This is a genomic window from Dactylosporangium sp. NPDC005555 (genome assembly GCF_040605635.1).
Taxonomy (GTDB): Bacteria; Actinomycetota; Actinomycetes; order Mycobacteriales; family Micromonosporaceae; genus Dactylosporangium.
Genome location: NZ_JBEXDG010000025.1, coordinates 1 through 57,671 on the forward strand (window position 1 = coordinate 1; position 57,671 = coordinate 57,671).

The following is a 57,671-nucleotide window of genomic DNA, read 5'->3' on the forward strand; positions in this document are numbered from 1 at the left end:
CCGCGGAACACCGCCAGGGGCCACTGAGCCGCACACCCACCCCACAACCACCCACAGCCAGCCACCAACCGAACACAAACAGCCACCACCAACCAGCCGGACACCTCAACCGAGACGCCCACCCAAACACCCACCACCAACCCGCCAACGAATTACGCGCCACCCTCCATAGCAGCACAAAGTCTTCCGGATCATCGAGAACCTCGCCGTTCAGACCCGAGGCCCTGTGCACACTGATCACCCACCAGAGACGCAGAGCGACGACGACCTGGAGACCGACGGGCCGCTCGGCCGTTGTGGTGCCACTCGTGCACCACCAAGGCGGACGTGGCCGCGCTGCCGGATCGCCGCACGGCTGTCCCGCGCGGCGGTGAACCGCTTCGCCCGGTGGAGGATCGCGCTCGGCTGGACCGCGGGGCGCTGGGCCGCGGCCGGCGGCAGCATCCGGCTCCGCCGGGCATGGCGAGGCACGGAGCCCGCCCCGCCGGGCACGGCGAGGCACCACGCAATCCGTCCCGCCGGCGCCGCGAGGCACGCACCCCGCCCCCGCTGGCCCCGCCGTCGTCGTCGCGGACAGAAACGCCGGGTCGGTGGGCGGGCTACGGGGTGAGGATGTCGGTCAGGTCGCGGAGCATCTCGGAGGCGGTGACGTCGTCGAGGTCGCCGAACGTGCGCGTCAGCCGGCCTGGCAGCCAGCTGCCCCAGGGGTGGTCGTTGATCCAGACGGTGGTGACCGCCTGCTCGCTGAAGATGTCGTGGGCGCCGATCGGGATGCCGGGGTTGAGGTCGATGACGATGGCGCGGCCGTCGCCGGCCGGGCGCCAGATCCAGCCCTGCACGCCGGCGTCCTGCGGCTCGCCGCGCTGCCAGCCGCGGCGCTCGAGGCCGAGGAGGGTCTTCGTCGGCACCTTCAGCCCGGCGAACCTCGACAGCTCTGTCGACACCCGCTCGTCCGCGGTCAGCGAGTGGACCTGGCGGCCCAGCTGAGCGAACGGCTGGAGGATCTCGTAGTCGGCGAACAGCTCCGCCCACACGGCCAGACCCGCGCCGAGCAGCCGAGGGTGGGCGAGACCGACCGCGGTGTGCGGCAGCTCGAATGCATCGTCGTCGGCGTCGGCGAACGTGCCGTCCTCAGCGACCCGGAAGGCGACCGGTGACCCGCCCTCGACGTCGGCGGTCCACACCAGGCGGCGGGCGATGTGCCGCAGCAGCGGGTGCGCCACGATGTGGTCCTGGAACGACGACGCCGTCCACCGCCGCTGGGTCACCATCGCCGCCTCCAGTCGCCGGATCTGGTCCCCGGCGATGGTGCGCACGTCCTTCTTCAGAGCGCTGTAACGCTGATAGGCCGCGGGCGCCAGCTCCTGATCGTCCCGCGCCCCCGGCTTCGGCAGCTCCTTGCGCCGCCCACCAGCCGAACCCCGTCCGCCGGCCGAAGCGGGGCCACCGGCCGAAGCGGGGCTGCCCGCCGTTGCCGCCGGGGTCGCGGTGTCGGCTGGGGAGGCGTCCAGGACGAAGGGCTTGAGCTGCTCGTCGAAGCCGACCACGAACTGGCGCGGGCCATAGTCCAGCAGGAGCGAGCCGGACGCGTCGAGGCCGAGGTCGGGCACGAGGCGGTCGGCGAGCTGCTCCGCGGTCAGGTCCAGGGCGGCGGCGACCTCGGCGACCTTCTCGGTCGCCCGGTCCTTCAGGCCCTTGAACTTGGCCTTCTGCGCGATGCCGCTCAGGTGTGTCAGCGCCAGGTCGGAGCCGATGCCGGCCAGGACGTCGAGCCCGGTGACGGCCTTCGCGTGGCCGCCGTCCCCGGGCCAGGCGCGGATCACCGGGGACAGCCGCCGGACGGTGTCGTCGTCGCCGAGCCACTGCAGTGAGACCAGCGGCCACGGCTCCTTCGGCGGGGCGCCGACCGACTGCCATTGGGTGAACATCGCCCATGCGAACTCGGCGAGCGACCGCCGGTCGAGCTCCTCGACGACCAGCGGGACGCCGGCATAGACCTCGCCCTGGCGGGAGATGGCCAGCATCGTGCACAGGTGCCGGGCCGGCTCGTCGCCGAGCGCCGCGGAGCGGTCCTTGAGCAGGATGCGGGGCATGAGGCTCGGGTCGGCCCAGGCGGGAAGGTCGGGGATCTTCGCCGGCAGGACGTCGAGGGTGCTGCCACCGAGCAGCGTCTCCAGTGCGGCCCGCGCCGCAGGACCGCATGCGGAGCCGGCGGCGAGCACCGAGGAGCGGTGCCGGACCGCGACCAGCCGCAGCGCCTCCTCCGCGGCCTTCCGCCCGGGGCCCGCCGGGCCGACCGCCGCCGGGGTCAGCGCCGACGCCGCATACGCCGGGTGCCGGTCGAGCCAGGCGAGCACGACGGCGCGCAGCGACTTCAGCTTGACCAGCGACCGTGCCATGTGGGTGGCGACCTCGGGACCGGCGAACGGCAGCAGCAGCTCGGTGCACGCCGCCGGCTGCTGGTCGGCGAGGTGCAGGGCGGCCGGCAGCGCCGCGAGCCCGAAGCGGGCGGCGAGCTGCGGGAACCACTGCGGGGCGTCCCAGATCCGCTTGGGCCGCCAGCCGGGCAGCAGCGAGGCGACGACGTCGTCGGGGGCGGTGAGCATGAGGGTGACCTCGTGGTGGCCCTGCAGGTCGCCGGCCCGGAAATGCTCAAGTGCCGTCTCGATCGACGTCTCGAGCTCCCACCACGTCGCATAGGACGCGCGCGTCGCCGCCCACGCGTCCCGCTCGCCGGGTGCCCAGACAAGCAGGGGCGGGGCGGTGAACGTGAGACCGGGCACGACCGGCGGGCGGGTCGGCGTGCGGCGCTTCGTCCACGGCGGCGTGACGAGCAGCGACGGCAGCGCCGACGGTGGCGCCTCGGGGACGGCGCTCTGGTCGGTCAGGATCGCCTCGACCCGCTCCCGTGAGGCGGGCGGCAGCGACGCGGCGACCTCGGCGGCGAGATCCCGGTCGGCGAGCACGTGGACCCGCAGCAGGTCCCGCGCGGCCCGGCTGTCGGCGGCGGCGAGCAGCCGCAGGGCGCGCCGTGGAAAGCGGCGGGCGGCGTCGAGCGCGGCGAGCGGCACGTATTTGCGGTCGAGCCGGGCGATCAGCGCCCCGAGCGCCTCGTCGGCCGGGAACTGGGCGAGGGTGCTCACGAGCCGCTGCTGGACCTGGGCGTCGGCGGCGTCGCCGTCCAGCCACTCCAGCACATGCGGGATGACGGCCGTGCCGGTGCCGTCAACGGCGGTCGCGAGGGCCTCGGCGTCGCGGAACAGCCACCACCCGCCGGCCGGCGCGGTGCGGGTCAGGTGCTCGGCGGTGGACGCGGCACACCACAGCAGCTTGCCCCGGTAGTCGTCGAGGGCGTTGCCGAGCTCGGCGGTGTCGTCGTCGACCCAGGACCGCTGCGCGGGGACGAGGAACGAGGTGGCGGCCCGCCGCTGCGGTGAGTGCGCCCGGTGCTCGGAGAGCAGCGCCACCGCGGCGGCATCCTCGTCGTCGGATGCGACCGCGAGGGCGGCCCGGATCCGCCCGGCGAGCGCCACCCAATGAGGGAAGAACCCCCAGGCTTTGCCGGCGCGCCACGTGAGCCGGGGAGGAACCTGCCGGCCGTTGTGCCAATGGCCGCCGGCGTCCAGGCCTACCGCCTCCACGGCGGCCGAAGCGGCGAACACGACACCGCGTGACGCGATCCACAGGTCGGCCAGCAGCGCCGTGCGGCTCAGATCCTTCCACGACAGGTGGTCCGCCACGAGGGCGGCGACGACCCCCGCGCCCGCGGCCGGGCCGGACGACGGGTCGGCGAGATAGGCACGGGCGGCCGTGACGAGCCCGGGATCACTGTCGGGGTGGTCCAGCCGCGACTGGATCGTGTGATCCGCCGAGGCCACGAGCGAGCTGCCCCTGGTCTGGTCGAACTTCAGCGCAGGCCCGGGCGCGCCTCCCCGGCGCGGGATGAACACCTTGCGCCAGGCCACCGGAAACTCGAACAGCTCCTCGTCCACGCCGACACTGTAGCCACGACCACCGACAAAAAATCAGGCTCCGACGTAGGCCGCCAGGTGCGTGCCGGTGAGCCCGGACCGCGACGAGACCAGGTCGGATGGCGTCCCGGTGAAGACGACCTGACCGCCGTCGTGACCCGCGCCCGGCCCGAGGTCGATGATCCAGTCCGCGTGCGCCATGACGGCCTGGTGGTGCTCCACCACGATCACCGACTTCCCCGCGTCGACGAGCCGGTCGAGCAGCCCGAGCAGGTGCGACACGTCCGCGAGGTGCAGGCCCGCGGTCGGCTCGTCCAGGACGTACACGCCGCCCTTCTCGCCCATGTGCATGGCCAGCTTCAGCCGCTGCCGCTCACCGCCGGACAGCGTCGTCAGGGGCTGCCCCAGCGTCAGGTACCCCAGTCCGACGTCGACGAGCCGGGCGAGGATCGCGTGCGCGGGTGGGGTGTGCGCCGGGCCTTCGCCGAAGAACGACGCAGCGTCGAAGGCCGACATCGCCAGGACCTCGCTGATGTCCCGCCCGCCGAGGTGGTGCTCCAGCACCGACGCGTCGAAGCGCTTGCCCTCACACACCTCGCAGACCGTGGCGACGCCCGCCATCACGACCAGGTCGGTGTAGATGACACCGTTGCCGTTGCAGTTGGGGCACGCGCCCTCCGAGTTCGCGCTGAAGAGCGCGGGCTTCACCCCGTTGGCCTTGGCGAAGGCCTTCCTGATCGGTTCGAGGAGGCCGGTGTACGTGGCGGGATTGCTCCGCCGGGAGCCGCGGATCGAGCCCTGGTCGACGGACACGACATTCTCGCCGGCGGGGATCGACCCGTGCACCAGCGAGCTCTTGCCCGACCCGGCGACCCCGGTGACCACGACGAGCACGCCGAGCGGGATGTCGACGTCGACGTCGCGCAGGTTGTGTGCGGTCGCCCCGCGGATCTTCAGGTACCCCTTCGGCGAACGGACGGACGACTTCAGCGTGACCCGGTCGTCGAGGTGCTTGCCGGTGAGGGTACCGCTGCGACGAAGCCCGGCGAGGGTGCCTTCGTAGCAGACCGTGCCGCCCCCGGCGCCCGCGCCCGGGCCGAGGTCGACGACGTGGTCGGCGATCGCGATCGCCTCGGGCTTGTGCTCCACGACCAGCACCGTGTTGCCCTTGTCGCGCAGCCGCACCAGCAGCTCGTTCATGCGCTGGATGTCGTGCGGGTGCAGGCCGATCGTGGGCTCGTCGAAGACGTAGGTGACGTCGGTCAGCGGCGAGCCGAGGTGCCGGATCATCTTGACCCGCTGCGACTCGCCGCCGGACAGCGTGCCCGACGGCCGGTCCAGGGACAGGTAGCCGAGCCCGATCTCCACGAACGAGTCCAGGGTGTGCCGCAGCGACGCCAGCAGCGGCGCCACCGAAGGTGCGTCGAGGCCGCTGACCCACGAGGCCAGGTCGCTGATCTGCATGGAGCACGCGTCGGCGATGTTCCGCCCGTCGATCTTCGAGGAGCGGGCCTCCTCGCTGAGCCGGGTGCCGCCGCACTCGGGGCAGACCCCGAACACGACCGCCCGCTCGACGAACGCCCGCACGTGCGGCTGCAGGGCGTCGACGTCCTTCGACAGCATCGACTTCTGGATCTTCGGGATGATCCCCTCGTACGTCAGGTTGATCCCGTCGACCTTGATCTTCGTCGGCTCGCGGTGCAGGAGGTCGTTGAGCTCACGCTTGGTGTACTTGCGGATCGGCTTGTCCATGTCGAAGTAGCCGCTGCCGCTGAAGATCCGGCCGAACCAGCCCTCCATGCTGTAGCCGGGGATGGTCAGCGCGCCCTCACTGAGGGACCTGCTGTCGTCGTACAACTGGGAGAGGTCGATGTCGTTGACCTTGCCCCGCCCCTCGCAGCGGCTGCACATGCCGCCCGTGATGCTGAACGTGCGGCGCTCCTTGACGGTCTGGCCGGCCTTCTTGACCGTGACGGCGCCCGCGCCGCTGATCGACGCGACGTTGAACGAGAACGCCTGCGGCGAGCCGATGTGCGGCTGCCCGAGCCGGCTGAACAGGATGCGCAGCATCGCGTTGGCGTCGGTGGCGGTGCCGACGGTCGAGCGCGGGTCGGCGCCCATCCGCTGCTGGTCGACGATGATCGCGGTGGTCAGCCCTTCGAGCACGTCGACGTCGGGGCGGGCGAGCGTGGGCATGAAGCCCTGCACGAACGTGCTGTAGGTCTCGTTGATCAGCCGCTGCGACTCCGCGGCGATCGTGCCGAAGACCAGGGAGCTCTTGCCCGACCCGGAGACGCCCGTGAACACCGTCAGCTGCCGCTTCGGGATCTCGATGCTGACGTCCTTGAGGTTGTTCACGCGCGCGCCCCGCACGCGGATCAGCTCGTGGGTCATCGTCTCTCCATCCTCGTCCGGTTGCCGTCCACGCTATCCGGCGCGTCACGGCCGCTGCTTCTTGATTCGTGATCACCCGCCATTTCGTGATCACCCGCCGGAAGAAGCCCCGCCGGAAGAAGCGCCGCCGGAAGAACCGCCGGTGGCGGCGAGCAGGCGCCGGCCGACGACTCCGGCGGTGTGCCGCAGCTCAGGACCGCCGACGATCCGGAAGGCACAGGGCAGCGCGGCGAGCTGTTCGGCGGCCCACCACGGGTTGCCGGTCGAGCCCACCAGGCGGCACGTGTCGTCGTCGACGGCTTCGAGTTTTCCCAGCGTCGCCGGTACGCACGGTGCCACGCGCGACAACGGTGCGTCCAGGACGAGTTCGACGGCGTACTCCCAGCCGGCCGCGAGGTGCTCCTCCAGCACGGCGACCGGGTCGAAGGCCGCCGGTGGCTCGAACCGCTCGGCCATGAGGAGAGCGGCCCGGACCCGGTCGACCCGGTACGCCCTGCGCTCACCGGACGCGTGCGACCAGCAGATCAGATACCACCGGCCGTGCCGGACGACGACCGCCCACGGGTCGACCTCGGCGTCCCACTGGGTGCCGGACTCCCCGCGGTACGACACCCGCAACCGCCGGGAGTCGGCGCAGGCCTGCACGAGGGTCGTCGTGATCTGCGGGTCGGGCCGGGCGGCGGCGCGGTCGGGGGCCGGCGCCGTCGTGCGCCGCACCGCGTCGGCCTGCGCGGCGACGTGCTCCGGCAGCGCCCGCACCAGCTTGCCGAGCGCACCGCCGACGGGGCTCGCCGGGTCGCCGGCGTCGTGGTGGCCGTCCAGCACCGCCATGACCAGGGCCAGCGCCTCCGCCGCGGTGAACGTCAGCGGCGGCAGCCGGAGCCCCCGGCCGGCCCGGTAGCCGCCGTAGGGACCGCGGACGGACTCGATCGGGATGCCCGCGTCGCGCAGCACGCCGATCGAGCGGCGGGCGGCGCGCTCCGACACGCCGAGCCGCGCCGCCAGCCGGTCGGCGGTGATGCCGGGGCTGGCCTGCACGATCTCCAGCGCGAGCAGCGCCCGCGCGGCGGGACTGTCCACCAGCACGCCTTTTTCCGAAGGTTCCGGACGCGAAACGTCCGGAACGCAGCCTAGCGTGACCCGCATGATGTCGAATGAGCCGTCGGCGACCGCCGACGAGGCCGAGATGCTGTTGTTCGCCCTCGAACGGTCCCGGGCCCAGTTCGCCTGGAAGTGCGGCGGGCTCGACGAGACCGGCCTGCGCCGCGCGCAGCCGCCGTCGACGCTGACCCTCGGCGGGCTGCTCAAACACATGGCGCTGGTCGAGGAGCTGTACACGATCGACTTCAGCGGCAAGGCGCCCGGACCGCCACTGGACACGCCCGAGGCGGCCACGGATCTGGACTGGGTGTGGCGCAGCGCCGCAGAGGACACGGCCGGGTATCTCTACGGGCTGTGGCAGGGCGCGGTCGAGCACTCCCGGCGGGCGATGGCGGAGGCCCTCGCGGACGGCGGGCTCGACCAGCCGGCGAAATACCGGACCGACGACGAGGGCGTCGCGCCGAACCTGCGGCGGATCGTCGTCGACCTGCACGACGAGTACGCCCGCCACGTCGGCCACGCCGACCTGCTGCGCGAGGCGGTCGACGGCCTGGTGGGGGAGGACCCGCCGCTTTCCTGATCCTTTGGTCTTCCTGAAGACTTCGCAATGCGCCGTCACACGGGTTGCCGAAAAGGTTTTCAGGCGCGAGTGTGTTCGGACATGCGGATCACAGCAAGGCGCCGCCTGATGGTCGGTGTCGTCGCCGGTACGGTGGCGGCCATCGCACTCACAGCGAGCGCGTGCACCCTGAAAGCGGTCGACGGCCAGCAGCCGCCGGTCGGCGCTGCCCAGCAGAGCGGGCTTCCCGACGCCGGCACCGGTGGACTTTCGAGTGCTTCCGCGGCGGCCTCCGCTTCGGCTTCCGCGAGCGGCCCGTGCGCCCGGCCGGTCGGTGCGTCACCGGTCGTGAAGGTCACCGACGTCGCCACCGGGGTCCGCGTCACCGGGTACGGCCGCGAGGGCGACACCGACCCGCTGCCCATGGCGATCGCGGCGGCCCCCGACGGTGGCTCGTGGCTGGCGTGGCTCGGCACCGACGGCCGTGTCTACCTGGGCCGGCTCGGCTGCGACGACAAGCTCGTCGGCACCCCGACCAGCTTCACCGGCATCGACCTGCAGGACGTCGCCGCCGACGCGAACGGCGGGGTCCTGCTGCTCACCCGCAAGGGCAACTGCGGCGGCGGCACGCTGTGCGGCGGCTCGTCCAGCCCGTGCAACACCATGCACATGATCCGCTTCGACACGTCCGGCAAGCAGGTGTGGGAGCGGCAGGTGACGAACCTGACCGGCACCCGCACCGGCTACGACGACGGCGCCAGGTTCATCTGGTGGTATCAGCACCACGGCCGGCTCGCGTACGACGGCACGAACTACGCGGCGTACTTCGGCGTCGCGATCACCGTGAAGAACGGCGCCTGCGTCGACATCCACGAAGGCGACCGGATGCAGGTCGTCGGGCCGGGCGGGGCACTGGTGCCCGGCAACGGCAGCTTCGAGGTCGGGTGCAGCCACAGCTGGACGACGCGCATCGCCTGGGACCCGCGGGTCAAACGCTTCGCGATGGTCTGCGCCACCGACAACGCGTGCCGGATCGCGCAGCCGAGCCCGTACAGGACGGTCGCCTCCGGCACGTGCGACGGCACCCTCTTCGGTGGCGACCTGGTCCTCGCCGGCTCGAAGGGCTACTGGACGGCGTGGAGCCAGGGCGGCAAGGCCCGCCTCGACCGATTCAGCACCGGCGCGTCCGAGGCGACCGTCACCACCGTGGCGAAGACCGGCCACCCCCATCTCGTCGCGTACGGCTCGGGGCGCATGCTGCTCGCCTGGGAGTCCGGCTCGTCGATGCAGGCACAGGTGTACGACACGGGCGCCGCGAAGACGGTCGGCGGGTCCTTCACGGTCGACGCGAAGGACCACGCGTACCAGGCCTTCAAGGCGTACGCCGACGGCAGCGTGGCCTACGCCGCCGCCGGCGCCAACGCGACGACGATCAGGATCGCCCGCGTGCTGCCGTTGCGCTGACTTCGCCCGTCCCGAGTAGTCCGCCCGGGGACCGCGCCGGCGCCTTCACGCACTCCGGCCGGACGCGCTGAGCCGCTACGGTGCCGGTGGCCGCTCGCCGGAGCCGCGCACGACGAGCCGCACGCCGACCGTGACGGTCTGCACGGGCCGGGTGTGGTCGGTCATGCGCTGCCGCAGCAGCTCGATGGCGGTGCGGCCGATCGTGTCGCTGTCCTGGGCGACGACCGTCAGCGCCGGCCGGAGCAGGTCGGCGAGGGTGAAGTCGTCGAACCCGACGATGGCCAGGGTCGCGGCCGCGGCGCCGAGGTGGCGCAGCACCTCCTGCGTGGTCGCGGCGTTGCCGGTGATGAGCGCGGTGGCGGGATCGGGACCGTGCAGGATCGCGTCGAGCGCGGCCGCGATCCTGCCGGGCGTCACGACGCCGGGGTGGACGAGGCCGGTGACCGGCTCGCCGCTCGCCGCCATGCACGCGCGGAACGCGGCCGCCCGCTCGTGGCCGGTGAAGATGCGCTCCTCGTCGCCGAGGTAGGCGATCCGCCGGTGCCCGTGCCCCCGCAGGTGCCGGAAGGCGGTGCCGATGCCGGCGGCGTTGTCGGACACGACCGTGTCGACCATGATCCCGCCGGCGGGCCGGTCGAAGGCCACGACGGGGGTCCCGGCGTCGAGCTCCGGGCTCAGGTAGTGGTGGTTGTCGCCGACGGGCTCCAGGACGATGCCGTCGAGGTGGCGGCCGCACATCGACAGCACGACCTCCCGCTCGCGGTCCTCCTCGTCGGCGGTCGCCGTGGCGAGGACCGTGAGTCCGTGCCCGCGCGCCACCACGTCGAGGGCGCCCAGCACCGGGTGGCCGGCGGAAAGGTTGCGCACTGCGGCGCCGACGAGCCCGCTGCGGCCGCCGCGCAGGTGCCGGGCACGCTCGTCAGGGGTGTAGCCCAGGGCGGTGATGGCGGCCTGGACCCGGTTGGCGAACGTGGTGCCGACGGTCGGGTCGTTGTTGACGACCCGTGACACGGTGCGCAGCGCGACGCCGGCGTGCTCGGCTACGTCGATCATGGTCGGCCGCTTCCGGCGTGTCATGCCACTCCTTCCGGGCCCGGCAACCGGTGTCAGCGTACCGCCGGGCGCATTCATCCCATGACTGTGTGTGGGGCCCGAGCATAGCCCGAGGAGAGTCGATCGAGATAACGTTATTCCGGGTTTTGTAAAGTCTTGACATCCGATGTTTGGCGGTCGTAGGGTCGGCGCCACCAACCGCCGGGTCCATCGTTATCCCACCCCTTCCGCCAGGAGGTCCCCGTGCTCCGCACCCGTCGCTCGGCCCTGCTCTGCGCCATCTCCGCGACCGCCCTACTCGCCGTCGCCGGCTGCTCGCCCGGCGAGTCCGGCAACGGCGGCGGCACCACGCTGACGTTCCTCACCTTCGAGACCCCGGCGCTCACCGCGAAGTTCTGGGACGACTCGATCACCGACGCCACCAGGCGGCTCGACGGCGTGACGGTCAGGAAGATCGTCGCGCCCACCAGCGACCGCAACGCCTACGCGAAACAGCTGCAGGCATCCGGGCAGTTCCCGGACGTCCTGGCCTCCGTCAACCCCAAGGACTTCCTCGACGCCGGGCTGCTCCAGCCGTTCGACCAGGCCTGGCTGGACGCCAACTTCCTGCAGCCCAACGGCAACGCCATCGACGGCAGGACCTACATCCCGCCGACCAACTCGCAGATCCTGCCGATGGTCTTCTACAACAAGGACATCTTCGCCAAGCACAACCTCACGGTGCCGACCACCTGGGCGCAGTTCACCGACGTCGCCGCCAAGCTCAAGGCCGCCGGGGTCACCCCGATCCAGCTCGCCGGCGCCGAGCCGTGGTCGGCGAGCATGCCGCTGGTGGGCCTGGTCAGCGCCGACGTCCTCGGGCGCAACCCCGACTGGATCAAGGACCGTTACGCGGGCAAGGTGAAGTTCACCGACCCCGGCGTCGTCGCCGCCGTCACCAAGCAGCGCGACCTGGTGAAGGCGGGCGCGTTCGGCAGCGGCGCGCTCGGCGTCAACTACGCCGACGCCAACAAGCAGTTCCTCGACGGCAAGGCCGGCATGTACCTCATGGGCAGCTGGTTCATCGGCCAGATCACGGCCGCGCAGGCCGGCAGCTTCGGTGGGTTCCTGCTGCCGACCGACGACGGCCGGCAGGTCGTGCCGTTCAACGTCGGCGGCACGACGAGCGTCAACGCGAAGTCGCCGAACGCCGCGAAGGCCGCCGAGTTCGCCAAGGCGTGGTCGCTGTCGCCGGCCAACCTCAAGACGCTCATCGAGACCGACGGCGCGTTCCCGATGCTCAAGACCGTCAAGCTGGAGGACTTCGGCGCGACCGTCACGCCCGTGTTCACCGACTGCTACCGGTACGTGCGGGAGGACAACACCAAGGTCAGCTCCATCGGCTGGGTCAACAACGACGACGCCCTGCCGCCCGGGGTCTCCGACCTGTTCTACGCGCTGTCGCAGCGGCTGTTCACCGACGACGACGTCAGGACCCAGCTCGCCGCGCTCGACACGGCCTGGGACAAGGCCGTCAAGAAGTGACCAGGCGATCCGGCCTCGCGCCGATCGCCTGGCTCGCGGTCCTCCTCTACGTGCTGTTCCTGCTGTACCCGCTGGGCCGCAGCCTCGTGCTGAGCTTCACCGACCGCAATCCGCTCAAGGCCGGAAGCTCGTTCGTCGGGCTCGCCAACTACGCCGACATGCTCGACGACCCGCGGCTGCTGGGGACGCTGCGCTTCACGATCCTCGTCGTCGTGGCGGTGACCGTCGTCGCCAACGTGTTCGGGCTCGCGTTCGCCCTGCTGCTCAACCGCGACACGGCCGGCTACCGGGCGATGCGCACGCTGGTGTTCATCCCGCAGGTGCTGTCCGGGGTCATCGTCGCGTTCATCTGGCGCAGCATCCTGACGCAGAACGGCCTGCTCAACGCGGCGCTCGCCCGGACCGGCGTGACGTCGGGCACCGCGTGGCTCGGCAGCACGGACCTCGCCACCTTCTCGATCTGCGCCGTGGTGAGCTGGATGACGATCGCGTTCGCCACCGTCGTGTACTCCGCGGCGCTGCGCACGGTGCCGCCGGAGCTGTACGAGGCGGCGCGGGTCGACGGCGCCGGCGCGGTCGACCGCTTCCGTGCCGTGACGCTGCCGATGATCGCGCCCGGCATGACCATCAACGTCGTCCTGTGCCTGATCACGACGTTCAAGCTGTACGACGTCATCGCCGTGCTGACCGGCGGCGGCCCGGCGAACACGACCCAGTCCACGGCCTACTACCTGCTCGAGGTCGCGTTCACCCAGAACCTCTTCGGCTACTCCTCGGCGATCGCGATGCTGCTCCTCACGCTGACCGCCGGGATCGCCTACACCGTCACGTTCCTGCTGCGCAAAAGGGAGGCCCGGCTGTGATCCGCGGACGGCTCCACACCGGCCTCGCCTGGCTCGCCACGCTGCTGTTCTGCCTGCCGATCTACCTGGCGCTCGTCAACGCGTTCAAGGACCAGCGGCAGATCCTCGCCAACCCGGCCGCACCGCCGGCGCCGTTCACGTTCGGCAACATCACCCGCGCCCTGCAGCGCCCCGACCTGCTCGTGCAGGCCGGCCTGATCAACTCGGTCGTCGTCACGGCCGCGTCGGTGCTCATCCTGGTGCCGCTGGCCAGCGCGGTGTCGTTCTACATCTCGGAGCGCCCGCCCCGGTGGAAGGCGGCACTGCTGGCCATGTTCGCGCTCGGCCTCATGGTGCCGCCGCAGGTGGTGCTGCTGCCGATCGTCGGACTGCTGCAGACCGTCGGGCTGCAGCACACGTACACCGGACTCATCCTCGCCAACGTCGGCGGCGGCTACCTGTCCTTCGCCGTGTTCGTCTACGTCGGCTTCCTGCGCGGCGTGCCCCGCGAGGTGGTCGAGGCCGCCCGCGTCGACGGCGCCTCCGACCTGCGCGTCTGGTGGCAGGTGGTGTTCCCGATGGTGCGTCCCGCGACCGCGACCGTCGCCATCTTCCTCGGCCTGTGGGTGTGGAACGACTTCCTCAACCCGCTGTTCATCCTCGGACCGCTCAAGGGCCAGACCATCACCACCGGGGTCTACCTGTCCGTCGGCACCTATTCCACCGACTACGGCCAGCTCTTCGGCATCATGTTCCTCGCCGCGATCATCCCGGTGGTCGGCTACCTGGTCAGTCAGCGCGAGTTCATCCACGGACTGATGTCAGGAGCCTCCAGATGATCCCCCCACTGGACGATCTCGCCGGTGACTGGCTCGACCGCGGCGAGCTGGCGCACCTGCCGTCGCTGCGCAACCAGTGGGGGCAGGCGCACGTCAACGACGACCTCACCTCCGTCTCGTGGCTGGCGATGCCGCCGTACAGCGGGGGCTACCACACCGGCGTGCTGCGGGTCGACGGCCGTGCGGTCCGCGCCGACCGGCTGCGCTGGGCGCCGTGGGGCGTGCGCCGCGCCGGCACCGCGAGCGGCCTCACCGTGGAGACCGACACCCGCCTCGGCTACGAGCGGCACGCTGTGTACTGGCGGACCCGGCTCGTCAACCGCTCCGCGAGGCCGGTCACCGTCACCGTCGAGCAGGAACTGCTCGCGCCGATCGCGGACAGCCCCGTCGACTGGGGCTGGCTCTACGGCACGCCGTGGAGCGCCGGGCACCACCACGACTACTACACCACCGAACGGATCCGGGCCGAGGTCCTCGCGTGGGTGCCGCGGCACGTGCACCTCCTCGCGACAGACCCGCGATGGATCCGGCTCGGCAGTCCGCGGATCCCCGGAATTCAGCGCGACGAGGACACCGCGCCGATGCTCCTGGAGTCGGAGCTGCCGGATCACTCCACATCGGACAGTGGCCGTACCCGCGCCCCGTCCGCGCTCGGCACCGTCCGCGGCATCGCCGTCGAGGTGGACGGCGGCGCCCCGACGGTCGTCGACGGGGCGTTCGAGCTGACCGGCCCGGCCGCGGAGCGCCGGCTCGAGCCGGTCGCGCTCGGCCCCGGTGCGTCGCTGCGCCTGGAATTCCGGCCCGCCACCGCGGACCAGACCGGCGTCGTGCTCACCCACGGTAACCACCCGGACTCCGTGCAGCTGGGCCTGACCGGCGGCCGGCCGTGGCTGCGCGTCGCCGGGGAGCTCGTCACCGCCGGCCCGGCACTGCGCGCCGGGCACTGGCACCGCCTCGAGGTGCGGATCACCGGTGACGGCGCCGCGCTGTCCGTCGACGGCGCCCACGCGGTGTGGACGCAGCCCTGGTGGGGCACCCAGCGGTGGACGTCCACCGTGGAACACCGACGGGTCCGGATCGCGGACCGGTCCAGCCCGGCGGTGTCCGTCTACGCGTTCGCCACCGCCCCGGACGGGCTCGACCCGCACGGCGGCGGGGCGGTCGCCCGATGGGTCCGCACCGTCCCACCGCGGGTCGTCGTCGAGCTGGGCGTCGTGCTGGCGGTCTCGTCGGACCGGTCCGTTTCGGAGCGGGCCGCACAGGACGCCGCGGCCGGCTTCACCGACGCGTTCGCGGCCGTCGCCGACCGGTGGCGCTCGACGTGGACGAGCGCGTTCACGCCCGGCAACACCGAGTTCTCCGGCCACCTGCCGGTCCTGCACGGCGCACCCGCGGGGCTGGCCCGCACCTACCACCTGGGCGTGCTGCTGGCGATCTACCTGCGCAACACCGGCGTCAGCCCGATCGGGCCGGTGTTCCTCACCGGCGGGCCGCGGCTCGGCCCGACGACCACGTACTTCTGGGACCAGTCGGAATGGGCGCACACCGCGGCACTGCTGGAGCCGGCCGGGCTGCGGGCGTGGATCGTCGCGGCGTTGAGCCAGCCGTACGACCGCTGCCACTCCTTCGACACCCGCAACCTGCTGCCCGTCGGCAACCACTACGCCGCCAACGACCACGCGCTCTTCCGGACCGTCCGGGCGTACGTCACCGTCACCGGCGACCTGGATCTGCTCGCCGAGAAGGCCGGGACCGCCACCGTCCTCGATCATCTGCGGGCCCTGGCGTACCGGCCCCGGGAGCGACGGGCCGGGTTCGGCGACGGCGTGCTGGCGGACCTGGGCCGCGACCCGTGGGAGCTGCTCGAATGCGTGCCCAACTACCGCGACGCGGTCGTGTCGTTCAACGCCGGCTACGCCGGCATGCTGCGCTCCCTCGCCGGACTGCTGCGCCGGCTCGACCCTTCGCTGACAGAGGAGGCGGACCGGGCCGACGCCGACGCCGACGCGCTGACGGCGGCGGTCCTCGGCCAGTACGCCGGCGGTGGCCGCTGGAACATCGCGCACCCGGAGGGCGACGAGACCATCGGCCACGTCCTGGACTTCGTGTTCGTCGCCGCGGAACTCGCCGAACACCTCGGCGAGGACGTGCGGGCCGAGATGGTCGAGTTCGTCACCGGGCACCTGCTCGACGGCGACTGGATGCGGGCCCTGGCCCCCGACGACCCGATCGCGCCGCGCTCCGACCGGCCCGACCACGGCGCCGCCGGCGCGTTCGGCGCGTGGCCCGGCGCCACCGCCTACGGCCTGTGCCGGCTGGGACGGCCGGACCTGGCCGCGGACCTGCTGTCCCGCATCCACGCCAGCACCTCCGGCGCCGTGTGGGGCCAGGCGATGGAGTCGGTCGGCGGCGGTCGCTTCCGGGTCGCCGAACGCGGCGTCGCCAACCGTGACAGCCTCGCCGGCGCCGCCGCCACCGAGGCGATCCTCGTCGGGCTCTTCGGCCTGTACGCCGGCGGGCGCACCGACCCGTCGCCGCACCCGGCGGTCCCCGGCATCGGCACCCTGCACCACGTGGCTCGTCCTCGTCACCCCGCCACGTGAACATCCCGCCATCCCGCCAGATGAAAGGATCGACGCACATGACCAGAACCCGAGGCGGCGCGGCCCTCGCCGCTTTGCTGGCCGCCGCGGTCGCCGCGGTGGTCGTCGTCGCCGCGCCTCCCGACGCGCGTGCCGCGACCCCGACCCCGGCCCAGCAATGGACCGACGTGCAGAACCTGATCGGCCCCATCCGGGGCGTGTGGACCAACCAGAACTACCCGGGGGCGATCAGCCGGTCGATGCCCGACACGGCGCTGCTCGGCAACGGCGACATCGGTGTCACCTCCGGCGGCGGCCCCGGCTACAAGACGTTCCACGTGTCCAAGGGCAACTTCTGGGCCGGCAACCCCAACCCGTCGTTCGTCGCCCTCGGCGGCGTCACCATTGCACCCGCCGGCAGCACCCCGTCGGGCAACCTGGCGCTCGGCGCGGTCGCCACCGCCTCCACCGCCCACGGGGACTTCCCGCCGTCGCGGGCCGTCAGCGGCCAGTGGGGTGCGGGGTACGAGGGCTGGGTCTCGCAGATCGGCAAGCCGCAGACGCTCACCCTGGACCTGGGTGCGGCGAAGACGTTCACCAGGTACGTGGTCCGGCACGACGCCGCGGCCCGCCCGGCGGAGACGGCGAACACCACGAAGAACTTCACGCTGCAGGTGTCCGCCAACGGATCCACCTGGTCCACTGTGGACACCGTCACGAACAACACCGCGGCGACGACCGACCGGACCGTCGCGTCGCAGAACGTGCGGTACGCGCGGCTGAACATCACCGAACCGACCCAGGGCACCACCGCCGACTCGCAGACCAACCCCCGCGCCCGGATCGGCCAGATCGAGCTGTACGGGCCGGGATCCGGGCCGACGACACCGCCGTCCGGCGCGTTCCGCGAGGAACAGAACATCCTCAAGGGCGACGTCGACACCACCATGACCATCGGCGGGCAGCCGGTCACGATGAAGACCTGGACCGCCGCCACCGACAACCTCGTCGTCACCCAACTCCGGTCCACCGGCACCGGCACCGTCTCGCTGAAGGCCGAGACCTACGCCGGTGCCGCCGACGCGCGCGGCGGCTTCACCAACACCGCCGGCGTCAACGGCCAGACCACGTGGGCGACCCGCCGCACGCCGACCGGCGGGAACTGGGTGTCGGAGGCGTCCCTCGCCACCAGGCTGATCGGCGCCACCGGGACACCGAGCGTCGCGGGCTCCACCGCCAGGCTCACCTTCGACCTCGGACCCGGCCAGACCGTCCAGATCGTCACCGCCGTCGCCGGCGGCGGGCAGAATCCCACCGGGACGGCCGGTCCGGCCCAGACGCTCGCGAACGCGCAGACCGGCGCGACCGTCGACACGCAGTACAACAGCCACGTCGAATGGTGGAAGCAGTACTGGCTGAGGTCCTACCTCAACGTCGGCGACGACGTCCTGCACCGCTACTACTACGGCGCGCTCTACCTGCTCGGCTCCTCGATCCGTGCGGGCAGGATGTCGCCGGGCCTCTACGGTATCTGGGCGACCAGCGATTCGCCGCAGTTCAGCGGCGACATGCACCTCAACTACAACTACATGGCCAACTTCTACGGCGTGTACTCCACCAACCGCACCGACCTGGCGCTGCCCTACTTCGACCTGATCGGCGCGTACGTGCCGGAGGCGCGGCGGCGCGCACAGCAGGACCTGAACCGGGTCAAGCCCGACTACGTCGGCCGCCGGTTCCCCTCGGGGGGCGTGCCCAGCGGGCTGCTGTTCCCCGTCGGCATCGCACCGTACGGCTCGACCGCCGACAACAACTACCACCAGCAGGTCGGCAACTCGTTGTTCGCGGCGACGCAGTACATCGCCTACTACGACTACACGCGCGACCGGGCGTTCCTGCAGAACACCGCCTACCCGTTCCTGAAGGAGGTGGCGGCGTTCTTCCAGCACTGGCTCGAGCTCGACCAGGCGACGCAGCGTTACAACCTGTGGTCCGGCCCGCACGAAGGCCTGTGGGGGCGTAACTCCAGCCCGGACCTGGGTCTGCTGAAGTACCTGCTGTCGGCACTCGTCGACGCGTCGACGGAGCTCAACACGGACGCGTCCCTGCGCGCCACCTGGCAGAACATCCTGTCCCGCCTGCCGGCGATGCCGACGACCGTCCTGAACGGACAGACGGTGTACGCGCTCGCCGACCCCGGCACGATCGCCGGCTCCGACACCCGGCCGATCCACCCGGGTGACAACACCGTCAACCTCGAGTTCGTCCACCCCGGCGAGGTGCTCGGCCTGGCCTCGTCGGCGGCCGACCGGCAGATCGGCGTCAACACGCTCAACGCCATGAACTCGTGGGGCCAGGACAACAGCTTCCCGAAGGTGTTCACCCAGGCGGCCCGGGTCGGCTACCCCGCGCAGAACCTCATCGACCAGCTCAAGGGCCAGATCAACCAGAAGCTCGGACCGAACCTGCGCATCACCGACCCGTTCCACGGCCTCGAGAAGTCCGGCGCGGTGGAGGCCGTCGACAACCTGCTGCTGCAGAGCGACAACGGCGTCATCCAGGTCTTCCCGGTCTGGCCGGCGTCCCGCAACGCCCAGTTCGTGAACCTCCGTGAGAAGGGCGCGTTCCTGGTGTCCAGCCAGCTCACCGGCGGCCAGGTCACCTACGTCGACATCGTCAGCCAGGCCGGTCGCCCGCTCGCGCTGCGCAACCCTTGGGCCGGCCGGACGGTGACGGTCACCCGCGTCGGCGGCGGCACCGTCAGCCACACCACCCCCGACGGCACCATCTCCTTCCCGACCCAGGCCGGCGCCACCTACCAGATCGTGCCGAACTGACCCCCGCGCCGCGGACGGGACGTCCTCCCGTCCGCGGCGCACGGGCGTCAGGCGGCGGGCACCAGCAGCACCTTGCCGACGTTCTGCCGTTCGCCGAGGCGGCGGTGGGCGTCGGCGGCGCGGTCGAACGGGTACACGCCGTCGATGCGGGGGCTGATGTCACCGGAGTGCCACAGGGCCATGAGCGCCGTCAGCTCCTCGCGGAGCAGGTCGGGGCGGCCCCACAGGTGGCCGAGGTTGACGCCGCTGACGGTGCGGTTGTCGTTCATCAGGCCGAGCGGCGTGAGCAGCGGCACGCCGGACGCCTGCCGGGCGAGCCGGACGACGCTGCGCCGCTCGCCGCCGGCGAGGTTCGCGAAGCCGTACGCGATGAGCTGCCCGACCGGGCGCAGCAGCCGCAGGCCGCGTTTCCAGTCCCGCCCGCCGAGCGGATCGAGGACGAGGTCGACGCCCTCCCCGTCGGTGAGCGCGCGGACCCGGGCGGCGTAGTCCTCCGTGCGGTAGTCGACGGGATGGGTGCAGCCGAACTCGCGGAGCACGTCGTGCTTGGCGGCCGACGCGGTCCCGAAGGTCACCACGTCGGGGACCGTGCGGCACAGCTGCAGCACCGCGAGCCCGACCCCGCCGGCCGCCATGTGCACGAGGACCCGCTGGCCGGCGCGGAGGTTCGCCACGCGGAAGAGCATGTGATACGCGGTGAGATAGTTGAGCGGGATGGCGGCGGCCTGCTCGAAGCCGAGCCCGTCGGGCAGCTCGACGACCTGCGCCACGGGCGCGCACACCAGCTCGGCGTGGCCGCCGAAGCGCACGAGCGCGAGCACCCGCGTGCCGACCGCCGGGCCGGTGACGCCGGCGCCGAGCGCGTCGACGACGCCCGCGACCTCGTAGCCGACCACGCACGGCAGCTTCGGGGCGTCGGGATACAGGCCCTGCCGCGCCATGACCTCGGCGAAGTTGAGCCCGGCGGCGTGCACCCGGATGCGGGCCTCGCCCGGCCCGGGTGCCGGGTCGGGCGTCGTGCGCACCTCGAGGACCTCCGGCCCGCCCGCCCTGGTGATCCAAACCGCTCGCATGCACCGACTCTAATGCGTTCGGGCCGGGAGGCGGTGGAGCGCCGCTATGGTGCAGGGGTGGCACATCCCATCATGTTCGACGACGCCGACCCGTTCCTGGCCCGGGTGCGGACGCTGGCGCTCGCGCTGCCGGACGCCGCGGAGAAGATCTCCCACGGGCGCCCGGCGTTCCACACGACGAAGGTCTTCGCGTATTACGGCGGGTCCGTCAAGGTCGACGGCGTCTACCAGCAGCACGAGCACTCGGTCGTCGTGCTGGTCGACCCGGCCGAGCGGGAGGCGCTGCTGGAGGACGCCCGCGGTTATGTCCCGGCGTATCTCGGCCCGAGCGGCTGGATCGGGGTCGACCTCGGCGGCGACACCGACTGGGACGAGATCGGCGAGCTCCTCGACGCAGGTTACCGCCGGACCGCCGGCAAGCGCAGGGTCGCCGCCCTCGACGCCCGGGCCTGATCAGGCAGTCTCGAAGATGCGGGTGCTCGGGGCGCCCGCCAGCGCCGGCGCGTTCCGCGGGCTGGACCACACGGTCGTCCGCAGGAACCGCAGGAACGCCTCGGCGGCGTCCGTGGAGGGAAAGTCCAGGTCGACCGCGACGTAGAGGTCCTCGCCGGGACCGGCCGGGCCGTGCCGTGCGACGCCCCCGTTCGTCCACTGTGGAGATCCTCAGGCGGGTCGGTCGGTGCGGCGGGCGACCAGGTGCCGGGCGCTCGGCCGGTGCCGCACCTCGCCGCTGGGGGAGCGGCGCACGAACTCGGCCCGCAGCCGCGCGGTGAACGCCTCGCCGCGGGCGGTGGCCAGGGGCCGCATCGGCCCGTCACGGGTGTGGGCGTCGAAGAAGGTGGCCGCGTCCGGGTGGGACATCGGGTGAGCCAGCGGCTCGTCCCGCTCGACGACGGCGTCGGCGGCCGCCAGCGCCGGGGCGAGCCGGTCCTGCCAGGTGTCGTCGCCGCCGCCCGGCACGAGCGAGCTGATCAGCGCGAACGGCCCCTCGTCCTCGGTGTGCCGCGGCCAGAACACGACCGACAGCACGCCACCCGGGCGCAGCGCCGCCGCCCAGGACGCGACGGCGGCGTCGGGCTCGGGGAGCTGCTGCAGGCCGAACACGGACACGACCGCCGCGCACCGGCCCGTCCAGCGTGGGTCGAGGGTCGACGCGTCGCCCTGCTCGACGGTCACCCCGGGCCGGCCGGCGGCGCGCCCGTGCGCCAGGCCGACCATGCCCGCGGACAGGTCGATGCCGGTGAGGCCGCGGCCGGGCAGGGCGGCGGCGAGCGCGTCCAGCTCCGGGAACGTGCCGCAGCACGGCACCAGCACCGGCCCGTCCGGCAACGGCACACCCGTAACCGCGGCCACGGCCGTCGCGACCCACGGGGCGAACCGCGGGACGTAGTACGCCTCGTATCCCTCGGCCGCCTCATCCCACCCGCGGGCGGTCCGGGCCAGGCCCTCGGGCAGCGCGTTCACAGCTGATGTCCAGGCGGCGTGGGTAGGCTTGCAAGGCGGGTCGCCCTGGTGGGGATCGGGCGTCCTCCGACGTGATGGGGGAGTGACATGGGCTTTTTCGACCAGCTCAAAAGCCGGACACAGGAGATGAGCGGCCAGCTCAAGACCCGGGCCGGCCAGTTCAAGAGCAAGGAGTTCGCCAACGCGAGCATGGCGATGTGCGCGCTCATCGCCGCGGCCGACGGCAGCATCGACCCGGCCGAGCGACAGCGGACCGAGGGTGTGATCACGAGCAACGACATCCTGTCCATCTTCCCGCCCGACGAGCTGCGGCAGAAGTTCGCCTTCTACGCCGACCGGCTGATCCGCGACTTCGAGTTCGGCAAGGTCGAGGCGATCGCCACGATCGCGAAGATCAAGTCAAAGCCCGACCACGCCCGCGCGGTGATCCAGATCGGCATCATCATCGGCGGCGCGGACGGCAACTTCGACGACAACGAGAAGAAGGCCGTCCGGGAGGCGTGCTTCGCCGTCGGCATCGCGCCCGGCGAGTTCGACCTGTAGGCCGCCCCCGCGCGAGCGCCCCGTCGACGAGCGTCGGCGGGGCTGATGCCGTCGTGGACGGCTCCTGGAGAGCGCGGGCCGCGTTCGCGGCCGGCCCCGGCTGCCCTACCCGGTGGCGGTCGGACCGCCGTCCTGCGGCACGTAGGGGAACTGCTGCCTCGGTGGGCTGGTGACCGAGTCACTGCCCAGGCCGATCGTCACCGGAGTGTTGGTGGCGAGGGAGAACATGACGTCCGGCGCGTTGTCGGTCAGCGACCGGCCGTTGAACCCGTTGAAGCCGTACACCGCCGGCGTCCCCACCGTGTACGGCAGCACATCGGGCAGCAGCCGCGCCGCGACGGACGCCCCGTATGCGCCCGGATCCGTCGCCGTGCCGTAGGCCGCGACGACCGCCGCCACCGTGTCGGCGAACAGCTTGCCGTAGTTGGCGGCGTCGTCCGCCGGCTCGGTCGCGTTGAGCTCGTCGCCCAGGTCCTCGTGGAACTGGGTGAACAGCGGATGGATCATCGGGTGACCCGCGCGGTTGACCTGCCGCCAGCCGCCGGCGTCGGTCGCGAGGTTCGTCCGGGCCCAGACGTTCACGCTGTGCGGATACGGCAGCTGCCGGTCCGGCAGCTCGAGCACGATGCTGTACACCGTGTGACCGGCGAACAGGTTCTGCGCCCGCGCCGTGCTCGGCAGGTCGGCGCGGGTGCCGTCGGTCAGGGCGTGGCCGACCGCGTGCAGGACGCCGGGCTCGATCCAGAACGGGTCGCCCGCCCTGCCCGTCCACAACCGCAGCCCGTCGGGACCCTCGACGGTCGTGCCGACGTCGCCCTCGGCCAGCAGCGTCCCGCGCGCCTCGGGGTGCGTGGCGTGCGTACCGGCGAGCCCGTGCAACCGCAGCGCCGGACCGTCGAAGGTGAACCGGAAGGTGAGGTCCTCGATCGCGTCGCCGTTGGTGTCCACCTTGAACTCGTACTGCGCGTCCGGGTGGAACCCCGCCGGCACCCGGTGGCCGGTGACCTCCGTGGCGATCGAGTGGTTGACGTTCATGACGAACACGGTGCCGCGCTCGCCGCGGAAGACGTACAGGTCGCTGATGTCCAGGCGGACGTCTCGCCTGGCGGCGGGGGAGTCGAGGTGGTGCGACATCGCGATCGCTCCCTTTCCGGGCTCTTTGTGGGACCCCGTCAGATGCCCGCGCCCGCAGGCTCTACACCATCTACTGGCATCGACGATGTACGCTGCGCGCGTGCCTGCGACGGGGAATGTGAAGAGCGGGCGGTCGCGCTGGACGTCGAACATCATCATGCTCGTGGTGGCGGCGCTGATCGCGATCGTCGTGAGGACGTATCTGATCCAGACGTTCTTCATCCCGTCGGGCTCGATGGAGCAGACGCTGGTCATCGACGACAAGGTCATCGTCAACAAGGTGCTCTACCGCTTCCGCGACCCGGCCCGCGGTGAGATCATCGTCTTCCGCCCGCCCGCCGAATGGTCCGCGGGCACCGACGAGGACTACATCAAACGCGTCATCGGCGTCGCCGGCGACCGCGTCATCTGCTGCGACGACCAGCACCGCATCACCGTCAACGGCACCGCCCTCGACGAGGACTACCTCTACCCCGGCGATGCGCCTTCCACGACCCCGTTCGACGTGACGGTCGCCGCCGGCCGCCTCTTCGTCATGGGCGACCACCGCAGCGCCTCCGCCGACTCCCGCGCCCACCTGCCCGCAGCCAGCGGCACCGTCCCCGTCGACCGCGTGGTGGGCCGCGCCTTCGTCACCATCTGGCCGCTGCCCAGATGGCACAGCCTCTCCGTCCCTTCGACGTTCGCCGGTGTACCGAACGCCCACTGACGTTTGGTCAGGGCCGGCCGTCGGTCGCGGCGGGACTCGTGAGGCGCCGGTGTGGTTGCGCGGCAACGCCTGGAGTCGGATGTTGATCAGCAGGGGTGGCGGCGGCCCGTCGGGCTTCTAGCGTGGCGGGCCGAACCATCGGATCAACCTGAGGAGCGAACCATGCATCGCAAATTTGCCCGCATCGCAGCTGTCGCACTCGCGGCGGCGGCCGCGTCGGTCCTGCTCGGCGCCGGCCCCGCCCACGCGTACGGCAAGGTGTCGACGCAGGACTTCCACTTCGTGATCGCCAACTGACAGGGATCGCCGGCGGTCAGGGGTGCCGGACGCGGGCGGCCTCCCTGGTGAGGTGGTCGCGTTCCGGCACGCTGGTCGCGAGGCGGGCGGCCGCGGCGTACAGCTCGGCCGCCCGTTCGGCGTCGCCGGCGCGTTCGTGCAGGTACGCCGCCGCAGCGGCGTGGCGGGGGACGTCCGGGTCCACGTGGGACAGCGCGGCGAGGCCGGCGCGGGGGCCGTCGGCCTCGCCGACCGCGACCGCCCGGTTGAGCCGCACCACGGGACTGTCGCCGCTGAGGGGGAGCAGTTCGTCGTACCACTCGACGATCTGGACCCAGTCGGTCGACTCCGGCGTGCGGGCGTCGGCGTGCAGGGCGGCGATCGCGGCCTGCGCCTGGTATTGGCCGAGCTGGTCGCGGGCCAGCGCCGCCTGCAGGATCGCGACGCCCTCGGCGATCAGGGCGGTGTCCCAGAGGGTCCGGTCCTGCGAGCCGAGCGGCACCAGGCGGCCGCCCGGCCCGGTCCGTGAGGCGCGCCGGGCGTGGTGCAGCAGCATGAGCGCGAGCAGCCCGGCGACCTCGGGAGCGTCGGTGAGGGCGGCCAGCTGGCGGGTGAGCCGGATCGCCTCGGCGGCCAGGTCGACGTCGCCGCTGTAGCCCTCGTTGAACACGAGGTACAGCACGCGCAGCACCGTCGCGAGGTCGCCGGGACGGTCGAGCGGCTCGCCGTCGATGCGGCGCTTCGCGCGGCTGATCCGCTGCGCCATGGTCGCCTCCGGGACGAGGTAGGCGGACGCGATCTGCCGCGTGGTCAGCCCGCCGACCGCGCGCAGCGTGAGCGCGACCGCCGACGCGGGCGCCAGGGCGGGGTGCGCGCACAGGAAGTAGAGCCGCAGCGTGTCGTCGGTCTCGGGCGCGGGTCCCGCGGGCGGCTCGACCTGCACGGCGACCTCCCGGCCGCGGCGGGACGCCTCGGCGCGGGCGGCGTCGACGAACTTATGCCAGGCGGCCGCGACGAGCCACGCCTTCGGGTCGCGGGGCGGGTCGTCCGGCCACACCCGCAGGGCGCGGATCAGGGCCTCCTGCACGGCGTCCTCGGCCGACGCGAAATCCGCTCCGCGCCGGACGAGGACCCCGATGACCGCGGGCACGAGCTCCCGCAGCAGCGACTCGTTCACTCGGTGGCGTTGAAGGACTCGGAGAACAGCGGCCGGACCTCGAGCCACTCGCGCACCGGCCGGCCACGGTGCCCGGGCGCGGCCGACAGCTCGCCGGCCAGCTCGACCGCCCGGTCCCACGACGCCACGTCGATGATCATCCAGCCGGCGATGAGGTCCTTCGTCTCGGCGAACGGCCCGTCGGTCACCGGCGGGCGGCCCTCCCCGTCGTGGCGGACGAAGGCGCCCTCGGCGGTCAGGGCCCGCTCGTCGACGAACTCGCCGGACTGCTGCAGCTTGTTCGCGAAGTCGCGCATGTACTGGATGTGCGCGTCGACCTCGTCAGGTGCCCACTGGTCCATCGGCGGGTAGTCCTCGACCGGGGTGGGACCGCCACGGTAGTGCTTCAGCAGCAGGTACTTCACGATGTGCTCCTTCGGTGTCGTGACCGTGTTGTCCCTCTGGGACGGAGCCGACACCACATTCTCGACAGGTTCGCCGAACTTTATGCGTCGCGCCGGTGGAACACGTACCCCGCGAGGGTGACGGCACCCGCCGCCCACACGGCCGGCGCGCCGGAAGCGGCATGGTCGGGCGGGTAGGAGAACCTGCCGCGCAGGAGGGGGCACACGATGAAGTACACGACGAGGACCAGCACGGCGGCCGCCTCCGCGCGGCGGATCAGGGTGCCGGCGGCACCGCCGAGCAGGGCGGTGAGGACCAGGTAGCCGGCGTCGGGAGCGGAGGCCAGGAGCGCCACCGGTGCCGCCACCACGGCGAGGGCGGCGACCTTCGCCGCGTACAGGCGGAGGCGGCGCGGCATGGCGAGCAGCGTCGCGCGGATCTGGTCGCCGCCCTGGTGCTCGGACGCCGCGGCGAGGACGCCGAGGACCAGGAATCCGGCCTGGACGTATCGGAGCGGTCGCGGGGCCTCCAGGTACATCAGCAGCAGCGAGGCAAGCAGGGTCAGCAGGGCCGTCAGCCGCAGCGACGGCAAGGTCACCAGCTTGCGCAGCTCGGCGTGCAGGAGCGTCACGCGTCGCGCCGCTGGAACAGGACCGCACCCACCGCGAGCAGCGCGGCGATCCACGCGGTCATCACCAGGCCGGCGGTGACCGGGGCGATGCGGACCGGGAAGTCCGGCGTGTGCAGGAACATCTGCGCGCCGACGATGTCCGGCAGGTACGCGGCCGCGTCGGTGACCTTCGTCAGCAGGTACGACACGGACACCACCGTGCTGTTCACGATGAGGAACGTGAGCGGCACGACGCCGTTGCGGGTGATGAGCGTGACGGCGAACGCGAGCAGGGCGATCAGCGTCCAGTACAGGACCGCGGCGGCGACCCGCCCGGGCGCCGGTGCCGACACGCGGTCGCCGTGCAGGACCTCGGTGAGGGTGAGGGCGGCCGTGGCGGTGACCGTGGCCTGGACCGCGGCGACCAGCGCGAGGGCAGCGGTCTTCGCGGCGAGCAGGCGCAGCCGGCCGGGCATCGCGGTGAGGGTCGCGGTCAGCTGCCGGGCGCGCGGCGCGTCGTGGCCGGTGTTGGTGTACTCGCTGCTGATGACGACGACGCCGAGGACCATCGGGCCGATGAGGCCGACGCCCAGGTCCTGCAGGCCCAGGTCCGACGTGTCGGTGATGGTGCCGTCGTCGATGCCGCGGCGGATGTACGGCGCGTTCAGCAGCACGACGACCGGGGCGAGCAGGGTACCCAGGACGATGCCGATCCAGGCGGTCGGCAGGCCGAGCAGCTTGCGGAGCTCGGCGTGCACGCCGGTCACCACGACGCACCGCCGGCGGTGAGGGCGAAGAACGCGTCCTCCAGGGTGGCGTGCTCACCGGTGACCTCGGCGAGCCCGCCCTGGGCCACGATCCGGCCATGGTGGATGACGACGACGTCGTCGGCGGTCTCGGCCAGCTCGCCCATCAGATGGCTGGACAGCAGGACCGTGCGCCCCTGCGCGGCCTGGTCCCGCAGGAACTGCCGTGTCCAGCGGATCCCGGCGGGGTCGAGGCCGTTGACGGGCTCGTCGAGGACGAGCACCGCCGGGTCGCCGAGCAGCGCGGTGGCCAGGCCGAGCCGGCGGCTCATGCCGAGGGAGTAGCGGCCGGCGCGCTTGCGGCCCTCGCCGGTCAGGCCGACGGTCTCCAGGACCTCCGCGACACGGGAGCCCGGCAGGCCGTTGCTGGCCGCGACCCAGCGCAGGTGGGCGCGGGCCGTGCGGGCGCGGTGCGCGCCGCTGCCGTCCAGCAGCGCACCGACGGTCGTGAGGGGGCGGTCCAGGTCGCGGTAGGGCCGCCCGCAGACGAGCGCGGTGCCGTGCTCGGGCCGGTCCAGGCCGAGCAGAATGCGCAGCGTCGACGTCTTGCCGGCGCCGTTCTGCCCGAGGAACCCGGTGACCCGGCCGGGCCGGGCCTCGAACGTGACGTCGTGCAGGATCCGCGTCCTGCCCTTGCGTTTGCTGACGCGATCGATCGTGATCATAGGACGAGTCAACCGGCGCCCGTGTGTCCCCGGCATCGGCCCGGACTCCGATCGTCGGGGCGGCCTGCGACCGTGGGCCGTCAGACCCTGGTCCGAGAACTACAGTCGGCGTGATGAACGCCCATCCGCGTCCGTCGGGACGCCCCAGCGCCCTGCCGGTGCTCGTCGTCGTGGGTGTGGTCCTGCTCGCCGTGATGTGCACGGTCGGCGGGGACGGCCCCGGCTCGGTCGTGCTGCCGTGGGTCATGGTCGCCTGCGCCGTCACGGCCGCCCTGTGGGCCGTGCGCCGCTCGCGGGCCGACCGCGCCGCGTACGAGTCGCGCCTCACCGCGTGGGCGGCGGCGGAGGCGGTGCTCGCCGAGCGGCTGCGGATCGCCGGCGACCTGCACGACATCGTCTCCCACGGGCTCGGGCTGATCACGGTACGTGCGGCGTCGACCCGGCACCTGCCGAAGCCCGCCGAGGTCGAGGCGGCGCTGACCGACATCGAGGACGCGAGCCGGCACGCGACCGCGGAGCTGCGCCGGATGCTGACGGTGCTGCGCTCGCCGACCGCCCGGGCGCCGCTGGACGGCCTCGACGACCTGCCGGCGATCGTGGCCGGCGCGGCGGTGGCCGGGCTGCGGACCCGGCTCACCGTCGACCCGCACCTCGGCGAGGTGTCGCAGGGCGTGCAGGTCGCCGTGTGCAAGACCGTCCGGGAGGCGCTGAGCAACGCCGCCCGGTATGCGGGCCCGACCGACGTCCAGGTGACGGTCCGCCGGGACGGGCGGTCCGTGGTGGTGGCGGTGGTGGACCCGGGACCGCCGCAGGACGGCTGGCGGCCGTCGCCGGGTGCCGGGCACGGCCTGGTCGGCCTGCGGGAGCGGATCACCAGCCTCGACGGCACCCTGACCGCCGGACCGGTCGGCGGGGGCTTCCGGGTGACCGCACGCATTCCGGACCACGCCGCGTGAACGCCGTCAGGGTCATGCTGGTAGACGACCAGCCGCTGCTCAGGCACAGCCTCGCGATGATCATCAACAACGAGCCGGACCTGCTGGTCGTCGCGGAGGCCGGCGACGGCGCCGACGCCGTGCGGCAGGCGAGGCCGGCCCGCCCCGACGTGATCCTGATGGACGTGCGGATGCCGCGCCTGGACGGCCTCGAGGCGACCCGCCGCATCTGCGCCGACCCGGCGCTGGCCGCCGCGCGGGTGCTGGTGCTCAGCATGTTCGAGCTCGACGAGTACGTCTACGAGGCGTTGCACGCGGGCGCGTCCGGCTTCCTGCTCAAGGACGCCCGCCCCGCGGAACTGCTCGAGGCCATCCGCCGCACGCACCGCGGCGAGTCGCTCTTCGCGCCGTCGATCCTCACCCGGCTCGTCGCGCACTACGTCGCCGCGCCCCGCCCGGACCGGCCGACGGCGGCGCTGCGGCGGCTCACCGGCCGGGAGGTGGAGGTGCTGACCCTGATCGGCGGCGGCCTGTCCAACGACGAGATCGCGACCGCGTTGATGATCTCCGTGAAGACGGTGAAGTCGCACATCACGCATCTGCTGGCCAAGCTCGCGGCGCGGGACAGGGCCCAGTTGGTGATCGCCGCGTTCGATGCCGGTCTCGTGCGGCCCCGCTCGTGAAAGACGCGTGAAACCGGGTCGCGCGACCGGGATCTATAGCGGTACAGTGCCGCCATGACCCTGGCCGCTCCGCCGCGTCAGCGGCCGCTCAGTCCTGCCCTGCTGCCGCTCGGGCTGATGTTCCTCGCCGTCGGCATCTCCGTCGCGGTCGTCTTCCCGTTCATGGCGCTGTTCCTCAGCACCGCCGTGCACGCGAGCCCGGTCCAGGTCACCGTCTTCCTCATCGCCTCGCCGCTCAGCGGCGTGCTCGTGGCCTCGCTGATCGGCCGGGCGTCGGACCGGTGGCCGATCCGCCGCAAGCTCCTCATCGCCGGTGCGGTCGCCGGCATCGCGGGCAGCCTGGTGGCGATGTTCGTCCGCGACTACTGGGTGCTGCTCGCCGTGTCCGTCCCCGCGTACGCGGTCGCCGGCTGCCTGTTTCCGCAGTCCTTCGCGTACGCGCGGCAGATCCTCGAACGCGACAACCCCGGCCGCGCGGCCATGGGTATCAGCGCCATGCGGACCGTCTTCTCCCTCGCGTGGGTCGGTGGCCCCGCGCTCGCCGCGGTGCTGCTCGACGTCGGTGGGTTCCGTCTCGTGTACGGCCTGGCCGCCGTCACGTACGCCGTCGCGGCGCTGATCGCGGTGGTCTGGCTCGACGACATCGACGCTCCCGCCACGGTCACGGACGTGCCCGCGGCGTCGCAGGACGTCCCGGCGGTGCCGGCCCAGCCGCCGCCGCACCGGTGGGTGCTGCCGCTCACGATCGTCGCGTTCGTGCTGGTACAGGTGCCGATGACGCTGGGTGTCCAGGCGCTGCCGCTGTTCGTCGATCAGGACCTGCACAGCGACGCCTCCAACGCGGGCCTCATCCTCGGTCTCTGCGCCGCCCTGGAGATCCCGCTGATGCTCGGCCTCGGCGCGCTGACGACCCGGTTCCCGCTGCGGCCGCTGATCCTCATCGGCGCAGCGTGCGGGGTCGCCTACTATGCGATCGCCTTCGTCGCGCCGAACATCTGGGTCCTGGCCTCCGCCCAGATCGTCAACGCGCTGTTCATCGCCGCGATCTCCGGCGTCGCCATCACCTACGTGCAGGACCTGCTGCCCGGCGAGCCGGGCCGGGCCACGACGCTCTACACCAACACGTTCCCGATCGGTGCGATCATCGCGGGCCCGCTGTTCGGCGTGGCCGCGCACTTCGGCTACCGGTCCGCCTACGGCATGGGGGCCGCCCTCTGCGCGGCCGGCCTCCTGCTCCTGCTCGCCACCGGCGCCCGGGCCCGAGCCCGCGTCCGACCCTAGCGCCGTGCAAGCTGACCGACACGGTAATGCGGGACGAGCGCACGCGCGCTACCGTTCCGAGCCATGAGTTCCGTTGCACTGGCGGAGGAGCTGCTGCTGCTCGCCTACGATGACGACACCGGGAAGGCCACCGGCTCCCACATCGGCCTTGACCTGGGCATGGCCGCCGGGGTCCTGGTCGATCTGGCGCTCGCCGGACGGCTGGCGTATGCCGGCGGGATGATCGTGGTCGTCAAGGACACGCCGACCGGCGAGCCGATCGCCGACGAGGTGCTCGCGCGCGTCGTCGCCGACACGCCGCACACGCCGTCGTCGTGGCTGCAGCGGCTCCGGCACGGGCTGCGCGACCGGGTCCTCGCCGACCTGTGCGGTCGCGGGATTCTCGTGGACATCGACGAGACGACGCTCGGCTTCATCCACATCCACCGGTATCCGACCGCCGACGCGACGGTCGAGATCGAGCTGCGCGCCCGCCTCGGCCGCGCGCTGACCGGCGACGACATCCCCGACGAGCGCACCGCGGCGCTCGCGGCGCTGGTCGCGGCGGTGCGGATGGAGCCCGCGCTCGGCCTCAGCGGCGCCGACGCGGCCGCCGCCCACGACCGTCTCCAGCAGATCAGCGACAACGCCGGCTTCACCGGTGCGGTCAGCATGGAGGAGTCCTCGATCCGGCCGTCGGTCGCCCTCGTGGTCAGCGTCCTCGTCCAGGCCATCCAGACCGCCCTCGGCACCGCCCGCACCTGACGTCCTGACCCCGGCTCCGGCAGCCGCTCCGTCCGGCGACGGATGCCTGGTCCGCCGTCGTGCCGCGCCGCCGCGGCGGGCGTTGGGTCCGCCGCCCTGTGGCAGCATGTCCGGGATGCGCCACGTGTCCGACGATCAACGCCGCGCCAGGCTGGCGGTCCGGCACGCGCTCGCTCCGGCGTTCCGGGTCGGCTCGCCCGAGGCCGTCACCGAGGCGATGACGGTCCTGCACGCCACCGAGCCGGCGACCGTCTACCTGTCCTGTCAGGCCCGGTCCGCGTCGGTGCTGCCCGCCGACGTGGACCGTTCGCTGTATCAGGACCGGACGCTGGTCAAACAGCTCGCGATGCGCCGGACACTCTTCGTGTTTCCCCGGGACCTGCTACCGGCGGTGTGGCCGAGCGCGTCGGCCCGGGTCGCCGCCAACGAGCGGACCCGCCTCGTCAAGGACGTCGTCACCGCCGGCCTCGGCACCGACGGCGGCGACTGGCTCGACCGGGCCCGCGCCGCCGTCCTGGACGCCCTCGACGCCGCGCCCGGCGGCCTGCAGGCCACCGACCTCCGCCGTGGGGTGCCGATGATCGACGCGACGCTCGAGATCACCACCGCCGACCCCCGGGCTGCGTCGCGCGTCCTCACGTACCTCAGCGCCTCCGCCGACGTCGTGCGCGGGACGAACACGTTCGGCTGGCACGTGTCCCGCCCGCGGTGGACCCTCATGCGGCAGTGGCTGCCCGAACCGCCCGCCTGGTGGACGGCCGCGGACGGCTACCGGGAGATCGTGCGGCGCTGGCTCGTCACGTTCGGTCCCGGCACCGAGGACGACCTCGTCTGGTGGCTCGGCGCGACCAAGGCGATCGTGCGGGCCGCTCTCGCCTCCCTCGACGCGGTCGCCGTGTCCCTCGACGGCGGTGGCACCGGCTGGCTCCTGCCGGACGACCTCGACGACGTCCCCGACCCGGGCCCGTGGGCCGCGCTGCTCCCGGTCCTCGATCCGACCGTGATGGGCTGGCAGCACCGCGACTTCTACCTCGCTCCGCACCGCGCGGAGGTCTTCGACCGGCGGGGCAACGCCGGCACGACCGCCTGGGTCGACGGCCGCGTCGTCGGCTGCTGGGTCCAGGACCCGGCCGGCGTCGTCGAGGTCCGCCTGCTGCAGGACGTGCCGCCCGCCGCCCGCCGCGCCCTGGACCTCGAGGCCGCCCGGCTCACGGAGTGGTGCGCCGGCTTCCGCGTCCCGTCGGTGTACCACTCACCGGCCATGCGCGCCTGAACCCGCTTCGATACGGTGTGCCGGTGGACGAGCCGGCCGGTGTCATCGATCTCGACGACGTGCGTGAGGACCGGCCGGGCGCCATGCTGCGGTGGCGCCGGGCCGCGAGGCGCGCGGTGCCGCTGCCCGGCGTGGTGGTGCTCGTCCTGCTGGCCGCCGCGGTGGGCGCGGGTGTGGCGCAGCGGTGGGAGGCCGCGCGGCAGCGGGAGCGTCAGGCGGCCGCGGTGTCGCTGTTCGTCGCCGTCGCCGGGGCCAATTCCGGCGCGGGCGACGGTGAGCGGGTCACCATCGAGGGCAGCGTCGCCGTCGTCAACGGCGGACCGCGGGCGGTCGAGGTCGCCGGGGCAGGCGTGGTCGCCGACGTCATGGTCTGGGGCGAGCACCGGATCGCGCCGGGGGCGAGGGCCTGGTTCACGGTGAGCGCCACCATCACGTGCGCGGAGGACGCCGGGAGCCGGCCGCTGCCGGTCGGGCTGTCGGCGGTCACCGCGGACGGTGTGCGGCGCCCGGTGACGGCGGCGATCGAGGTCGGCGGCAGCTCCTGGTCCGAGCTGGTGCGCCGGGGCTGCGGGCTGTCCGTCTGAACGGGAGGTCAGCGACCGGCTTCCGCGTTCCCCGTTGATCCGTGCCGCAGCGGCCACAGCGTCCACGCCGGCTTCACGTCCTCCGAGCGAGCAAATAGCCTTGCGGCGTAGATTCGTGTCCCTCAGCAGGCCGGCCGCCCCAGAACACCGTCGCGAAGCCGGCCTCCGTCACCCGCTGCTCCATCTCTTGCGGCGACAGCCAGTACGCATCGAACTCGACACCGAGGCCGGCGCTGCGGCCAGCGCGCCGGAGACTACCGTCACCGGCCTTGAACGCGGTCACCAGATAACCTCCGGGTTTGACCACGCGGGCGAGTTCGCTGAAGGCGACGGCTCTGTCGGAAGGCGCGAGGAAGATCAGCGAGTACCAACAGACCACCCCTGCCAACGAGGCATCCTCGAAGGGCAGACTTCGCAGGTCGGCAACGTCGAAGGCGAAGTCCGGATGGTCACGCTGCGCCACCCGGACCATCTCGGGCGACAGATCGACCCCGCGCGGGGACAGACCCTTGGCTGCCAGGTAGGGCGCGAGCAGCCCCGTCCCGCAACCGACGTCCCCGACGCTGCTGCCCAGATCCGCCGCGAGGGTCAACTCGCAGAACAGGCTGAGCACCGCCCGATCGACGGGCATGCCCTCCAGGGCTCCGGCCAGCCGGTCGGCATAGAACTCCGCCAGCACATCGTGCGCAGCCCTCAACTCGTCAGTTTTGGCATCCACGGGCGAACCATAGTCGCCTCACCAACGACAGGCGCGTGCGCGCCGGACATAGCCTGGCTGCACGGCCAGAACCTTGCCGGCGAACCGCTCTGTGCTATCCGCAACGAACGTTCGGTGCGCCTACCTGTGCATCCCACCACCGGCGCCCGCCAGCGCCAAGGCTCGGGCTCCCCGTCGGGGTCGTCGTCCAAGGCGGACTCGCGGTCGATGTAATCCATCAGATCCGCGCCGTGGTAGATGACGTCGACGCCCTCGGCCCACGATGGCGGCAGGAGTGATTGACCGGTGACCGCGCGGGCCGTACGTTGCCGTGAGCGGAACTATGTTTCTACCAGTGAAACGGTGGGCCGGTCATGGTGTCCCTGATCTACGCGGTGCTGGCGGCCGGCACGCTCGGCGCCGGGATCGCCGCGGTGCGGCTGCGGGCCTGGGTCGTCGTGGTCGTCGCGGCGGCGCTCGTCTACGACAACGGCGTGATCGCGGCAGGCCGGCTGGTCGGTGAGGGCGCCGCGCTCGAAGGGCTCAACGTGGGCCGGTATGTGGGGCATGCCCTGTTCACGCCGCTGCTCATCGTCGTCGGGGCCGGGCTCGCCCACGGCGGGCGCAAGGTGCTGACGGTGCTCGCCGGGCTGCTGGTCGCGCTGGGGATCTGGACCGACATAGTGCGGCTGCGGCCGGTGCCCGAGCGGTACGCGGACACGCTGCGCTACGTCAACGACAATGCGGCCGGGCCGCCGGTGCCGGCGATCGTGGCGATCCTCGTGCTCATCGGCGTCGGCGTCGTGCTGTGGCGGCGCGACGGGTGGCCGTGGCTGTTCGCCGGGGCGGTCGCCATGTTCGCGGCGGCGGCCGCGGGGTTCGCGGTCCCGTGGCTCGGCAACCTCGGCGAGCTCGTCCTGCTGACCACCGTGGTGCTGAGTGTCCGGACGGCGACAGTTCCCCCGAAGCCGGCGGTGGCCGCCGCAACCGGATAGACGGGCATAGCGTGTGACGTGACATGCCCGAGTACGACCGCCGCGCCCCCGACAGGCCGCCGCCGGCCGCGGCCGACTTCGACGCGCTCTACGACGCACGCTACGGCGACGTCGTCGCCATGGTGTACGCGCTCACCGGCGACCTCGCCGAAGCGCAGGACCTCGCCCAGGAGGCCTTCTGCCGCGCCTGGCAACGCTGGCGCGACGTGTCCCGCTACGACGACCCGCTCGCCTGGATCCGCAGGGTCGCGGGCAACCTCGCCACGTCCCGGTGGCGGCGGAGCAGGGTCGCCCGCGCGCACCTCGGCCGGGAACGCACCACCGACGTCCCGCCGCTGAGCCCCGACCACGTCGCGCTCGTCGCCGCGCTGCGCCTGCTGCCCGCCGACCAGCGGCGGGCAGTCGTCCTGCACCACCTGATCGATCTGCCGGTCGCCGACGTGGCGCGGGAGATGGACGCCGCCGTCGGCACCGTCAAGTCGTGGCTGCACCGGGGGCGCGCGACGCTCGCCGCCCAGCTGGCCCACACCACCGAGGAGGTGACCCACCGTGACTGACGACCTGACCCAGGCACTGTCGCGGCTGCGAGCGGACGTCGGCAGCGCCGTCGCGCCACCCACGGGCGCCCAGGTGCGCCGCCGCGCCGAGCGCCGCCTGCGCACCCGCCGGACGGCTACCGCCCTGGGCGCCGCGGCCGTGGTGGGTGCCGTCCTCGTCGGCGGCGGCCTGATCTGGAACGGCGGGGCGTCGCAGACACCGCCGCCGTTGCCGGGCGGCTCGGACAGCCCGTCGCACACCGGTACACCATCCGCCGCCGCCAGACCGAGCAGGCCGGTCGACGCCAGGCAGACCCCACAGGCGCCCGCGGACTGGGCCGGGGTTGACTGGGCGACCGCGACGGTCACCCTGCCGGCGCAGCAGGGCTGCCCGTCCGGTCCGGTCACCCTCCGCAAGCAGGACTTCAATGGGGTGGCGGACATGATCATGGGTCCCGCGACGGGATGGCCGAAGGTCTCGGTCGATCCGCGGCCGGTGGTGTATGGCGATCTCACCGCCGACGGGCAGCCCGAAGCGGTCCTGCACGCCACCTGCTGGCAGACGGAGGAGGACTCCGGCGACGGGCAGGGACAGCTGCTCGTCGTCCGCCGCGACGGCGCGACGTTGCGCGCGGTCGGGTGGGTCGGTCCGCGTGGCGCGATCTACGCCGACCGCTGGATCGACAACGGACGGCTCGTCACCGACGTGAAGCCGTGGCACACGGGCTGGGACTACGCGCTCGGCGCCGCCCGCGCGTTCCGGTGGACCGGCCAGGCGTTCACCGAGGTGGACTCCGGCCTGCCGGGGATCGTGACGCCGCTCGACCTGAGCCCGGTCGCCGGGCTGACCGGCTGCCCCGCGCCGCCGGAGCCGGTGCGGTTCGACGCGGAGCAGCGCGCCACCGCGGCCGGCACGACCTGGGACCTGTTCCAGCCGACCGCGCCGGACTCGGAGCAGCACCTCGTCGACCTCGACGGTGACGGAACGCGGCGGCTGCTGGTGTCGATCACCTGTGGCCGCACCGACAAGGACCCGGGCCACGGCTTCGTGGCGGTGCTCGACGGGTCACTGCGTGCGATCGATGCCGTCCGGCCGCCGGAGGGTACGACCGTGGCCGGCTGGTCGCACGTGAACGGCCTGCTCACGCTGCTGGTCTACCGACCGGGCGAGGCGACGCGGCAGGTGCGGTACACCTGGAACGGCGACTACTTCCAGCGTTAGACGGTTTCCAGCAGGGCCTGGCGGGCCGCACGCGCGAGCCGCTCGTCGTGCGGCCGGTCCAGGTCCTGCGCCAGGGCGATCGTCCGGTCGAGCAGGGTCAGCGCCTCGTCGCGGCGGCCGGCGGCGCGGCACGTCTCGGCGTACGCGTGCAGGCAGTCGATCTCCAGCTGCACCTCGGCGAGGGGTTCGAGCAGCTCGAAGGCGCGCCGGTGATGCTCCAGGGCCTCGTCGAGCCGGCCCTGGAGGCGCAGGACGACGCCGAGGGCGTTGTGGCACAGCGCCTGGTTGTGTGCCAGGTTGTGCTCCTCGGCCAGCCGCAGCGCCTCCTCCACGGGTTCGCGGGTCGTCAGTGCGACGCCGAGCGTGACGAGCCCGGTGATCCTGGCCGGCCCGTTGGCGAGCGCGATCGACGCCTGGGCCAGCTCGACGGCTTCGGTGGGGTTGCCGAGGTGTAGCGTCACCCAGCCGTCGAAGGCGAGGGCCTGCGCCTGCCCGGGCGCCCGGCCGAGCTTCTCGAACAGCTCCCGGGCCCGCCGGAACTGGGCCTGCGCCTCCTGGAGGTCGCCGAGGTCGCGGCGGGCCAGGCCGATGCGCAGCGCCAGCCCTGCGGTGAGCTCGTCGTCCGCGCCCCCCTGCTCGGCTTGTTCGTATGCGGCCAGGGCGTCGGTGGGGCGGCCGGCGGCGGCGCGGGCGTAACCGAGGTCCGCCAGCAGCGCTGCCCGCTCCTGGCCGCGGCCGAGCCGCCCGGCGGCCGCCGCCGCGGCATCGAGGAGGCGGGCCTGGTCGTCGGTGCCGCGGTGCCGGAAGAACCAGACCCGCATCGCCTGCGGCAGCCCGGCGGCGACCTCGTCCGCGCCGAGCCGCACGGCGGCGTCGACGCAGGCGACCAGGTTCACGTATTCGAGGTCGAACCAGTCCATGGCCTTCGCCGGATCGCCCGGCTCCGGCCGCGGCCGCTGCGGCGACGGCAGCGTCCGGTCGTGCGCGACGGCCTGCGTCAGGTAGTGCTCCAGGACCCGGCGCAGCGCCGCGTCGGCCTGCGGCTCCTCGTCGGCGGCGAGGTCGGCGGCGTACTGACGGATCAGGTCGTGCATCCGGAACCGGCCCGGCGAGAGCTCCTGCAGCAGGTGCGCGTCGACGAGCTCGTCCAGCGCGTCGCCGACACCCGCCCGCGTGCCGGCGAGAGCGGCCGCGACCGGCGCGTCGAAGTCGGCGCCGGGCAGCACGCCGAGCAGCCGGAACATGCGCCGCTGCGCCGGGTCGAGCTGCTGCAGCGACATGCCGAACACCGCGTCGAACCGGCCGGTGGTGTCCCGCAGCCGCTCGGCGAGCACCGCGACGGTCCAGCCGGGCCGGTGCCGCAGCCGCGCGCCCGCCATCCGCAGCGCGAGCGGCAGCCCGCCGCACTGCCGCAGCACCTGCCCGACGGCGATGGCGTCCTCGGTGGTGGTGAGCCCGGCCGCGCGCCCGAACAGGCTCGCCGCGTCGCCGGCGGCGAGGGGTTCCAGGGACACCGGCGGCACCCCGTCGAGGGTGACGAGCCGGTTGCGGCTGGTGACGAGGACCGCGGACCTGCCCGCTCCGGGCAGCAGCGGTCGCACCTGCTCCGCGTCGACGGCGTTGTCGAGCACGACGAGCGCCCGCCGCCGCGACAGCTCCGAACGCCACAGGGCGGCCCGCTCGGTGACACCGGCCGGCGGGTGGTCGACGCCGAGCGCGGCGAGGAGCCGGCCCAGCGCCGCGGGCGCGTCGAGCGGCTCGTGGCCCGGCGTGAAGCCGTGCAGATCCAGATACAGCCCGCCGTCCGGATACGCGGGAGCGAGGCGGTGCGCGACGTGCACGGCCAGGCTGGTCTTGCCGACGCCGCCCATGCCGTCGATCGCGACCGCCCCGGCGGTGCGCAGCAGCTCCTCGACGAGCGCGGACTCCGCCTCGCGCCCGGTGAAGTCGAACAGGTCCGCGGGCAGGTCGTTGCGGCGCGGCGGGGGAGCGGCGCCCGCCTTCGACGCCTCCGCCCACACCGCGCGCAGCGGCCGCGGGTCGCGTCCCACGGCCCGGCACAGCGCGACGACCGCTTCCCACGGCGGGACCAGCTGGCCCGACAGGTACCGCGACAGCGACGAACTGCTCAGGCTCGCCCTGGACGCGAGGGCACGCAGGCTGAGCCCGCTGAGGTCCTTGATCCTGGCGAGCTGCCCCACCAGCTGTTCCCGCGGCCCCGACACGTGCGACACCGTACCCCGTCCCGCCCCACGGCCCCGGATCACGGTCACGTTTGCACAGGTCAGCCGCGTTGCGCGTGTCCCACGGTGTCCCACGCCCGTCGTGGAGCGGGGTGCGTCATTGGTCAGATGACTCCTGTCAGCAGTTCTGGAAGGAGCCGCAAGAATGTCGACCGAGCGCATGCCGAACCCGGTGGTCCTGATCCCCGAGGCGATGGACGCCCTGATGGCCCTCAACGGCGCGATCGCCGGCGCCGGGGTCGGCGGGAAGGTCCTCGCCCTGAGCCACCTGCGCGCCAGCCAGATCAACGGCTGCGCCCCGTGCGTCGCGGGCGGTGCGGCCCAGGCCCGCCGGCACGGCGCCACCGACGCGCAGATCGACGCGGTCGCGGCCTGGCGGGAAACACCGTGGTTCAGCGAGCCGGAGCGCGCGGCGCTCGCCCTGACCGAGGCCGTGACCCGCCTGTCCGACCGCGCCGACGCCGTGCCGGACCAGGTGTGGGACGTGGCCGCCAAGCACTTCGACCAGAAGGAGCTGGCCGCGCTGCTGCTGAACATCGCCGTCACCAACGCCTACAACCGGCTCAACGTCCCCACCCGTCAGCAAGCCTTCTGAAAGGGATCGTCATGACCGCGAAGAACGAGAAGTACGACGGCTTCAGCACCGAGGAGCGCGGCGCGATGAAGGACCGCGCCAAGGAGCTCAGGTCGACCGCCCGCCGCGGCGCCAAGGCGGACGCCGAGGGCGAGGTGCTCGCGAAGATCGCCGAGATGTCCGACTCCGACCGCGCCCTCGCCGGGCGCCTCCACGCCATCGTCAAGGACAGCGCCCCCACCCTGACGCCGAAGCTCTGGTACGGCATGCCCGCCTACGCCCGCGACGGCAAGGTCGTGTGCTTCTTCCAGAGCGCCGCGAAGTTCAAGACCCGCTACGCGGTCCTCGGCTTCAGCGACGAGGCCGCCCTCGACGACGGCACGATGTGGCCGACGTACTTCGCCCTGACCACCCTCACCGCCGCCGACGAGGCCCGCATCGCCGCCCTCCTGAAACAGGCGGCCGTCGGCTGAACCGTGTCTCCGTCCCCGCGCGCTACTCGCCGGCGAGCCCGGCCAGGTTGGCGGCCGCCATCGTGTCCTGAGGGCGGATCGCGAGCAGCGCGCGGAGGCGGCGTTCGGCCTCGGGGCGCCAGGTGGGGTCGAGGCCGTCGAAGTCGTCGGGTTCGGCCTCGCCGGTGTAGTAGACGAAGTCGTCGGACGTCGACGGGTCCAGGACCAGCAGGGCCATGCCGTTCGCCGCCGCGGCGTGGGCCGGGTCCACGTCGAGGGCGCGGCCGTAGAGCTCGAACGCCTCCGTCCGGCGCCGCCACAGGCTCCGCAGCCAGTCGGTGCGGGCCGTGCCCGGCGCGCCGAAGCCGTCGTACAGTGGCGAAACCTCCAGCATGGTGCGGAACTGGCGCAGCAGCAGGCCGGCGAGCAGTGTCGCGGTCACGGGGTCTGCGGGCTCGGCGTCCAGCGCGCGACGCAGCCACCGCTCGGCCTCCGGCACATCGTCCGGTGTGCCGAGCGACTGCGCACCCTCCAGGACACACAGCCGCCGGCCGAGCTCCCGCGCCGCCGCGATGTCACCGTCCTGGGCCGCCTGCCGCAGCTCGTCGAGGTCCACGGCGTTACCGTACTTGCCGTGTACAGCTGGTACTTCGTCCGCCGGGTCGGGATGGCGAACAACAACGACACGATCACCGACTGCTTCGTGCTCGGCGACCGCGACGACCTGCTGCGCGTGCTGTCGACGCTCGACGTGAACCCCAACTGCACCGATTCGTGCACGCTGCAGGTGTACCGCGACGGCCGGTCCCTCTGCACCGTGGACCTGCTCGCCACGGTCCCCGACGACGGCTCGGACGAGTTCGAGTGCCGCCCGCCGGACCTCACCGGGATCACCGTCCCCGCCCTCTCCGGCCCGGTCCTGCCGCTCGGCCACCCGGTCCTCATCGACGGCGGGCCCCTGCACTACGGCTGCACCAGCTTCTACAACTGACCGTCGTCGCGGCGGTGGCGGAAGGCGTCGCTGCCACGGTGGCAGCGGGCGCCGACATGCCGGGCATGGCGTCCCCCCGACCGTCGGTGTCACCGCACCCGGCGAGCGCCGGCAGGAGCAGGAAGGCAGGCAGCAGCAGGACGGCACGGCGGCGCATGACAGGTCCGATCGTTCGGGGTCTTCACGCTCAGTCATACCGGCCGTCGCGGCCCGGCAACGTCGGCACGGGGGGTGAAACACCCGAAAGGTGCGCCTTCGTGGACCGGGCCGGCTGACCGTGCCCGATCGTCGGTGCCGCGGCTGCCGCGAACCGATGGGGTTAACCCTTGATTGATACCTGCACAGGCGTCAATTGTGGGGTGCTGCCATAGGCTGTCACACGCCGTTCAGCTTTCGTCCGCCGGCAGGCCGCGAGAAATGGCCGTCGGGCGCCTAGCGTCCGTGGGTCGGCCGCCGCGATGACGCAGGCCGAATCACGTCCCCCTGGAGGTCCGGGTCTATGTCCCGCGCTGTCGTCAGACGCGTCACTGTCGCGATTTCTCTCACCATGGCCGGGCTGAGCTGGCCTTTACTCGCCGACCCGGCAGCCGCCAACCCGGCCGGCACGGGTCTGGTCATCAGCGAGGTCTACATCAACGGCGGCTCGACCGGTGCGAGCTACCTGAACAAGTTCGTCGAGCTCTACAACCCGACGTCCAGCCCGATCCCGCTCAGCGGTGACACGCTGCAGTACCGGGCGCCGACCAGCACCGTCGTGCCGAGCGGGTCGCAGGTGTTCGCGCTGTCCGGGACGGTGGCCGCGCACGGTCACTTCCTGATCCAGCTGCCGAGCAACAACTCCGCGACCAACCCGGGCGCGCCGCTGCCGACCGCGGACCTGAGCACCGGCACCAGTGTCAACCCTGGCGCAGGCGGTGGCACGCTGTACATCGCGGCCAGCGCGACCGGGGTGCTCCCGACCGACACGGCCGTCATCGACCGGGTCGGCTGGGGCACCAGCAACGCGCCCGAGGGCACCGCCGCGAGCGGCAACTCGCTGGTCCTGAGCTACCAGCGGCAAAGCAATGGTGCCGACACGGACAACAACGGCACCGACTTCCGCACCGCGACGCCAGAGCCGCAGAACGCCGCGTCCGACGGTGGCACCACGACGGTCACGGTCACCGCCCCCGGCAACCAGAGCGCGACGACCGGCACGGCGATCGCGCCGCTGACCCTGAGCGCGTCCGGCGGGACCGCGCCCTACACGTGGGCCGCGACGGGCCTGCCCGACGGCCTGGCGATCTCCGCCGATGGCGTCGTCACCGGCACGCCCACGACGGCCGGCACCGGGGAGGTGACGGTCACCGCGACGGAGTCCGGCGGTGCCAGCGGCTCGGCGTCGTTCACGGTCACCGTGACGTCCACGACGACCGTCGTGCCGATCGCCGCGATCCAGGGCACCAACACCGACACGTCGCCGCTCGCCGGTCAGAGCGTGACCACCGAGGGCGTCGTGACCGCCGTGTACGCCACCGGCGGGTTCAACGGCTTCTACCTGCAGACGGGCGGCTCCGGCGGCACCGAGGCGGCCGACGCCACCCCGGGCGCCTCCGACGCGGTCTTCGTCTTCGGCTCCACCGCCGCGGGCCAGGTCAGCATCGGCGACAGCGTGCGGGTCACCGGCAACGTGGTCGAGTTCTCCGGCACGACCGAGATCTCCGCGCCGACGGTCACGAAGCTGACGACCGCGCTGCCGGCCGTCGTGCCCGGCTCGATCCCGTGGGCCTCGCTGACGACGGGCGCGCAGAAGGAGGCGCACGAGGGGGAGCTGCTCGCGCCGCAGGGCACGTTCACCGTCGCGGACAACTACGACGCGAACTGGTACGGCTCGTTCACCCTCGCGGCCGGTGACACGCCGCTGCGCCAGCCGACCGACGCCGGCCGGCCGGGCAGCGCCGAGGCCCTCGCCGCGGTCGCCGACAACACCGCCCGCACGGTCACCCTCGACGACGGTGCGAGCGTCAACTACAGCGGCGCCGCGAACACCGGCACGCCGCTGCCGTGGTTCACCGGGACCAACGCCGTCAGCATCGGGTCGAAGGTCAGCTTCCACCAGCCGGTGATCCTCGAGTACCGCTTCTCGCTGTGGAACTTCCAGCCGACCCAGCGGGTCACCGACAACGGTGCCGCCGTCGCGACGTTCAGCGACACCCGCACCGGCAACCAGCAGCCCGCCAACGTCGGCGGCACCGTGCGCCTCGCCACGTTCAACGTCGAGAACTACTTCCCGACGACCGGCGAGCTGTACGTGCAGCAGGGCCTCGGCACGTGCACCTACTACAACGACCGGGCCGCCAACCGCATCGCCGTCAACCAGTGCACCGGCCCGGGCAACACGGCCGGTCCCCGCGGCGCCGCCAACGACGTCAGCTTCCAGCGGCAGCAGGCGAAGATCGTGACCGGCATCAACCGGCTCGGGGCCAGCGTCGTGTCGCTGGAAGAGGTCGAGAACTCGGCGAAGTTCGGCAAGCCGCGCGACGCCGCCCTCGCCACGCTGGTCGACGCGCTCAACGCCGCCGCCGGCGCGAACGTCTGGGCGTACGTGCCGTCCCCGGCCGTGCTCCCGGCGATCGCGGACGAGGACGTCATCCGCAGCGCGTTCATCTACAAGCCGGCGGACATCGCGCTCGTCGGTACCTCGGCGATCCTCACCACGGCGTCGGGCCCGGGCCAGCCGTTCTCCATCGCCCGTGAGCCCCTCGCCCAGGGCTTCAAGAAGGTGGGCGCGACCGACGCCGACGCGTTCCTCGTCGTCACCAACCACTGGAAGTCCAAGGGTTCCGGCACCCCGCTGTACCCGGGCGACGCCGAGAACACGTCGTCGCCGGCGGTGAACCAGGGCTCGTTCAACGCCACCCGCGTCCGCGAGGCCGAGGAGACCGTCGCGTTCGCCTCGCAGGTCGCGCTGGGGCTCGGCACCGACCGGATCTTCATCGCCGGTGACCTCAACTCCTACACGCACGAGGACCCGCTGCACGTCCTGTACGACGCCGGCTACACCGACCTGGGTGCCACGTTCGACCCGAACGAGTCGACGTACTCGTTTGACGGCATGCAGGGCTCCCTCGACCACGTGCTGGCCAACGCGGCCGCCCGCGCGATGGTCACCGGCGCCGACGTGTGGCAGATCAACGCGCAGGAGGCGATCGCGTACTCCTACAGCCGGTACAACTACAACGCGACGCTGCTGTTCAACGGCAGCGACCCGTTCGCGGCCTCCGACCACGACCCGGTGGTCATCGGCCTGAACCCGCCGGTGACGCCGCCGGCCCCGGCGTGGAACGCCTCGACCGTCTACAACAGCGGCGACAAGGTGTTCTACCAGGGCTCGGTGTGGCAGGCGACCTGGTGGACGCAGAACCAGAAGCCGGGCGACCCCTACGGTCCGTGGCAGCAGATCTCGACCGCCCCGGACGGCACCGCCATCTGGACCGCGTCGCGGATCTTCACCACCGGCGACGTGGTGCTGTACCAGGGCAAGAAGTACGAGGCGAAGTGGTGGACGCGCAACCAGGCCCCGGGTGACCAGTGGGGTCCCTGGAAGCTGCTGCCGTAGTTTTCCGCTTGAAGAAAGGGCCGCCCTCGTGGTTTCGAGGGCGGCCCTTCCGCTTTCAGCTCCAGATCGACGCGGCCCACTCGGGGTGGTCGATGAACGGGTTGCGGTTGTGCTGCCAGACGGCGTAGATCCGCTCGTTGCGGCGCTTCTCGAAGGCGTCCGGCGGGTCCTGCTGGTGCCACTGCAGCAGCACCGACAGCTTGCCGATCCGCGGCGCCGACCCGTTGCCGACCGAGTTGTTGATCTCAAGGTCCGGCCAGCCGTCGCCGCCCTCGTACCGGATCGCCATGTACATGATCATGCGGGCGACGTCGCCCTTCACGGCGGCGCGCGGCTCGAACGAGTCGCTGTCGGTGAGGCAGCCGGGCGCCTCGCTGACCGCCGACCCGCCGAGGTCGAAGTCCTTGTTGCCCCTGGCGGAGTTCACCGACACGTCTTCCGGCCGCAGGTGGTGTACGTCCGTGCCGGGCCCCGTGGCGGTGCCGAAGTCGCCGTGGGACTTGGCCCAGACGTGCTCACGGTTCCAGTCGTTGGCCCCGCCGCCGTTCGTCGTCTTGCTCTGCGACCTGCCGGAGTAGAGCAGGACGACATTGTTGGCGTTGTTCGGGTCCTGGTCGGTGTCCTTCAGGGCGTTCCACACCTCGTCGTACGAGATGGTCGTCTGCACCTTGATGATGTTGTGCAGCGCCGTGCGCAACGCGGTGCCCGTCTTGCCCGCGGCGGCCGCGTAGTAGGCCTCGACGGGCCCGGACGAACCCGTGGCTGTCGGGCTGGTGGTGGGCGTCGTGCCCGCCAGGCTCATCGCGGTCGGGGACTTGAGGCCGGCGTGTGAGAAGTACGCCGTCAGCTGCCCGGCGACGACGAGCCGGCGGCCCATCAGCGACGGGTTGGACTGCAGCCCGAACTGGGCCCGGTACGCGGCGGTGATCTGCACGTACAGCATCCGGGTGGTGCCGGTCTCGCTCGCCGAGTCGGCCAGGGCGAGCGCGGTGTCGCCGGTGAATCCGGACCGCAGGACGGTGCTGGTCGCGGTCGGCTGCCCGACCACGTAGCCGACGACGGACGCCGACCGTCCGTCCTGTGCCGCGATCGCCTGGCTCACCGAGAGGTCCGCGGCCACCGCCGCGGTCGAGGTCGTGACGACCGCGGCGCCCGCCGCGGTCAGGACAAGGGCGACCGCTACCGCGATCCGCCGGGTTCTCCACATGGCAAAACTCCAATTCGCCGTTGTGGAGCCATCGTAGATCGCCGATGTTTCGGTGTGTGTTGACCGCAGAGGGCGGGCGGGTGACGAGTAGGGTGCGGCGGCGATGACCGGTGCCGCCCCCAGCGCCGGACGGTTTTCAGCTGCGCCGCCGCCGCTCCGTTACGCCGCGGCCGCGTACTTCGGTCCCGCGTATGTCGCCAGCGATCGGGCCACGTCGGCGGGCGGCTCCAGGATCTCGTCCAGCGCGAGGAGGATGATCGACGGACGGCCGTCGGTCCGGTTCCGGTACTCCGCGACCACGCCCAGGTCGGCACCGGCCGCCGGCACCACGACCAGGCGCAGCGTGTGCGAGTCGTCGCCGGGGTTGACGTACGGCTCGAGGAACACCGCGTCGATCGCCGCCCACGGCACGGCACGGTCGATGCCGGCCACCCGCAGCCGCAGCCCGCCCTGCTCGATGACCACCGGCTCCGGCCGGAACGCCTGCCGCACGCTCCACAGCGAGAACAGGATCGGCAGCACACCGAGAACGAACAGCGCCGTCGAACCCAGCGGAATGAACAGGACGGTCAGCCCGGACCCGGTCAGCGACAACCAGATGATCACGACCCCGGCGAGGAAGGACAACCCGAGCAACAGAAAATTCGGCCGACGATAGTGCAGCGACATCGTGTCTCCGTGATGCGGAAGGTCCTTGAAAACGGCGACAGTCTCGCACACCCGGCCCGCCCGCGATGCCCCGTCGTTCACGCCTGCGCACGCAGCTGTTGAGCGGCCCGCTGGAGGTACGCGTCGACCATCCCGCGGTCGAATCCGCGGAACCCGACCGTCAGCCGGATGTCATTGATGCCCGCACCGCATCGGCCCGGCGCGCGGCGTCACCGCTGACGAGCGCACCGCTGATGATGCCGAGCAACGCGTCGACGTCCGCGGGCCGGTAACCGCGCAGGACAACCTCGAACTCAATCATGCGACTCATTGTGGGCCTCTGCGCGCCCGGACAGAGCGCCAAGGTCAACCGCACGGCGGCCGCTCAGCTGTCCGGCGCGTGCTTCCGCAGCTCGTCGGCGACGCGCAGCGCGTCGGGCAGGTCGAGGGCGGTGTAGATCCCGGCGGCCTGCCGCCAGTGCCCGACCGCGCCGCCGGTGTCGCCGCCGGCGAGATGGATCCCGGCCAGGCCCTCGTGCGCCGCCGCCTGCTCGTGCCGGTCGCCGTTGCGCACCGCGAGGGCCAGGGCGGCGGCGTAGGTGTCCCGCGCGGACCGCGGCTCGCCGTCGGCGAGCTGTGCGGCGCCGAGCCCGTTGAGGACCTCGGCCTCGAAGCTGTGCTCGCCGATCTCCCGGCACACCACCAGCGCCCGCCGCTGGTGCTCGACGGCGACGGCGGCCCGGCCGGCCCGCAGGTGCGCGCGGCCGAGGCTGTTGAGCGCCACCGCCTCACCCGGCTGGTGCCCGATCTGCCGGAACAGGGCCAGCGCCCACTGGTGGCAGTCGATCGCCCGCGCGAGGTCGCCGGTCTGCTGGTGGCAGAGGCCGAGGTTGTTGAGCGCGTCCGCCTCGCCGAGGCGGTGGCCGAGGCCGCGGAGCAGCTCGAGGGCCTGGGTGTGGAAGACGATCGACTCGTCGTAGTTGCCGTTCTGCCGGTTGCCGATGCCGAACATGTTGAGCTGCCCCGCCTCGCCGACCTGGTCGCCGATGGCGCGGTAGATGTCCAGCGCCTCCCCGTGCTGGTCCTGCGCGGCCTGATAGTCGCCGAGCCGCCAGGAGATGGCGCCGAGCTGGCTCAGCGACCGGGCCACGCCGGCGTCGTCGCCGACGGCCCGGGAGACGGCCAGGGCCTGCGAGTGGTGTTCGCCGGCCTCGACGTACTGGCCGGAGCGCCGGTACGTGGCGCCGATGTGATTCAGCGCGGCACCCTCGGCGGCGCGGTCGCCGAGCCGGCGGGCTGCCTCGAGGGCATGACTGTGCAGGACGAGGCCGTCGGCGAAGTGGCCGCTGTCGAGGTACCGGCGGGCGGCCGCGGCGAGCGCCGTGGTGTGCGCGGCCCAGCCGTGCCGGGCGCCGTGGCCGGCGAGGGCGACGATGTTGCCGCGTTCGGCGTCCAGCCAGACGCGCGCCGCACCGGGGTCCACCGCTCCGGCGCCGGGCGGCGCGGGCGGGTCGTCGCCGGGGAACAGCGCGCGGGTCGCCGCCTCGAGCGCGGCGAGCTGATGGTCGAAGAGCCGGTCCAGCGCCGCCCGCCGCTCCGGCTCCGGGTCCTCCTCGGCGGCCAGGCCGGCGGCGTAGGCGTGCAGCAGGTCGTGGAACGCGTACCGGCCGGGCGGCGCCTCCGCCATCAGGTGCGCGCCGGTCAGCTCCGCGAGCAGCCGCCGGATCCGCGGCAGCGGCGATCCGGCGAGGGCCGCCGCGCCCGCCGCGGACAGGTCGCCGCCGGGATGCAGGCCGACCAGGCGGAACAGTCGCGCCGCCTCGGGCCGCAGCGTGCGGTACGAGCAGAACAGGACCGCCCGGACGTCGGTGCCCGGGTCGCCGGTGCTGAGCGCGTCGAGCCGGGCCTGGCTGTCGCCGAGGTCGGCCGCCAGATCGGCGAGCGACGCCTCCGGGCGGGCGCCGGCCCGGGCCGCGGCGACCGCGAGCGCGAGCGGCAGCCGGGCGCAGCGTTCGGCGATGGCGTCGACGGCGTCGGGTTCGGCGGCGGCCCGCGCGGCGCCGAGGCGGTGCACCAGCAGATCCCGGGCGTCGGCGTCGCTGAGCAGGTCGAGCGGCACCTGATGGGCGTCCTCGGTGGCGACGAGCCCGGTCAGCTCGTGCCGGCTGGTGATGACGACGAAGCAGCCGTGCGCGCCCGGCAGCAGCGGCCGCACGTCGTCGGCGTCGCGGGCGTTGTCCAGCACGATCAGCATCCGCCGGTCCGCGAGCAGCGTGCGCAGCAGCGCCGACTGTGCGTCCTGGCCCGCCGGGACCCGGTGCGGCTCCAGCCCGAGCGCGAGCAGGAACCCGTGCAGCGCCTCCCCGGCCGACAGCGGCGCCGCGACCGCGTGGAAGCCGCGCAGGTTGACGTGCAGTTGCCCGTCCGGGAACCGGTGCTGGACCCGGTGCGCCCAGTGCACCGCGAGCGCGGTCTTGCCGACCCCGGCGGTCCCCGACAGGACCACCATCGTGACGGACGGTGTCCGGTCGTGCGCGTCGAGCAGCCCGTCGAGCAGGGCGAGGCTGGACGCCCTGCCGCTGAACCTGCGCACGTCCGCGGGCAGCTGCGCGGGCCGCCGGTCCGGCTCAGCGGCCGTGGTGTGCTCCTGCCGCAGCACGCGCCGGTGCGCGTCGACGAGGTCGGGGGACGGCTCGATGCCGAGATCCTCGACGAGCCGCCGGCGGATCCCCGTGTACGTGTCGAGCGCCGCCGCCTGCAGGTTACCGGCCGCGAGCGCGGCGATGAGCCGGGCGTGCACAGGCTCGTGCAACGGGTGCGCGGCCGCCAGCGCGCGCAGCTGCGGCAGGCACCGGTCGGGCCGGCCCACGGCGATCGCCAGGTCCGCGAGGCGGAGCACCGCCGCGATCCGCTCCTCGGCGAGCGCCGCGACGAGCGGATGCGCCGACAGCTCCGGCACGTCCTGCAGCGGGTCCCCGCGCCAGAGCATCAGGGCGGCGTCGAGCAGGTCCAGCGCCGCCGCCGGGTCGGTCGCCTCCTTCGCCAGCCGGACCCTGCTCCGGAAGTCGGCCAGGTCCAGCTGCCCGTCGCCGAGGCTGAGCCGGTAACCGTCTCCGGAGACCGCCCGCTCCGGTCCGGCGGGCCGCAACGCGGACCGCAGCCGGGACAGGTACGTCTGCATCGCGTGCGCGGGGACCGGCGGCAGCCCGTCGTCCCAGACCAGGTCGACGAGCTCGGACACGGGCACCACGTCGTTCGCCGACAGCGCCAGCCTCGCGAGCACGGCCCGCCGCCGCCCCCGGCCGACCGGCACCGGCGTCTGTCCACGATGGACCCGCAGCGGTCCGAGGATCTCCACCCGTGGCGGCTGATCGGCCGCGGCCTGCCGGGCCGCGGTCGCGGGTCCCCGGCCGCCCGCCCGGCGGAGCTCGGCCTCGGCGTCGCCGGTCAGCTGCAGCGCGGCGACGACCGCGTCCACCAGCGCCTGACGCGGCAGCCGCGTCCGCCCCTGCTCCAGGTCCCGGATCGTGCCGACGCTCACCCGGGCCCGGTCGGCGAGCTCCCGCTGGCTGATCCCGGCGGCCCGCCTGCCCGCGCCCAGCAGCTCCCCGAACCCCCCGTCGCCCACGGTCGTGGATCGTAGTACGGGTTCGGTACGGGTATTGCACCGACAGCGCCCGGCAAGTCCCGCACGACACGATCTTCGTGGTCCACGCGTTCAAGGGCACCAACGGGGGAACGACGTGCCGCCCGGGGCGGCGGCCAGCACAGTGGTCGCCGCCCGGCCCTACCGCACCGCCCTGGCCACAAGAGCCCCGATCGTCGCCTCGTCCTCGGCGGTCAGCTCCGTCACCGCGAACGCCGTCGGCCACATGGTGCCGTCGTCCAGCGCCGCGTCCTCGTTGAACCCGAGCGTCGCGTACCGCGTCTTGAACTTCACCGCGGGCTGCAGGAAGCACACGACCTTGCCGTTCTTGCCTTCCTTGGCGTACGCGGGCATCCCGTACCACAACCGCGGCGTCAACCCGGGCGCGTGCTCCTTGATGATGGCGTGCACCCGCTCGGCCAGCGCCCTGTCCGGCTCCGGCAGCTCCGCGATCTTCGCGAGCACCTCGCCCTCCCCGTCGGTCTTCGCCCCGGAGCGCTTCGCCCGCACCTCCTGGGCGCGCTCCTTCATCGCGCCCCGCTCCTCCTCGGTGAAGCCCTCCTCGGCGGCCTTCTTGGTGGCCCTCGGTTTGCCCGCCATCGTGGATCTCCTCGCTGAGCGTCATACCCGATCACCCGCCATCGTATGGACCGCCACGGCGCCCTGCAGCGCGTCCGGGACAGCACCCCGGCGCGCCGACGCTGGACATCAACCTGCGGCTCAACTGCTCCGGGCCGCTGCGGCGCACTTCCCGTGATCCGGAAGACTTGATGTCGTCATAGCGGCACAAACTCTTCCGGATCATCAAGAAACGGGCCGGTCCAGGGCTGCTGCGACGTACCAGGCGACCAACTTCCTGTCAGCGGCCGGGCGGGCGAGGGGTGAGGCGGGCGCGGAGGGTGTCGGCCTCGGGCATGCCCAGGTCGGTGAACAGGGTGACCGCCTGCTCGTGGTGGGTGCGGGCGCGGGCGGGGTCGTGCAGGGCCTCCTGAGCGTCGCCGAGACCGAGGTGGGCGCGGGCCTGCTGGTCGCGGGCGTCGGTGACGGTCGCGGCGGCGAGGGCCGCGGTGTGGTGGGTGAGCGCGGCCGCCGGGTCGCCGAGCGTCAGCGCCGCCTCACCGAGGCCGTTGCGCGCCCACGCCTCGCCGAGCCGGTCGCGGCCGTCGAGGAACAGCGCCAGGGCCTGCCGGTGATGCTCGGCGGCCTCCTCCGTCCTGCCCAGCCGGTGCGCGACGATGCCCAGGTCGGTCAGGGCGGCGGCCACCCCCATGGGGCTGCCGACCTCCTCATACGCCAGAAGAGCCTGCCGCTGGTGCTCCTCGGCGGGACCGTGGTCGCCGAGCCGCTCCTCGACCAGGCCGAGGGCATTGAGCGCGCGGGCCTCGCCGATGCGGTCACCGGCCTGCCGGAACAGCCGAAGCGCGTGCTCGAAGCGGCCGGCGGCGGGGGCGAGGCGGCTGAGCCCGGCGTCGAGGAGGCCATGGTTGATGGCGGCGCGGGCCTCACCGGCCGGGTCGCCGAGCTCCGCGAACAACGCCGTCGCCCGCTCCAGGTGCACGGCGGCGGGCGTGGGGCGGCCGTGCCGCAGCAGCGCCGCGCCGAGCGCGGTGCGGGTCTCGGCCTCGCCGACCGGGTCGCCGGTGGCCAGGGCGGCGTCGAGGGCGTGGCCGTGGACGGCGACCGCGTCGGAGGGCTGCCCGGCCGCGAGATACCGGACCAGGGTCCACGACAGGTGCACCGCGTGCGCCGGCCAGCCGCCGGTGGCCGTCTCGGCGACGATCGCGAGCAGCGCGGCCCGCTCGGCGTCCAGCCAGGCGCGGGCCGCGGCACGGTCGGTCAGGTCCGGCGACGGTGTCGCGGCCGCCGGCACGGGGCGATGGTCGGCGGGGAACAGCGCGTCCCTGGCGGCTGCCGCGGTCGCGCGGTAGTAATCGAACATCCGCTCCCGGGGACCGTTTGCCGGGCGTTCGACGCGTTCGACGGCATACGCCCGCAGCAGATCATGCATGCCGAACCGGCCGGGACCGGTGCGGTGCACCAGGTGCGCGCGGGCGAGCAGCTCCAGCGTCCCCCGGGCCTCCACCGGACCGTCGCCGGTCAGGCTCGCGACCGCGTGCGCGTCGAAGTCCGGGCCGGGGTGCAGGCCCAGCAGGCAGAACGTGCGCGCGGCGCCCGGCGGCAGGTGCTGGATCGACCACGACAGCACCGCCGGCACCGATGCCCGGGGGTCCTCGCCCGCGGCGAGCGCGGCGAGGCGCCGCCGCTGGTCGCACAGCTCGTCGACGAGGTCGTCCAGTGCCGCGTCGGGCCGCGCCGCGATGAGCTCCGCGGCCACCCGCAACGCCAGCGGCAGCCGCGCGCACTGCTCGGCGAGGGTGGCGACGGCGCCGGGCGCCGACCGGGCCCGCGGGCCGATCAGCCGCCGCAGCAGGGCGTGCGCGTCGCCGGGTGACAGCAGGTCGACCTCGACCCGCTGGGCGCCGTCGACGGCGACGAGCCCGGGCAGCGTGTCGCGGCTCGTGACCAGGACGGTGCTGGACGCCGTGCCGGGCAGCAGCGGCCGGACCTGCTCGGTCGACGCCGCGTTGTCCAGCAGGACCAGCACCCGCCGGTCGGCCAGCTCGGTGCGGAAGCGGGCCGCCCGGTCGTCCACGTCGACCGGCACGTCCTGCGCGGGCACGCCGAGCGCGGTCAGGAACCGGGTGAGCACGTCGGCGGCCGTCATCGGCCGGGCCGGGTCATAGCCGCGGAGGTTGACGTGCAGCTGCCCACCGGGGAACCGGTCGCGGACGTGATGCGCCCAGCGGACGGCGAGCGCCGTCTTGCCGACCCCCGCCGGACCGGTGACGACGGCGACGAACACCGCGGTCGGCTGGTCCGCGGCGGCCGCGGCCATCGCGTCGAGCTCCGCCAGCTGCGCCCCGCGCCCCGTGAACGCGGACACGTCCGGCGGCAGCTGCGCCGGCACCCGCCCGGCCACCGCGGGCCCGCTCTCTGTGGTCACGCCGGCCCCGCACCGGTGGAACTCCTCGGCGTCGGCGCCGGTGAGCCCGAAGACCAGCGCGAGCAGCCGCACCGTCGGCGGCCGTGGCACCGCGACCCGGCCGCTCTCCAGCTTGACGATGCTGCGGGTGCTCAGCCCGGCCTTCGTGGCCAGCTCCTCCTGCGTGAGGCCGAGCCGCCGCCGGTGGGCGCGCACGAGCGCACCGAACGCCTTGGAGCCATCGACTTCGACCATCGCCGCCCTCACACCCGTGTTGCTGCGGGCAACGGTACGCCCTCGGTATGACAAGTTCCGATGAAGTGCCGGTCAACGTCCTGGAGCTCCGCCGCTGTGTCCAGCACGATGGAATGACCAGGCCGGCACCGGTGGCACGAGGGCACCGGTGCCGGTGCAAGCCCTCTCCGGGACGTCCGCGACGGCCGCGACGGACCGCCTGAACCCTGCGCTGGCAGGGGCCGATGAGCTGCGTCAGGTCCCGACGCAGCAGCCGCTCGACGGAGGTCAGCCAGGGTTCAGGGTCCGGTGCAGGCGCTTCGCTTCGACGACGAGCCGGGTCGATCCCTTCCTCGCCGCCAGCTCGGCCAGGCCCGGCACCTCACCCCGGGATCCGGACGCCGCCGCCGCGGTCGAGGCGAGCGTCAACAGATCAGGAAGACCCCGGGGCGTGACGTGGGACTTACCGTCGGTGGCCTCCTTCGCCCCGCCCGCCGAAGCCCCGGCCACGCCTCCATTCGCCGCGGCTCTGGCGATCCGGGCGGCGACGCGGGTCATGGGGCCGGCCGGTGTGATCGCGGGCGCGGGTGGGGTGATCACGGGCCCGGCCGCAGGCTTGGCGTGCTCCGCCGGCAGCAGCTCACCGAGCGCACCCGCCGCCACCTGCCAGGTCATCGCCGGGGCGATCCGAGCGGCGTCCTCGAGCTGTGCGACGGCGCGGCTCAGCACGATCAGCTTCGTGCCGACCATGCGGGCAAGCTGAGCACCGAGCTCCCGACCGTCGAAGCCACCGGACCCGCCGTCCCCATCCGCACCGCCGACGCCGCCGAGGGACACAACGGCACCCGCCGCGGCCGGGGAGCCGCTGGCGTCCAGGGCGGTGGGGGAGAACGCAGCGCCCTGCGCGGTGGACGAGAAGGCGGCGCCGGGGGCATTGAGAGCGTCAGTGGCACCGGTGTCGGCGAGGGACACGGCGGCGCCGGGGGCGGTGGGAGACGCCGGGGAAGCGGACCCGCCAGGGGCGACGGACGAAGCGAAGGCGCCAGCAGCGGCGTGCGACGGGGAGGCGCCAGCAGCGGCGTGGGGTGTGAGGGTGCCGCGGACGCTGGGGGAGCCGGAGACGCCGGAGACGCCGGGGCTGACCGGGACGCTGGTGTGAGCGGGAGACGTTGCCGGTGACAAGGCGGCCAGGGCCATCAGAGCGTCGAGGGCGGCGATGCGTTCGTCGGCCTGGGAGGCGGCCAGGCCATACGCGACGGCGGTGAGGGTCGCGGGCCCGACCGGGCCGGTGACCTCGGCGAGCAGCGGCAGGAGCCGGGCGTCGCCGCGGCTGCTGTCGAGGTCGGCGGAGCCGGCGATGAGCGGCAGCAGGCACGCGGCGACGACCTCGCGCTGCGTCGGCAGCACCGCCGGCCACAGGGCGGCCCAGCTGTGCGACCCGTGGTCGGCGTTGACGACCGCCGGTGGGGTGAGTTCGGTCAGCCAGTAGGGATCCAGGCCGGACCGGGCGGGGGTCGAGGCGGCGTAGAAGCGGGATTCGGGGAGCCAGTCGAGGTAGCGGCCGCGCTCGGCGTGCTGACGGTGGACGCGGACCACGCGGACGTCGGGCGTGCCGACCCCGCCGGCCTCGAGCCACTCGACCAGGGTCCGGCCCGCGTCGGACCGCAGGGTGCGGGCCTGCCGCAGGGTGGCGGGGTCGACGTCGGCGGGCAGACGATACAGCGCCTGGCGCAGGTCGCGCTTCCACGGCTGCCAGCCTTCCCGCTCGGCGCGGGCGAGACGCTCGACCAGGGCGGCCGGGTCGAGCAGGCCGTTGACCTGGGTGGGGGTCGCGACGAGGGCGGGGACAGGCTCGGTCGACAGGCGCACGACGATCTCGGCGATGCGGAGCATCAGGACGCCGTGCAGCTTTGCGTAGGAGTTGCTGAGCTGCACGTCGGCGGGGGTGCCGCGCAGGAGGCGGGCCGCGCCGTCGAGGACGAACGGCAGGCCCGCGGCCTTGTTGAGGGCGGCGGTGAGCAGCGCGCCCGCGTGCCGGTGCGCGTCGCCCGCCCACCAGCTGTTGCCGATGCGGTTGCCGGCGCGCTGCATCACCGGGGCGATCGCGGCGCGCAGCCCGACCGGGTCGGCGGCGTGCATGCGGACGAGCGCGGCGAGGACCCGCTCGAACGGCACCGTCTCCCAGTCTGCCTGGTCGAGGACGGCGATCTCCTCCGCCAGCTCGTCGGGCGAGGTGATCGGGTCGGGCATGTCGGCGACCACGGCGGCGGTCAGCAGGTCCGGCACCGGAGCGGCCACCTGCGGGCCGGCTGGGGTCGTGGGTGTGCCGTGCCTGGCGAGGAACGCCGCCGCCCGGTCGCGGGACTGGACGTCGGGGTGGTCGGTGGCGACGGCGACGACCTCGGCGATCTCGGCGGCGCGGGCCGGGAGCCGCTTCGCGAGCTTCTCCAGCCAGATCAACTGGGCCTTGATGAGCCCCTTTTCGCTGCGGGCGAGGACAGTGCGGGACGCGTCGAGCAGCGACTCCAGCTCCAGGGCGCCGGCCGCGTCGGCGGCCTTCAGCACCTTCTGCGCCATCGTCGCCACCGACCCCGCGGCGTCGGCGAGGAGCTTCAGGTAGATGGTGACGCGCTCGGCGATCTCGGACCCGGTCGGTGCGAGCGCGTCGTGGAAGCGGACGAAGGCGTGCAGGACCGCGGTGGGGCGGCTGCCGAGCAGGGCGTCCAGGCAGCGGTCGAGGGCGTCGGCGCGGGGGAACCGTCCCTCCTCGGTGAGCGTGGCGACGGCCAGCAGGATGTCCGGCGTGGTCTGCCACTTCCCGGTCGCCTGGTCATACGTGCCGCCGGCGGCGGCGATCCCGTCGCGCTCGAACGCCACCGGCAGCAGCGTGTCGGTGAACGGGCTGTCCCGCATCGCGTCGAGCACCGTCCTCTCCCGCCGCGAAGCCTGCACCGACAGCAGCCACCCGTCGACGAACCGCTCGCCGGTCGGCGCCGGCACCCCGGCGGCCAGGAGCAGGTCGGAGGTGAAGCGCCACGGGAAGAACCCCGCGTCGCGCGGCAGCTTGTCGGCCATGCGGGTCGCGAGCTCACCGAGCCAGGGCGCGCCGCGGTCGGCGGCGGCGCGCAGCACGGGCTGGGTGCGGATCGACGACCACGGCCAGCCGTGCCGGGTGATCACGGTGACGGCCTTCGCCGCGGTCGAGGCGCACCCGACGGCGGCGACCGCGTAGGCGGTGGCCTGCTGCTCGTTGAACCAGGTGCCGGCGTCGCGGCGCAGTGCGACGAGCTCCTTGCCCAGCTCGGCGCGCTGGGGCTCGTCGAGGTCGCGCAGCGCGTCGACGGTGGCGGCGAAATTGCCCTTCTGCAGCATGGTCTGCAGGGCGGGCCAGTCGATCGGGCCGGAGCGGCGAGGGCCGAACAGGCTCACCGGGCCACCGCCGGGGCGGCGGCGCGGGCCAGCTCGGTGGCGAGGGCGTGCTTGCAGGGGCCGCGGCCGCCGCGATACTTCGCCCACCACGGGCACGTGCAGTGCAGGGCGCCGTCCGCGACACGGACCCGATAGACCTCGTCTCCGCTGCGCACGGTCGCCCCGGTGTCGTCCAGCGTCACGGCGCCGGTCTCGAGCAGCGCCCGGGCGCCGACCAGCCGCGGGTTGTGCCGCTCGGCGCGCTGCGCGTCATAGGGCAGGACCCGGTGGAAATAGGCGGCCTCGGACACGTCGAACCCGACCTGCCCGGCGGTGCCGAGCTGAGTGAGCGCCGCCCGGACCCGGGCCGCCGGCATCGCGGCCTGCTCGGCGAGGGCGTCGACGTCGACGGTCGGGTCCCAGGCGAGCAGCGTGCCGATCAGCTCGGCGTCGTCGGTGACGTCCTCGCCGGCGAGCGCGGCGAGGACCGCACCCTCGCCGGAGAAGCCGCGGCTCGGCTGCGGGGACAGGGTCAGCGACAGGCGCAGCTCGCCGGTGTCCAGCTCCCACGTGCTCGACACCGGGCCGCTGCCGGCGGTGACGGGCGGGCCATAGACCCGCAGATGCTTGGCGAAGCGCAGGACCGGCCGCAGTGCCGCGAGCCGGCCCGGGCCGGGCAGGCACACCGCGCCGGGCACCGGGCGGGACGTGAGCCGCAGCGACCGCCCGG

47 protein-coding genes (1 of these 47 running past the window's edge) are annotated in these 57,671 nt (G+C 73.1%); 24 read left to right on the forward strand and 23 right to left on the reverse strand.

Going from position 1 to position 57,671, the window contains the following annotated elements:
* Nucleotides 1–599: 599 nt before the first annotated feature.
* The 3 genes from ABZS58_RS26595 to ABZS58_RS26605 all read right to left on the reverse strand — a co-directional run bounded on the left by ABZS58_RS26595 (nt 600) and on the right by ABZS58_RS26605 (nt 7,445).
* Nucleotides 600–3,992, reverse strand: coding sequence for a DUF4132 domain-containing protein (locus ABZS58_RS26595; RefSeq protein ID WP_354785915.1), 3,393 nt, complete (start codon nt 3,990–3,992; stop codon nt 600–602).
* Between the two features lie 33 nt (nt 3,993–4,025).
* Nucleotides 4,026–6,365 (reverse strand): excinuclease ABC subunit UvrA, encoded by a 2,340-nt coding sequence (locus ABZS58_RS26600; RefSeq protein ID WP_354785916.1) that lies wholly within the window; start codon nt 6,363–6,365, stop codon nt 4,026–4,028.
* 90 nt (nt 6,366–6,455) lie between these two features.
* Nucleotides 6,456–7,445, reverse strand: coding sequence for a WYL domain-containing protein (locus ABZS58_RS26605; protein WP_354785917.1), 990 nt, complete (start codon nt 7,443–7,445; stop codon nt 6,456–6,458).
* Nucleotides 7,446–7,509: 64 nt separating this feature from the next.
* Here ABZS58_RS26605 and ABZS58_RS26610 point away from each other — a divergent pair, with 64 nt between their 5' ends.
* Together ABZS58_RS26610 and ABZS58_RS26615 are read left to right on the forward strand one after the other, a co-directional pair.
* Nucleotides 7,510–8,046, forward strand: a complete 537-nt coding sequence (locus ABZS58_RS26610; protein ID WP_354785918.1) for a DUF664 domain-containing protein — start codon at nt 7,510–7,512, stop codon at nt 8,044–8,046.
* 81 nt (nt 8,047–8,127) lie between these two features.
* Nucleotides 8,128–9,489 carry a hypothetical protein gene (locus ABZS58_RS26615; protein ID WP_354785919.1) on the forward strand — a complete coding sequence of 454 codons (1,362 nt, stop codon included), beginning with the start codon at nt 8,128–8,130 and terminating at the stop codon, nt 9,487–9,489.
* Between the two features lie 75 nt (nt 9,490–9,564).
* Here ABZS58_RS26615 and ABZS58_RS26620 read toward each other — a convergent pair whose 3' ends face one another.
* Nucleotides 9,565–10,566, reverse strand: a complete 1,002-nt coding sequence (locus ABZS58_RS26620; RefSeq protein ID WP_354785920.1) for a LacI family DNA-binding transcriptional regulator — start codon at nt 10,564–10,566, stop codon at nt 9,565–9,567.
* Nucleotides 10,567–10,785: 219 nt separating this feature from the next.
* On the opposite strand from ABZS58_RS26620, the gene ABZS58_RS26625 reads away from it, so the two are divergent.
* Genes ABZS58_RS26625 through ABZS58_RS26645 form a run of 5 tightly spaced genes read left to right on the forward strand, consistent with a single transcriptional unit; the run spans nt 10,786 to nt 19,166 of the window.
* Nucleotides 10,786–12,066, forward strand: a complete 1,281-nt coding sequence (locus tag ABZS58_RS26625) for an extracellular solute-binding protein (protein ID WP_354785921.1) — start codon at nt 10,786–10,788, stop codon at nt 12,064–12,066.
* Nucleotides 12,063–12,929 carry a sugar ABC transporter permease gene (locus ABZS58_RS26630; protein WP_354785922.1) on the forward strand — a complete coding sequence of 289 codons (867 nt, stop codon included), beginning with the start codon at nt 12,063–12,065 and terminating at the stop codon, nt 12,927–12,929. Before ABZS58_RS26625 ends, ABZS58_RS26630 begins: the two co-directional genes overlap by 4 nt.
* Entirely contained in the window at nt 12,926–13,747 is an 822-nt protein-coding gene (locus ABZS58_RS26635; protein WP_354785923.1) for a carbohydrate ABC transporter permease, read from the forward strand. Before ABZS58_RS26630 ends, ABZS58_RS26635 begins: the two co-directional genes overlap by 4 nt.
* Nucleotides 13,744–16,350, forward strand: a complete 2,607-nt coding sequence (locus ABZS58_RS26640) for a LamG domain-containing protein (protein WP_354785924.1) — start codon at nt 13,744–13,746, stop codon at nt 16,348–16,350. The genes ABZS58_RS26635 and ABZS58_RS26640 overlap by 4 nt, the downstream gene beginning before the upstream one ends.
* Before the next feature lie 38 nt (nt 16,351–16,388).
* On the forward strand, nt 16,389–19,166 hold the full coding sequence (locus ABZS58_RS26645; protein ID WP_354785925.1) for a discoidin domain-containing protein: 2,778 nt from the start codon (nt 16,389–16,391) through the stop codon (nt 19,164–19,166).
* A gap of 47 nt (nt 19,167–19,213) precedes the next feature.
* Here ABZS58_RS26645 and ABZS58_RS26650 read toward each other — a convergent pair whose 3' ends face one another.
* A complete protein-coding gene (locus ABZS58_RS26650) occupies nt 19,214–20,239 on the reverse strand; it encodes a medium chain dehydrogenase/reductase family protein (protein WP_354785926.1) in 1,026 nt (341 codons plus the stop codon).
* Between the two features lie 57 nt (nt 20,240–20,296).
* On the opposite strand from ABZS58_RS26650, the gene ABZS58_RS26655 reads away from it, so the two are divergent.
* Nucleotides 20,297–20,692 (forward strand): MmcQ/YjbR family DNA-binding protein, encoded by a 396-nt coding sequence (locus ABZS58_RS26655; RefSeq protein WP_354785927.1) that lies wholly within the window; start codon nt 20,297–20,299, stop codon nt 20,690–20,692.
* A 210-nt stretch (nt 20,693–20,902) separates the two neighbouring features.
* Here the strand turns inward: ABZS58_RS26655 and ABZS58_RS26660 are convergent, their stop codons facing one another.
* Complete coding sequence (locus ABZS58_RS26660) at nt 20,903–21,703, reverse strand: class I SAM-dependent methyltransferase (protein WP_354785928.1); 801 nt, start codon at nt 21,701–21,703, stop codon at nt 20,903–20,905.
* An 87-nt stretch (nt 21,704–21,790) separates the two neighbouring features.
* Between ABZS58_RS26660 and ABZS58_RS26665 the strand changes: the two genes are divergently transcribed.
* The gene (locus ABZS58_RS26665) at nt 21,791–22,246 is read left to right on the forward strand and encodes a TerB family tellurite resistance protein (RefSeq protein WP_354785929.1); all 456 of its coding nucleotides are present in this window, start codon (nt 21,791–21,793) and stop codon (nt 22,244–22,246) included.
* 105 nt (nt 22,247–22,351) lie between these two features.
* On the opposite strand, the gene ABZS58_RS26670 is transcribed toward ABZS58_RS26665, so the two are convergent.
* Complete coding sequence (locus ABZS58_RS26670; protein WP_354785930.1) at nt 22,352–23,380, reverse strand: DUF4331 family protein; 1,029 nt, start codon at nt 23,378–23,380, stop codon at nt 22,352–22,354.
* Nucleotides 23,381–23,537: 157 nt separating this feature from the next.
* On the opposite strand from ABZS58_RS26670, the gene lepB reads away from it, so the two are divergent.
* Nucleotides 23,538–24,089: a signal peptidase I gene (gene lepB, locus ABZS58_RS26675; protein WP_354786028.1), complete on the forward strand. Its 552-nt coding sequence runs from the start codon at nt 23,538–23,540 to the stop codon at nt 24,087–24,089.
* 162 nt (nt 24,090–24,251) lie between these two features.
* Nucleotides 24,252–24,386, forward strand: a complete 135-nt coding sequence (locus tag ABZS58_RS26680; protein ID WP_354785931.1) for a hypothetical protein — start codon at nt 24,252–24,254, stop codon at nt 24,384–24,386.
* A gap of 16 nt (nt 24,387–24,402) precedes the next feature.
* Here the strand turns inward: ABZS58_RS26680 and ABZS58_RS26685 are convergent, their stop codons facing one another.
* From ABZS58_RS26685 to ABZS58_RS26705, 5 genes are all read right to left on the reverse strand, one after another.
* Nucleotides 24,403–25,542, reverse strand: coding sequence for a DUF6596 domain-containing protein (locus ABZS58_RS26685; RefSeq protein WP_354785932.1), 1,140 nt, complete (start codon nt 25,540–25,542; stop codon nt 24,403–24,405).
* Nucleotides 25,539–25,949, reverse strand: a complete 411-nt coding sequence (locus ABZS58_RS26690) for a YciI family protein (RefSeq protein ID WP_354786029.1) — start codon at nt 25,947–25,949, stop codon at nt 25,539–25,541. The genes ABZS58_RS26685 and ABZS58_RS26690 overlap by 4 nt, the downstream gene beginning before the upstream one ends.
* 77 nt (nt 25,950–26,026) lie before the next feature.
* Nucleotides 26,027–26,557, reverse strand: coding sequence for a hypothetical protein (locus ABZS58_RS26695; RefSeq protein WP_354785933.1), 531 nt, complete (start codon nt 26,555–26,557; stop codon nt 26,027–26,029).
* Entirely contained in the window at nt 26,554–27,303 is a 750-nt protein-coding gene (locus ABZS58_RS26700; RefSeq protein WP_354785934.1) for a hypothetical protein, read from the reverse strand. Before ABZS58_RS26700 ends, ABZS58_RS26695 begins: the two co-directional genes overlap by 4 nt.
* Nucleotides 27,300–28,007, reverse strand: a complete 708-nt coding sequence (locus ABZS58_RS26705) for an ATP-binding cassette domain-containing protein (protein ID WP_354785935.1) — start codon at nt 28,005–28,007, stop codon at nt 27,300–27,302. Before ABZS58_RS26705 ends, ABZS58_RS26700 begins: the two co-directional genes overlap by 4 nt.
* A 113-nt stretch (nt 28,008–28,120) precedes the next feature.
* Here ABZS58_RS26705 and ABZS58_RS26710 point away from each other — a divergent pair, with 113 nt between their 5' ends.
* The 6 genes from ABZS58_RS26710 to ABZS58_RS26735 all read left to right on the forward strand — a co-directional run bounded on the left by ABZS58_RS26710 (nt 28,121) and on the right by ABZS58_RS26735 (nt 33,507).
* A complete protein-coding gene (locus ABZS58_RS26710) occupies nt 28,121–28,963 on the forward strand; it encodes a histidine kinase (RefSeq protein WP_354785936.1) in 843 nt (280 codons plus the stop codon).
* A gap of 14 nt (nt 28,964–28,977) precedes the next feature.
* Nucleotides 28,978–29,625: a response regulator transcription factor gene (locus tag ABZS58_RS26715; protein ID WP_354785937.1), complete on the forward strand. Its 648-nt coding sequence runs from the start codon at nt 28,978–28,980 to the stop codon at nt 29,623–29,625.
* Between the two features lie 54 nt (nt 29,626–29,679).
* Nucleotides 29,680–30,906 (forward strand): sugar efflux transporter, encoded by a 1,227-nt coding sequence (locus ABZS58_RS26720; protein WP_354785938.1) that lies wholly within the window; start codon nt 29,680–29,682, stop codon nt 30,904–30,906.
* Between the two features lie 63 nt (nt 30,907–30,969).
* On the forward strand, nt 30,970–31,650 hold the full coding sequence (locus ABZS58_RS26725; protein WP_354785939.1) for a GPP34 family phosphoprotein: 681 nt from the start codon (nt 30,970–30,972) through the stop codon (nt 31,648–31,650).
* A 115-nt stretch (nt 31,651–31,765) separates the two neighbouring features.
* Nucleotides 31,766–32,923, forward strand: coding sequence for a winged helix DNA-binding domain-containing protein (locus ABZS58_RS26730; protein ID WP_354785940.1), 1,158 nt, complete (start codon nt 31,766–31,768; stop codon nt 32,921–32,923).
* 23 nt (nt 32,924–32,946) lie between these two features.
* On the forward strand, nt 32,947–33,507 hold the full coding sequence (locus tag ABZS58_RS26735; RefSeq protein ID WP_354785941.1) for a hypothetical protein: 561 nt from the start codon (nt 32,947–32,949) through the stop codon (nt 33,505–33,507).
* 73 nt (nt 33,508–33,580) lie between these two features.
* On the opposite strand, the gene ABZS58_RS26740 is transcribed toward ABZS58_RS26735, so the two are convergent.
* Nucleotides 33,581–34,225 (reverse strand): methyltransferase domain-containing protein, encoded by a 645-nt coding sequence (locus ABZS58_RS26740; protein WP_354785942.1) that lies wholly within the window; start codon nt 34,223–34,225, stop codon nt 33,581–33,583.
* A gap of 353 nt (nt 34,226–34,578) precedes the next feature.
* Between ABZS58_RS26740 and ABZS58_RS26745 the strand changes: the two genes are divergently transcribed.
* Genes ABZS58_RS26745 through ABZS58_RS26755 form a run of 3 tightly spaced genes read left to right on the forward strand, consistent with a single transcriptional unit; the run spans nt 34,579 to nt 36,957 of the window.
* Nucleotides 34,579–35,199 (forward strand): hypothetical protein, encoded by a 621-nt coding sequence (locus ABZS58_RS26745; RefSeq protein WP_354785943.1) that lies wholly within the window; start codon nt 34,579–34,581, stop codon nt 35,197–35,199.
* A 23-nt stretch (nt 35,200–35,222) separates the two neighbouring features.
* Complete coding sequence (locus ABZS58_RS26750) at nt 35,223–35,756, forward strand: SigE family RNA polymerase sigma factor (RefSeq protein WP_354785944.1); 534 nt, start codon at nt 35,223–35,225, stop codon at nt 35,754–35,756.
* The gene (locus tag ABZS58_RS26755) at nt 35,749–36,957 is read left to right on the forward strand and encodes a hypothetical protein (RefSeq protein WP_354785945.1); all 1,209 of its coding nucleotides are present in this window, start codon (nt 35,749–35,751) and stop codon (nt 36,955–36,957) included. Before ABZS58_RS26750 ends, ABZS58_RS26755 begins: the two co-directional genes overlap by 8 nt.
* Here ABZS58_RS26755 and ABZS58_RS26760 read toward each other — a convergent pair.
* Complete coding sequence (locus ABZS58_RS26760) at nt 36,954–39,182, reverse strand: tetratricopeptide repeat protein (RefSeq protein ID WP_354785946.1); 2,229 nt, start codon at nt 39,180–39,182, stop codon at nt 36,954–36,956. The genes ABZS58_RS26755 and ABZS58_RS26760 overlap by 4 nt on opposite strands.
* Nucleotides 39,183–39,345: 163 nt before the next feature.
* Between ABZS58_RS26760 and ABZS58_RS26765 the strand changes: the two genes are divergently transcribed.
* Entirely contained in the window at nt 39,346–39,795 is a 450-nt protein-coding gene (locus ABZS58_RS26765) for a carboxymuconolactone decarboxylase family protein (RefSeq protein ID WP_354785947.1), read from the forward strand.
* 11 nt (nt 39,796–39,806) lie between these two features.
* Nucleotides 39,807–40,247 carry a DUF1801 domain-containing protein gene (locus ABZS58_RS26770; protein ID WP_354785948.1) on the forward strand — a complete coding sequence of 147 codons (441 nt, stop codon included), beginning with the start codon at nt 39,807–39,809 and terminating at the stop codon, nt 40,245–40,247.
* A 22-nt stretch (nt 40,248–40,269) separates the two neighbouring features.
* On the opposite strand, the gene ABZS58_RS26775 is transcribed toward ABZS58_RS26770, so the two are convergent.
* Nucleotides 40,270–40,842: a hypothetical protein gene (locus ABZS58_RS26775; protein WP_354785949.1), complete on the reverse strand. Its 573-nt coding sequence runs from the start codon at nt 40,840–40,842 to the stop codon at nt 40,270–40,272.
* 18 nt (nt 40,843–40,860) lie between these two features.
* On the opposite strand from ABZS58_RS26775, the gene ABZS58_RS26780 reads away from it, so the two are divergent.
* A complete protein-coding gene (locus ABZS58_RS26780) occupies nt 40,861–41,217 on the forward strand; it encodes a hypothetical protein (protein ID WP_354785950.1) in 357 nt (118 codons plus the stop codon).
* Between the two features lie 499 nt (nt 41,218–41,716).
* On the forward strand, nt 41,717–44,815 hold the full coding sequence (locus tag ABZS58_RS26785) for an ExeM/NucH family extracellular endonuclease (RefSeq protein ID WP_354785951.1): 3,099 nt from the start codon (nt 41,717–41,719) through the stop codon (nt 44,813–44,815).
* Nucleotides 44,816–44,870: 55 nt separating this feature from the next.
* On the opposite strand, the gene ABZS58_RS26790 is transcribed toward ABZS58_RS26785, so the two are convergent.
* The 8 genes from ABZS58_RS26790 to ABZS58_RS26825 form a co-directional block, all read right to left on the reverse strand.
* Nucleotides 44,871–46,022 carry an endonuclease gene (locus ABZS58_RS26790; protein ID WP_354785952.1) on the reverse strand — a complete coding sequence of 384 codons (1,152 nt, stop codon included), beginning with the start codon at nt 46,020–46,022 and terminating at the stop codon, nt 44,871–44,873.
* A 159-nt stretch (nt 46,023–46,181) separates the two neighbouring features.
* Nucleotides 46,182–46,691, reverse strand: a complete 510-nt coding sequence (locus tag ABZS58_RS26795) for a hypothetical protein (RefSeq protein ID WP_354785953.1) — start codon at nt 46,689–46,691, stop codon at nt 46,182–46,184.
* A gap of 160 nt (nt 46,692–46,851) precedes the next feature.
* A complete protein-coding gene (locus ABZS58_RS26800) occupies nt 46,852–46,992 on the reverse strand; it encodes a DivIVA domain-containing protein (protein ID WP_354785954.1) in 141 nt (46 codons plus the stop codon).
* A 63-nt stretch (nt 46,993–47,055) separates the two neighbouring features.
* Nucleotides 47,056–50,298 carry a tetratricopeptide repeat protein gene (locus ABZS58_RS26805; RefSeq protein ID WP_354785955.1) on the reverse strand — a complete coding sequence of 1,081 codons (3,243 nt, stop codon included), beginning with the start codon at nt 50,296–50,298 and terminating at the stop codon, nt 47,056–47,058.
* Nucleotides 50,299–50,457: 159 nt separating this feature from the next.
* The gene (locus ABZS58_RS26810; protein ID WP_354785956.1) at nt 50,458–50,916 is read right to left on the reverse strand and encodes a DUF1801 domain-containing protein; all 459 of its coding nucleotides are present in this window, start codon (nt 50,914–50,916) and stop codon (nt 50,458–50,460) included.
* A gap of 259 nt (nt 50,917–51,175) precedes the next feature.
* Nucleotides 51,176–53,554 carry a tetratricopeptide repeat protein gene (locus ABZS58_RS26815; RefSeq protein WP_354785957.1) on the reverse strand — a complete coding sequence of 793 codons (2,379 nt, stop codon included), beginning with the start codon at nt 53,552–53,554 and terminating at the stop codon, nt 51,176–51,178.
* Between the two features lie 267 nt (nt 53,555–53,821).
* The gene (locus ABZS58_RS26820; protein ID WP_354785958.1) at nt 53,822–56,962 is read right to left on the reverse strand and encodes a DUF6493 family protein; all 3,141 of its coding nucleotides are present in this window, start codon (nt 56,960–56,962) and stop codon (nt 53,822–53,824) included.
* A protein-coding gene (locus tag ABZS58_RS26825) for an SWIM zinc finger family protein (protein WP_354785959.1) crosses the window boundary here: on the reverse strand, nt 56,959–57,671 show its 3' portion. 640 nt of this gene lie beyond the right edge of the window; 713 of the gene's 1,353 nt are visible here — the last part of the coding sequence; its start codon lies off the right edge, out of view; its stop codon occupies nt 56,959–56,961. Before ABZS58_RS26825 ends, ABZS58_RS26820 begins: the two co-directional genes overlap by 4 nt.

Coding starts and splice junctions, on each gene's coding strand:
- ABZS58_RS26600 (WP_354785916.1), bottom strand. CDS start 6,365: ATGACCCACGAGCTGATCCGCGTGCGGGGCGCGCGCGTGAACAACCTC.
- ABZS58_RS26610 (WP_354785918.1), top strand. CDS start 7,510: ATGATGTCGAATGAGCCGTCGGCGACCGCCGACGAGGCCGAGATGCTG.
- ABZS58_RS26615 (WP_354785919.1), top strand. CDS start 8,128: ATGCGGATCACAGCAAGGCGCCGCCTGATGGTCGGTGTCGTCGCCGGT.
- ABZS58_RS26620 (WP_354785920.1), bottom strand. CDS start 10,566: ATGACACGCCGGAAGCGGCCGACCATGATCGACGTAGCCGAGCACGCC.
- ABZS58_RS26640 (WP_354785924.1), top strand. CDS start 13,744: ATGATCCCCCCACTGGACGATCTCGCCGGTGACTGGCTCGACCGCGGC.
- ABZS58_RS26645 (WP_354785925.1), top strand. CDS start 16,389: ATGACCAGAACCCGAGGCGGCGCGGCCCTCGCCGCTTTGCTGGCCGCC.
- ABZS58_RS26650 (WP_354785926.1), bottom strand. CDS start 20,239: ATGCGAGCGGTTTGGATCACCAGGGCGGGCGGGCCGGAGGTCCTCGAG.
- ABZS58_RS26665 (WP_354785929.1), top strand. CDS start 21,791: ATGGGCTTTTTCGACCAGCTCAAAAGCCGGACACAGGAGATGAGCGGC.
- ABZS58_RS26670 (WP_354785930.1), bottom strand. CDS start 23,380: ATGTCGCACCACCTCGACTCCCCCGCCGCCAGGCGAGACGTCCGCCTG.
- lepB (WP_354786028.1), top strand. CDS start 23,538: ATGCTCGTGGTGGCGGCGCTGATCGCGATCGTCGTGAGGACGTATCTG.
- ABZS58_RS26680 (WP_354785931.1), top strand. CDS start 24,252: ATGCATCGCAAATTTGCCCGCATCGCAGCTGTCGCACTCGCGGCGGCG.
- ABZS58_RS26705 (WP_354785935.1), bottom strand. CDS start 28,007: ATGATCACGATCGATCGCGTCAGCAAACGCAAGGGCAGGACGCGGATC.
- ABZS58_RS26710 (WP_354785936.1), top strand. CDS start 28,121: ATGAACGCCCATCCGCGTCCGTCGGGACGCCCCAGCGCCCTGCCGGTG.
- ABZS58_RS26715 (WP_354785937.1), top strand. CDS start 28,978: ATGCTGGTAGACGACCAGCCGCTGCTCAGGCACAGCCTCGCGATGATC.
- ABZS58_RS26720 (WP_354785938.1), top strand. CDS start 29,680: ATGACCCTGGCCGCTCCGCCGCGTCAGCGGCCGCTCAGTCCTGCCCTG.
- ABZS58_RS26725 (WP_354785939.1), top strand. CDS start 30,970: ATGAGTTCCGTTGCACTGGCGGAGGAGCTGCTGCTGCTCGCCTACGAT.
- ABZS58_RS26730 (WP_354785940.1), top strand. CDS start 31,766: ATGCGCCACGTGTCCGACGATCAACGCCGCGCCAGGCTGGCGGTCCGG.
- ABZS58_RS26745 (WP_354785943.1), top strand. CDS start 34,579: ATGGTGTCCCTGATCTACGCGGTGCTGGCGGCCGGCACGCTCGGCGCC.
- ABZS58_RS26750 (WP_354785944.1), top strand. CDS start 35,223: ATGCCCGAGTACGACCGCCGCGCCCCCGACAGGCCGCCGCCGGCCGCG.
- ABZS58_RS26765 (WP_354785947.1), top strand. CDS start 39,346: ATGTCGACCGAGCGCATGCCGAACCCGGTGGTCCTGATCCCCGAGGCG.
- ABZS58_RS26770 (WP_354785948.1), top strand. CDS start 39,807: ATGACCGCGAAGAACGAGAAGTACGACGGCTTCAGCACCGAGGAGCGC.
- ABZS58_RS26785 (WP_354785951.1), top strand. CDS start 41,717: ATGTCCCGCGCTGTCGTCAGACGCGTCACTGTCGCGATTTCTCTCACC.
- ABZS58_RS26790 (WP_354785952.1), bottom strand. CDS start 46,022: ATGTGGAGAACCCGGCGGATCGCGGTAGCGGTCGCCCTTGTCCTGACC.
- ABZS58_RS26795 (WP_354785953.1), bottom strand. CDS start 46,691: ATGTCGCTGCACTATCGTCGGCCGAATTTTCTGTTGCTCGGGTTGTCC.
- ABZS58_RS26800 (WP_354785954.1), bottom strand. CDS start 46,992: ATGATTGAGTTCGAGGTTGTCCTGCGCGGTTACCGGCCCGCGGACGTC.
- ABZS58_RS26810 (WP_354785956.1), bottom strand. CDS start 50,916: ATGGCGGGCAAACCGAGGGCCACCAAGAAGGCCGCCGAGGAGGGCTTC.
- ABZS58_RS26815 (WP_354785957.1), bottom strand. CDS start 53,554: ATGGTCGAAGTCGATGGCTCCAAGGCGTTCGGTGCGCTCGTGCGCGCC.